Annotated in this window: 55 protein-coding genes (1 of these 55 running past the window's edge); 32 read left to right on the top strand and 23 right to left on the bottom strand. The window is 65.0% G+C overall.

Annotated features, from left to right (window positions below; genetic code table 11):
* Nucleotides 1-11: 11 nt before the first annotated feature.
* Nucleotides 12-926 (bottom strand): LysR family transcriptional regulator, encoded by a 915-nt coding sequence (locus JQ616_RS12225; RefSeq protein ID WP_212014841.1) that lies wholly within the window; start codon nucleotides 924-926, stop codon nucleotides 12-14.
* A gap of 119 nt (nucleotides 927-1,045) precedes the next feature.
* On the opposite strand from JQ616_RS12225, the gene JQ616_RS12220 reads away from it, so the two are divergent.
* The 9 genes from JQ616_RS12220 (at nucleotide 1,046) to JQ616_RS12180 (ending at nucleotide 10,881) form a co-directional block, all read left to right on the top strand.
* Entirely contained in the window at nucleotides 1,046-2,542 is a 1,497-nt protein-coding gene (locus JQ616_RS12220; RefSeq protein ID WP_212014595.1) for a CoA-acylating methylmalonate-semialdehyde dehydrogenase, read from the top strand.
* A gap of 22 nt (nucleotides 2,543-2,564) precedes the next feature.
* Nucleotides 2,565-3,710, top strand: coding sequence for an isobutyryl-CoA dehydrogenase (locus tag JQ616_RS12215; RefSeq protein WP_212014839.1), 1,146 nt, complete (start codon nucleotides 2,565-2,567; stop codon nucleotides 3,708-3,710).
* Nucleotides 3,707-4,789 carry an enoyl-CoA hydratase/isomerase family protein gene (locus JQ616_RS12210; protein WP_212014594.1) on the top strand — a complete coding sequence of 361 codons (1,083 nt, stop codon included), beginning with the start codon at nucleotides 3,707-3,709 and terminating at the stop codon, nucleotides 4,787-4,789. Before JQ616_RS12215 ends, JQ616_RS12210 begins: the two co-directional genes overlap by 4 nt.
* A 25-nt stretch (nucleotides 4,790-4,814) precedes the next feature.
* A complete protein-coding gene (gene mmsB / locus JQ616_RS12205) occupies nucleotides 4,815-5,702 on the top strand; it encodes a 3-hydroxyisobutyrate dehydrogenase (RefSeq protein WP_212014593.1) in 888 nt (295 codons plus the stop codon).
* A gap of 130 nt (nucleotides 5,703-5,832) precedes the next feature.
* The gene (locus JQ616_RS12200) at nucleotides 5,833-7,557 is read left to right on the top strand and encodes an AMP-binding protein (RefSeq protein WP_212014591.1); all 1,725 of its coding nucleotides are present in this window, start codon (nucleotides 5,833-5,835) and stop codon (nucleotides 7,555-7,557) included.
* Between the two features lie 12 nt (nucleotides 7,558-7,569).
* On the top strand, nucleotides 7,570-8,049 hold the full coding sequence (locus JQ616_RS12195) for a MaoC family dehydratase (RefSeq protein ID WP_050418862.1): 480 nt from the start codon (nucleotides 7,570-7,572) through the stop codon (nucleotides 8,047-8,049).
* Nucleotides 8,050-8,325: 276 nt separating this feature from the next.
* Nucleotides 8,326-8,472: a hypothetical protein gene (locus tag JQ616_RS12190; protein WP_249136630.1), complete on the top strand. Its 147-nt coding sequence runs from the start codon at nucleotides 8,326-8,328 to the stop codon at nucleotides 8,470-8,472.
* A 265-nt stretch (nucleotides 8,473-8,737) separates the two neighbouring features.
* Entirely contained in the window at nucleotides 8,738-9,655 is a 918-nt protein-coding gene (locus JQ616_RS12185) for an SDR family NAD(P)-dependent oxidoreductase (protein ID WP_212014589.1), read from the top strand.
* Nucleotides 9,656-9,657: 2 nt separating this feature from the next.
* A complete protein-coding gene (locus tag JQ616_RS12180) occupies nucleotides 9,658-10,881 on the top strand; it encodes an NAD(P)/FAD-dependent oxidoreductase (protein ID WP_212014588.1) in 1,224 nt (407 codons plus the stop codon).
* A gap of 6 nt (nucleotides 10,882-10,887) precedes the next feature.
* Here the strand turns inward: JQ616_RS12180 and JQ616_RS12175 are convergent, their stop codons facing one another.
* The gene (locus tag JQ616_RS12175) at nucleotides 10,888-12,105 is read right to left on the bottom strand and encodes an MFS transporter (protein ID WP_212014587.1); all 1,218 of its coding nucleotides are present in this window, start codon (nucleotides 12,103-12,105) and stop codon (nucleotides 10,888-10,890) included.
* Nucleotides 12,106-12,198: 93 nt separating this feature from the next.
* Here JQ616_RS12175 and JQ616_RS12170 point away from each other — a divergent pair, with 93 nt between their 5' ends.
* Entirely contained in the window at nucleotides 12,199-13,101 is a 903-nt protein-coding gene (locus tag JQ616_RS12170) for a LysR family transcriptional regulator (RefSeq protein ID WP_212014586.1), read from the top strand.
* Here the strand turns inward: JQ616_RS12170 and JQ616_RS12165 are convergent.
* The 3 genes from JQ616_RS12165 to JQ616_RS12155 form a co-directional block, all read right to left on the bottom strand.
* Nucleotides 13,098-14,177 carry a D-TA family PLP-dependent enzyme gene (locus JQ616_RS12165; RefSeq protein ID WP_212014585.1) on the bottom strand — a complete coding sequence of 360 codons (1,080 nt, stop codon included), beginning with the start codon at nucleotides 14,175-14,177 and terminating at the stop codon, nucleotides 13,098-13,100. The genes JQ616_RS12170 and JQ616_RS12165 overlap by 4 nt on opposite strands.
* A 126-nt stretch (nucleotides 14,178-14,303) precedes the next feature.
* On the bottom strand, nucleotides 14,304-16,118 hold the full coding sequence (locus tag JQ616_RS12160; protein ID WP_212014584.1) for an ABC-F family ATP-binding cassette domain-containing protein: 1,815 nt from the start codon (nucleotides 16,116-16,118) through the stop codon (nucleotides 14,304-14,306).
* A gap of 4 nt (nucleotides 16,119-16,122) precedes the next feature.
* Entirely contained in the window at nucleotides 16,123-16,620 is a 498-nt protein-coding gene (locus JQ616_RS12155) for a YaiI/YqxD family protein (RefSeq protein WP_212014583.1), read from the bottom strand.
* 135 nt (nucleotides 16,621-16,755) lie between these two features.
* Between JQ616_RS12155 and JQ616_RS12150 the strand changes: the two genes are divergently transcribed.
* Together JQ616_RS12150 and JQ616_RS12145 are read left to right on the top strand one after the other, a co-directional pair.
* On the top strand, nucleotides 16,756-17,559 hold the full coding sequence (locus JQ616_RS12150) for a hypothetical protein (protein WP_212014581.1): 804 nt from the start codon (nucleotides 16,756-16,758) through the stop codon (nucleotides 17,557-17,559).
* Nucleotides 17,560-18,168, top strand: coding sequence for a 2-hydroxychromene-2-carboxylate isomerase (locus JQ616_RS12145; RefSeq protein ID WP_212014580.1), 609 nt, complete (start codon nucleotides 17,560-17,562; stop codon nucleotides 18,166-18,168).
* A gap of 134 nt (nucleotides 18,169-18,302) precedes the next feature.
* Here the strand turns inward: JQ616_RS12145 and JQ616_RS12140 are convergent, their stop codons facing one another.
* Nucleotides 18,303-20,675, bottom strand: coding sequence for a xanthine dehydrogenase family protein molybdopterin-binding subunit (locus tag JQ616_RS12140; protein WP_212014579.1), 2,373 nt, complete (start codon nucleotides 20,673-20,675; stop codon nucleotides 18,303-18,305).
* A gap of 223 nt (nucleotides 20,676-20,898) precedes the next feature.
* Here JQ616_RS12140 and JQ616_RS12135 point away from each other — a divergent pair, with 223 nt between their 5' ends.
* Both JQ616_RS12135 and JQ616_RS12130 read left to right on the top strand, forming a co-directional pair.
* Nucleotides 20,899-21,942, top strand: coding sequence for a Ppx/GppA phosphatase family protein (locus tag JQ616_RS12135; protein WP_212014578.1), 1,044 nt, complete (start codon nucleotides 20,899-20,901; stop codon nucleotides 21,940-21,942).
* Between the two features lie 166 nt (nucleotides 21,943-22,108).
* Nucleotides 22,109-22,810, top strand: a complete 702-nt coding sequence (locus JQ616_RS12130) for an RlmE family RNA methyltransferase (RefSeq protein ID WP_212014577.1) — start codon at nucleotides 22,109-22,111, stop codon at nucleotides 22,808-22,810.
* Nucleotides 22,811-22,995: 185 nt separating this feature from the next.
* Here the strand turns inward: JQ616_RS12130 and JQ616_RS12125 are convergent, their stop codons facing one another.
* Entirely contained in the window at nucleotides 22,996-24,483 is a 1,488-nt protein-coding gene (locus JQ616_RS12125; RefSeq protein ID WP_212014576.1) for an MFS transporter, read from the bottom strand.
* Between the two features lie 141 nt (nucleotides 24,484-24,624).
* Between JQ616_RS12125 and JQ616_RS12120 the strand changes: the two genes are divergently transcribed.
* The 4 genes from JQ616_RS12120 (at nucleotide 24,625) to JQ616_RS12105 (ending at nucleotide 28,335) form a co-directional block, all read left to right on the top strand.
* On the top strand, nucleotides 24,625-24,876 hold the full coding sequence (locus tag JQ616_RS12120; RefSeq protein ID WP_021081377.1) for a hypothetical protein: 252 nt from the start codon (nucleotides 24,625-24,627) through the stop codon (nucleotides 24,874-24,876).
* Nucleotides 24,877-25,056: 180 nt separating this feature from the next.
* Entirely contained in the window at nucleotides 25,057-26,547 is a 1,491-nt protein-coding gene (guaB, locus tag JQ616_RS12115; RefSeq protein WP_212014575.1) for an IMP dehydrogenase, read from the top strand.
* A gap of 299 nt (nucleotides 26,548-26,846) precedes the next feature.
* On the top strand, nucleotides 26,847-27,869 hold the full coding sequence (locus tag JQ616_RS12110; RefSeq protein WP_194454843.1) for an NADP-dependent oxidoreductase: 1,023 nt from the start codon (nucleotides 26,847-26,849) through the stop codon (nucleotides 27,867-27,869).
* Nucleotides 27,870-28,089: 220 nt separating this feature from the next.
* The gene (locus JQ616_RS12105; RefSeq protein ID WP_212014837.1) at nucleotides 28,090-28,335 is read left to right on the top strand and encodes a hypothetical protein; all 246 of its coding nucleotides are present in this window, start codon (nucleotides 28,090-28,092) and stop codon (nucleotides 28,333-28,335) included.
* A gap of 5 nt (nucleotides 28,336-28,340) precedes the next feature.
* On the opposite strand, the gene JQ616_RS12100 is transcribed toward JQ616_RS12105, so the two are convergent.
* Entirely contained in the window at nucleotides 28,341-29,180 is an 840-nt protein-coding gene (locus JQ616_RS12100) for a metallophosphoesterase family protein (RefSeq protein WP_212014574.1), read from the bottom strand.
* Between the two features lie 148 nt (nucleotides 29,181-29,328).
* The gene (locus JQ616_RS12095) at nucleotides 29,329-29,766 is read right to left on the bottom strand and encodes a hypothetical protein (protein WP_212014572.1); all 438 of its coding nucleotides are present in this window, start codon (nucleotides 29,764-29,766) and stop codon (nucleotides 29,329-29,331) included.
* Between the two features lie 151 nt (nucleotides 29,767-29,917).
* Between JQ616_RS12095 and JQ616_RS12090 the strand changes: the two genes are divergently transcribed.
* Nucleotides 29,918-30,340, top strand: coding sequence for an MAPEG family protein (locus JQ616_RS12090; RefSeq protein ID WP_212014570.1), 423 nt, complete (start codon nucleotides 29,918-29,920; stop codon nucleotides 30,338-30,340).
* A 22-nt stretch (nucleotides 30,341-30,362) separates the two neighbouring features.
* On the top strand, nucleotides 30,363-31,661 hold the full coding sequence (locus tag JQ616_RS12085; RefSeq protein WP_212014568.1) for an RsmB/NOP family class I SAM-dependent RNA methyltransferase: 1,299 nt from the start codon (nucleotides 30,363-30,365) through the stop codon (nucleotides 31,659-31,661).
* A 107-nt stretch (nucleotides 31,662-31,768) separates the two neighbouring features.
* Here the strand turns inward: JQ616_RS12085 and JQ616_RS12080 are convergent, their stop codons facing one another.
* Nucleotides 31,769-33,043 carry an MFS transporter gene (locus JQ616_RS12080; RefSeq protein ID WP_212014566.1) on the bottom strand — a complete coding sequence of 425 codons (1,275 nt, stop codon included), beginning with the start codon at nucleotides 33,041-33,043 and terminating at the stop codon, nucleotides 31,769-31,771.
* Nucleotides 33,044-33,157: 114 nt separating this feature from the next.
* Between JQ616_RS12080 and JQ616_RS12075 the strand changes: the two genes are divergently transcribed.
* Nucleotides 33,158-33,610: a winged helix-turn-helix transcriptional regulator gene (locus tag JQ616_RS12075; protein WP_212014564.1), complete on the top strand. Its 453-nt coding sequence runs from the start codon at nucleotides 33,158-33,160 to the stop codon at nucleotides 33,608-33,610.
* A 193-nt stretch (nucleotides 33,611-33,803) separates the two neighbouring features.
* Here the strand turns inward: JQ616_RS12075 and JQ616_RS12070 are convergent, their stop codons facing one another.
* Nucleotides 33,804-34,136, bottom strand: a complete 333-nt coding sequence (locus JQ616_RS12070) for a DHCW motif cupin fold protein (protein ID WP_212014562.1) — start codon at nucleotides 34,134-34,136, stop codon at nucleotides 33,804-33,806.
* 152 nt (nucleotides 34,137-34,288) lie between these two features.
* Entirely contained in the window at nucleotides 34,289-34,660 is a 372-nt protein-coding gene (locus tag JQ616_RS12065; protein ID WP_212014560.1) for a nuclear transport factor 2 family protein, read from the bottom strand.
* 138 nt (nucleotides 34,661-34,798) lie between these two features.
* On the opposite strand from JQ616_RS12065, the gene guaA reads away from it, so the two are divergent.
* Entirely contained in the window at nucleotides 34,799-36,397 is a 1,599-nt protein-coding gene (gene guaA / locus JQ616_RS12060; protein WP_212014835.1) for a glutamine-hydrolyzing GMP synthase, read from the top strand.
* 1,153 nt (nucleotides 36,398-37,550) lie between these two features.
* Here the strand turns inward: guaA and JQ616_RS12055 are convergent.
* On the bottom strand, nucleotides 37,551-38,114 hold the full coding sequence (locus tag JQ616_RS12055) for a TetR/AcrR family transcriptional regulator (protein WP_212014558.1): 564 nt from the start codon (nucleotides 38,112-38,114) through the stop codon (nucleotides 37,551-37,553).
* A 114-nt stretch (nucleotides 38,115-38,228) separates the two neighbouring features.
* On the opposite strand from JQ616_RS12055, the gene JQ616_RS12050 reads away from it, so the two are divergent.
* Complete coding sequence (locus JQ616_RS12050; protein WP_212014556.1) at nucleotides 38,229-38,882, top strand: glutathione S-transferase; 654 nt, start codon at nucleotides 38,229-38,231, stop codon at nucleotides 38,880-38,882.
* Between the two features lie 90 nt (nucleotides 38,883-38,972).
* Here JQ616_RS12050 and JQ616_RS12045 read toward each other — a convergent pair whose 3' ends face one another.
* Complete coding sequence (locus JQ616_RS12045; RefSeq protein ID WP_212014554.1) at nucleotides 38,973-39,572, bottom strand: NADPH-dependent F420 reductase; 600 nt, start codon at nucleotides 39,570-39,572, stop codon at nucleotides 38,973-38,975.
* An 86-nt stretch (nucleotides 39,573-39,658) separates the two neighbouring features.
* Nucleotides 39,659-40,393, bottom strand: coding sequence for an SDR family NAD(P)-dependent oxidoreductase (locus tag JQ616_RS12040; protein WP_212014833.1), 735 nt, complete (start codon nucleotides 40,391-40,393; stop codon nucleotides 39,659-39,661).
* Between the two features lie 289 nt (nucleotides 40,394-40,682).
* On the opposite strand from JQ616_RS12040, the gene JQ616_RS12035 reads away from it, so the two are divergent.
* Complete coding sequence (locus tag JQ616_RS12035) at nucleotides 40,683-41,579, top strand: LysR family transcriptional regulator (protein WP_212014552.1); 897 nt, start codon at nucleotides 40,683-40,685, stop codon at nucleotides 41,577-41,579.
* A 165-nt stretch (nucleotides 41,580-41,744) separates the two neighbouring features.
* On the opposite strand, the gene JQ616_RS12030 is transcribed toward JQ616_RS12035, so the two are convergent.
* Nucleotides 41,745-41,981: a hypothetical protein gene (locus JQ616_RS12030; RefSeq protein ID WP_212014550.1), complete on the bottom strand. Its 237-nt coding sequence runs from the start codon at nucleotides 41,979-41,981 to the stop codon at nucleotides 41,745-41,747.
* 438 nt (nucleotides 41,982-42,419) lie between these two features.
* On the opposite strand from JQ616_RS12030, the gene JQ616_RS12025 reads away from it, so the two are divergent.
* Nucleotides 42,420-43,604, top strand: coding sequence for a serine hydrolase domain-containing protein (locus JQ616_RS12025; RefSeq protein WP_212014549.1), 1,185 nt, complete (start codon nucleotides 42,420-42,422; stop codon nucleotides 43,602-43,604).
* A 92-nt stretch (nucleotides 43,605-43,696) separates the two neighbouring features.
* Here JQ616_RS12025 and JQ616_RS12020 read toward each other — a convergent pair whose 3' ends face one another.
* Nucleotides 43,697-44,335: a glutathione S-transferase family protein gene (locus tag JQ616_RS12020; protein WP_212014548.1), complete on the bottom strand. Its 639-nt coding sequence runs from the start codon at nucleotides 44,333-44,335 to the stop codon at nucleotides 43,697-43,699.
* A 329-nt stretch (nucleotides 44,336-44,664) separates the two neighbouring features.
* On the opposite strand from JQ616_RS12020, the gene JQ616_RS12015 reads away from it, so the two are divergent.
* A complete protein-coding gene (locus tag JQ616_RS12015) occupies nucleotides 44,665-45,150 on the top strand; it encodes a VOC family protein (RefSeq protein WP_212014547.1) in 486 nt (161 codons plus the stop codon).
* Between the two features lie 106 nt (nucleotides 45,151-45,256).
* Here the strand turns inward: JQ616_RS12015 and JQ616_RS12010 are convergent, their stop codons facing one another.
* A complete protein-coding gene (locus tag JQ616_RS12010; protein ID WP_212014546.1) occupies nucleotides 45,257-46,237 on the bottom strand; it encodes a toll/interleukin-1 receptor domain-containing protein in 981 nt (326 codons plus the stop codon).
* Nucleotides 46,238-46,416: 179 nt separating this feature from the next.
* Between JQ616_RS12010 and JQ616_RS12005 the strand changes: the two genes are divergently transcribed.
* Nucleotides 46,417-47,679: a serine hydrolase domain-containing protein gene (locus JQ616_RS12005; RefSeq protein ID WP_212014545.1), complete on the top strand. Its 1,263-nt coding sequence runs from the start codon at nucleotides 46,417-46,419 to the stop codon at nucleotides 47,677-47,679.
* Nucleotides 47,680-47,851: 172 nt separating this feature from the next.
* Here JQ616_RS12005 and JQ616_RS12000 read toward each other — a convergent pair whose 3' ends face one another.
* The 4 genes from JQ616_RS12000 to JQ616_RS11985 form a co-directional block, all read right to left on the bottom strand.
* Nucleotides 47,852-48,349, bottom strand: a complete 498-nt coding sequence (locus tag JQ616_RS12000) for a peptide deformylase (RefSeq protein ID WP_212014544.1) — start codon at nucleotides 48,347-48,349, stop codon at nucleotides 47,852-47,854.
* A 60-nt stretch (nucleotides 48,350-48,409) separates the two neighbouring features.
* A complete protein-coding gene (locus tag JQ616_RS11995) occupies nucleotides 48,410-49,282 on the bottom strand; it encodes a bifunctional helix-turn-helix transcriptional regulator/GNAT family N-acetyltransferase (protein ID WP_212014542.1) in 873 nt (290 codons plus the stop codon).
* Nucleotides 49,283-49,354: 72 nt separating this feature from the next.
* Complete coding sequence (locus JQ616_RS11990; protein WP_212014540.1) at nucleotides 49,355-50,215, bottom strand: DMT family transporter; 861 nt, start codon at nucleotides 50,213-50,215, stop codon at nucleotides 49,355-49,357.
* The gene (locus JQ616_RS11985; protein ID WP_212014538.1) at nucleotides 50,212-50,718 is read right to left on the bottom strand and encodes a MarR family winged helix-turn-helix transcriptional regulator; all 507 of its coding nucleotides are present in this window, start codon (nucleotides 50,716-50,718) and stop codon (nucleotides 50,212-50,214) included. Before JQ616_RS11985 ends, JQ616_RS11990 begins: the two co-directional genes overlap by 4 nt.
* 209 nt (nucleotides 50,719-50,927) lie before the next feature.
* Here JQ616_RS11985 and JQ616_RS11980 point away from each other — a divergent pair, with 209 nt between their 5' ends.
* Nucleotides 50,928-51,725 (top strand): DUF899 domain-containing protein, encoded by a 798-nt coding sequence (locus JQ616_RS11980; RefSeq protein ID WP_212014536.1) that lies wholly within the window; start codon nucleotides 50,928-50,930, stop codon nucleotides 51,723-51,725.
* Between the two features lie 34 nt (nucleotides 51,726-51,759).
* Here JQ616_RS11980 and JQ616_RS11975 read toward each other — a convergent pair whose 3' ends face one another.
* Nucleotides 51,760-52,653, bottom strand: a complete 894-nt coding sequence (locus tag JQ616_RS11975) for a LysR family transcriptional regulator (RefSeq protein WP_212014535.1) — start codon at nucleotides 52,651-52,653, stop codon at nucleotides 51,760-51,762.
* Between the two features lie 104 nt (nucleotides 52,654-52,757).
* Between JQ616_RS11975 and JQ616_RS11970 the strand changes: the two genes are divergently transcribed.
* The 4 genes in view from JQ616_RS11970 to JQ616_RS11955 are tightly spaced (at most 46 nt apart) and all read left to right on the top strand, a layout consistent with a single transcriptional unit that may run on beyond the window.
* Entirely contained in the window at nucleotides 52,758-52,934 is a 177-nt protein-coding gene (locus tag JQ616_RS11970; protein WP_212014534.1) for a hypothetical protein, read from the top strand.
* Between the two features lie 27 nt (nucleotides 52,935-52,961).
* Complete coding sequence (locus JQ616_RS11965; RefSeq protein WP_212014533.1) at nucleotides 52,962-53,516, top strand: GNAT family N-acetyltransferase; 555 nt, start codon at nucleotides 52,962-52,964, stop codon at nucleotides 53,514-53,516.
* Nucleotides 53,513-54,691, top strand: a complete 1,179-nt coding sequence (locus JQ616_RS11960) for an MFS transporter (RefSeq protein WP_212014532.1) — start codon at nucleotides 53,513-53,515, stop codon at nucleotides 54,689-54,691. Before JQ616_RS11965 ends, JQ616_RS11960 begins: the two co-directional genes overlap by 4 nt.
* A 46-nt stretch (nucleotides 54,692-54,737) precedes the next feature.
* Nucleotides 54,738-54,890: the 5' portion of a M20/M25/M40 family metallo-hydrolase gene (locus JQ616_RS11955; RefSeq protein ID WP_349629984.1), read on the top strand. It continues 1,311 nt past the right edge of the window; the window shows 153 of its 1,464 coding nt (coding positions 1-153); its start codon is at nucleotides 54,738-54,740; the stop codon falls past the right edge of the window.

Raw genomic sequence — 54,890 nt, 5'->3', positions numbered from 1 at the left:
GCTGATGAGCCCTACGGTCCGCTGAACAGCGCGCGCTCGGTTTCCACGGTCTCGTAGATGTAATCCGCCACCGCGCGGATGCGGGCGAGGTCCTTGCTGTCGGCGTGCATCAGGAGCCAGAAGGTGCGCGAGATCCGCACCTCGTTGGGTAGCACCGGCTGCAACTCCGGGTGGGCGCTCGCCATGAAATGCGGCAGCACGGCGATGCCGAAGCCGGCGATGGTGGCGTTGAGCTGCGCAATCAGATTGGCGCTGCGGAATTTCGCGGAGATCTTTGGCGAGACCTGCGGCAGATAGTCCAGCTCCGGGGTGAACAGCAACTCCTCGATGTAGCCGACGAAGCGGTGCTGGGGCAGGTCGGTGCGCGCGGCAATCTTGGGCGCCTGCGCGAGATAGCCGGGTGCGGCATAAAGCCCGAGCGTGTAGTCGAGTAGCTTGCGGCCGACGATGCGGCCTTCCTTCGGCATGGTCAGGCTGATCGCGATGTCGGCCTCGCGCTTGGAGAGCGAGAACAACCGCGCGGTGGCGACGAGTTGCAGATCGAGATCGGGATACCGCTCCGTGAACTTGACCAGCCGCGAGGCCAGGAAATGGCTACCGAAGCCGTCGGGCGCGCCGATCCGCACCGTGCCGGTGAGATGCGCGCGCGAGCCGCCGACCGCCTCCTGGTTGGCGACGATGGTGGATTCCATCGCCTCGGCGCTGTCGGCAACGCGCTGGCCGGCCTCGGTCAGCAGATAGCCGGTCTTGCGGCGATCAAACAGTTTTGCGGAGAGGTGGCCTTCCAGCCGGTCGACACGCCGGATCACTGTGGCATGATCGACGCCCAGCTGCTTGGCGGCAGCCGAAACCGACCCGCCGCGCACGATGGCAAGCACGAAGCGGAAGTCATCCCAGTCGATTGTGCCGCCGCCTTGATCCAGCATTTCCGCACATCTATGGTGCAATTTATCGGACTTGAATCCTATAAAATGCAGGGTCAATAGGGTTTGTAAAGTGATGCCGCCGGCCGGCTGGCGATTCAGGCTCTTCAGGGAGGTTTTCCATGCGCTCAATCGGACATTTCATCGGTGGCAAGGAGGTCAAGGGTACCTCGGGCCGTACGGCTGACGTTTTCGAGCCGATGACCGGCGAAGTTCAGGGCAAGGTGGCGCTGGCCTCGAAGGCCGAGCTCCGCGCCGCGGTCGAGAACGCCAAGGCCGCGCAACCGGAATGGGCCGCGACCAACCCGCAGCGCCGCGCCCGCGTCATGATGAAGTTCGTCGAGCTGGTGCAGCGCGACTACGACAAGCTCGCTGAGCTGTTGGCGCGCGAGCACGGCAAGACGGTTCCCGATGCCAAGGGCGACATCCAGCGCGGCCTCGAGGTCGCCGAGTTCGCCTGTGGCATCCCGCATCTGATGAAGGGGGAATACACCGAAGGCGCCGGCCCCGGCATCGACATCTATTCGATGCGGCAGCCGCTCGGCGTCGTTGCCGGCATCACGCCGTTCAATTTCCCGGCGATGATTCCGATGTGGAAGTTCGCGCCCGCGATCGCCTGCGGCAACGCCTTCATCCTGAAGCCGTCGGAGCGCGATCCCGGCGTGCCGATGGCGCTCGCCGCGCTGATGATCGAGGCGGGGCTGCCGGCCGGCATCCTCAATGTCGTCAACGGTGACAAGGAAGCGGTCGACGCCATCCTCGACGATCCCGACATCAAGGCGATCGGCTTCGTCGGCTCGACGCCCATTGCACAGTATATCTATGAGCGCGCGGCGCAGACGGGCAAGCGCTGCCAGTGCTTCGGCGGCGCCAAGAACCACGCCATCATCATGCCCGACGCCGATATGGACCAGACGGTCGACGCGCTGATCGGCGCCGGCTACGGCTCGGCCGGTGAGCGCTGCATGGCGGTCTCGGTCGCGGTCCCGGTCGGCAAGACCACGGCCGATCGTCTGATGGAAAAGCTGATCCCGCGCGTCGAGTCGCTCAAGATCGGCACCTCGGTCGATCCGTCGGCCGATTACGGCCCGCTGGTGACCCGCGAGGCGGTCGAGAAGGTCAAGAGCTACATCGACATCGGCATCAAGGAAGGCGCCAAGCTCGCGGTCGACGGTCGCGGCTTCAAGATGCAGGGCTACGAGAAGGGCTTCTATCTCGGCGGTTCGCTGTTCGACAACGTCACCAAGGACATGCGGATCTACAAGGAAGAGATCTTCGGCCCGGTGCTGTCGGTGGTGCGCGCCCACGACTACCACGAGGCGCTGGCGCTGCCGTCCGACCATGACTACGGCAACGGCGTTGCGATCTTCACCCGCGACGGCGACGCCGCGCGCGATTTCGCCGCCAAGGTCAATGTCGGCATGGTCGGCATCAACGTGCCGATCCCGGTGCCGATCGCCTATTACACCTTCGGCGGCTGGAAGAAGTCCGGCTTCGGCGATCTCAACCAGCACGGTCCGGACTCGATCCGCTTCTACACCAAGACCAAGACGGTGACCTCGCGCTGGCCGTCCGGCGTCAAGGAAGGTGCTGAGTTCTCGATCCCGACGATGAAGTAAGTCGCTTTAGAGCGAGGCAATGATGCAGTTCGCTCTCAACGAGGACCAGATCGCGGTTCGCGACATGGCGCGGGCGTTTGCGGCGGAAAAGATCGCGCCGCACGCGCTCGAATGGGACGAGACAAAGCACTTTCCGGTCGACGTGATGCGCGAGGCCGCCGGCCTCGGCATCGGCGGCATCTATATCAAGGACGATGTCGGCGGCTCGGCGATGACGCGGTTCGACGCCGCGCTGATCTTCGAGGCGCTGGCGACGGGTTGCCCGACTACCTCGGCCTTCATCTCGATCCACAACATGGCGTCCTGGATGATCGATGCCTATGGCAACGACACCCAGCGCCACCAATGGCTGCCGAAGCTCTGCACCATGGAGCTGATCGCCAGCTACTGCCTGACCGAGCCGGGTGCCGGCTCGGATGCCGCAGCGCTGCGCACCCGCGCGGTGCGCGACGGCGATCATTACGTGCTCAACGGCCAGAAGCAGTTCATCTCGGGCGCCGGAAGCACGGACCTTCTGGTCGCGATGGTGCGCACCGGTGGTGACGGTCCCGGTGGCGTGTCGACGATTGTGATCGACGGCAAGACGCCGGGCGTGTCGTTCGGCGCCAATGAACGCAAGATGGGCTGGAACGCGCAGCCGACCCGCGCCGTGGTGTTCGAGAACGCGCGCGTGCCGGTCGCCAACCGGCTCGGCGAGGAGGGCATCGGCTTCAAGATCGCGATGGCCGGGCTCGACGGCGGCCGCCTCAACATCGCGGCGTGTTCGCTCGGTGGCGCGCAAACGGCGCTCGACAAGGCGCTGGCCTACATGAAGGACCGCAAGGCCTTCGGTAAACGGCTCGACGAATTCCAGGCGCTGCAATTCAAGATCGCCGACATGGCAACCGAGCTCGAGGCCGCACGCACCTTCCTGTGGCGCGCCGCCGCCGCGCTCGACCGCAAGGATGCGGACGCCTCCATGCTGTGCGCGATGGCAAAACGCTTCGGCACCGATGTCGGCTTCGAGGTCGCCAACCAGGCGCTGCAACTGCATGGCGGCTACGGCTATCTCAGCGAATACGGCGTCGAGAAGATCGTGCGCGATCTGCGCGTGCACCAGATCCTCGAAGGCACCAATGAAATCATGCGGCTGATCGTGTCGCGCAAGTTGATCGAGGGCGCACGATGAATGATGCGACGGTGGCGGAAGGCGATCTGATCGTCCGCCGCGAAGGCTCTGTTGGCGTGATCCGGCTCAACCGGCCGAAGGCGATCAATGCCATGACGCTCGAAATGTCCGAAGGTATCGACGCCGCGCTGGACCGGTTCGAGGCTGATCCCGACGTTGCTGTTGTACTGCTGGAAGGCGCCGGCGAACGCGGGCTATGCGCTGGCGGCGACATCCGCGGGCTCTGGGAGAGCTCGAAGGCGAAGGGAGACCTCGGCAAGGTCTTCTGGCGCCAGGAATACATCATGAATGCGCGGATCGCTAAGTATCCGAAGCCCTATGTCGCGTTCATGGACGGACTCGTGATGGGCGGCGGCGTCGGGCTGTCGGCGCATGGCCGCCACCGCGTGGTGACCGAGAAGACCAAGCTTGCGATGCCCGAAGTCGGGCTCGGCTTCTTCCCCGATGTCGGCGGCACCTATCTGCTGTCGCGTTCGCCCGGCGAGATCGGCACCTATTTTGGTCTCACCGGCACCACCATGAATGGTCCGGACGCGATCTACGCCAAATTCGCCGACGCTGTGGTGCCGAGTGCAAAGCTCCCGGCACTGCGCGAGGCGCTGACCAAGGTTGCCCAGGGCACGAGCTCGGCCGAGATCGACCGGCTGATCGCGGGTTTTGCCACCGGCGAGACCTCCGGGCCGGTGGCCGCGATGCAGGCCAGGGTCGACGGCTGGTTCGCGCGCGGACGGATGGAGGACATTGTTGCGGCGCTGAAGGCCGATGGCTCCGAATTGGCGCAATCGACCTTGAAGGCGCTCGGCGAGAAATCGCCGCGTGGCATGGTGGTGACGCTGAAACTGCTGCGGCTGGCGCGGGCGACCGAGACATTGGAAGAGTGTCTCGTGCGCGAATATCGCGCGGCGCTGGAAGTGTTCGCCAGCGACGATTTCCGCGAGGGCGTGCGCGCCGCCGTGATCGACAAGGACCGCAATCCGAAATGGTCGCCGCCTGATATCGCGGACGTGACGCCGGAGATGCTCGTGCCTTACTTCGCCGAGATCGGCGCCGACGAATTGAAATTTCCCGACAGCAAATAGAAACGTCGCAAGCGGAGGACTTCCCATGGCAAACGTCGCATTCATCGGGCTCGGCAATATGGGCGGGCCGATGGCGGCCAATCTGGTCAAGGCCGGCCACAAGGTGACCGCGTTCGATCTGGTCGCCGCATCCCGCGATCAGGCCAGGAGCGACGGTGCCGCGATCGCCGAGAGCGGCGTTGGCGCAGTGAAGGGCGCCGATGTCGTCATCACCATGCTGCCGGCCGGCAAGCATGTGCTCGGCGTCTGGAACGAAGTGCTGCCCGCGATGGGCAAGGGCGCGCTGATCATCGACTGCTCGACCATCGACGTCGAAAGCGCCAAGCAGGCGCATGCGCTGGCCGCCAAGCACGGCATGGCCTCGGTCGATGCACCGGTCTCCGGCGGCACCGGCGGCGCCAAGGGCGCGACGCTGACCTTCATGTGCGGTGGTGAGCCGAACGCCTTCGCGGCGGCCCAGCCGATGCTCGCAAACATGGGCAAGAAGATCGTGCATTGCGGCGCCGGCGGCGCAGGGCAGGCGGCCAAGATCTGCAACAACATGATCCTCGGCATTTCCATGATCGCGGTTGGCGAGGCCTTCGTGCTGGCCGAAAAGCTCGGCCTGTCGCACCAGGCGCTGTTCGACGTCGCCTCGACCTCGTCGGGGCAGTGCTGGTCGCTGACGACTTATTGCCCGGTTCCCGGCCCGGTGCCGACTTCGCCGGCAAACAACGACTACAAGCCCGGTTTCGCTTCAAACCTGATGGTGAAGGACCTGACGCTGGCCCAGGACGCCGCCAACGCCGCCGGCGCGGTGACGCCGCTCGGCAAGCATGCGCAGGAGCTCTATAAGACCTTCGACGCGTCGGGCCACGGCGGGGTCGACTTTTCCGGAATTATCCAGCACGTTCGCAGCCTCGCTGGGAAGTAGTATTGGTTCCGTCATCCTGAGGTGCGAGCGCCAGCGAGCCTCGAAGGATGCGGTGCTTGTGGCCCATCCTTCGAGACACCGCGCTTCGCGCAGCTCTTCAGGATGACGCCAGAAAACGTGGTGAAGCCGGATGACCACATTTCAAGACGCACGCGCCTTTCTGCTCAAGCACCGCACCGACTACGACACGGCGGTGAAGGGATTTCGTTGGCCGGATCCGGTGCCGTTCAACTGGGCGCTGGATTGGTTCGATGCCGAGCTGGCGCGCAATGCCGATAGCCGCGATCGCCCAGCGCTGTGGATCGTCGAGGCCGCCAGCGGCAACGAGACCAAGCTGTCGTTCGCAGAGCTGTCGCGCCGCTCCAATCAAGTGGCAAATTTCCTGCGCGGGCAGGGGCTGAAGCGCGGCGATCATCTGTTGCTGCTGCTCGGCAATGTCGTGCCGCTGTGGGAGACCATGCTGGCGGCGATGAAGCTCGGCGTCGTCGTGATCCCTGCGACCACGCTGCTCACCGCCGACGAGCTGCGCGACCGGCTCGATCGCGGTAAGGCGAAGGCGGTGGTTGCCACCCAGGATCAGGTCGCGAAATTCGCCGGCCTCGGCAGCGACAAGCTGGTGCGTATTGTGGTCGGCGCGACGCAGGCGACCGACGGCTGGCTGCCGTTCGAGGATGCGGCCAAGGCGTCGGATGCATTTGCGTCAGATGGCCCGACCAAGGCCGACGATCCGATGCTGCTGTATTTCACCTCGGGCACCACGGCGAAACCAAAACTGGTGCGCCATAGCCAGCGCAGCTATCCGGTCGGCCATCTCTCGACCATGTACTGGATCGGCCTGCAGCCCGGCGACGTCCATCTCAACATCTCCTCGCCCGGCTGGGCCAAGCATGCCTGGAGCTGCTTCTTCGCGCCGTGGAATGCCGGCGCCACGATCTTCATCGCCAACCAGCCGCGGTTCGAGGCGAAGGGACTGCTCTCGATCATCGGCCGCTGCGGCGTCACCACGCTGTGCGCGCCGCCGACGGTATGGCGGATGTTCATCCAGGAGGATCTTGCAAGCTTCAAGGTCTCGCTGCGCGAGGTCTGCGGCGCCGGCGAGCCGCTCAATCCCGAGATCATCGACCAGGTCAAATCGGCCTGGGGCCTCACCATCCGCGACGGCTACGGCCAGACCGAGACCACGGCGCTGGCGGGCAACTCGCCGGGGCAGAAGGTGAAGGTCGGCTCGATGGGCCGGCCGCTGCCGGGTTATCGCGTGCAAGTGACCGACAATGACGGCCATGCCGCGAAGGAGGGCGAGGTGACGTTGCTGCTCGGCGCTGACCGTCCGGCCGGACTGATGCAGGGTTATCAGGGCGACGACGGCAGACTGATCGGCACCGACGGCGAGATCTATCGCAGCGGCGATGTCGTGTTCACCGATGACGAGGGCTATCTCACCTTCGTCGGCCGCACCGACGACGTGTTCAAATCCTCCGACTACCGCATCTCGCCATTCGAGCTCGAAAGCGTGCTGCTGGAGCACGACGCGGTGGCGGAGGCCGCCGTGGTGCCGAGCCCGGACCCGATCCGGCTGGCGGTCCCGAAGGCCTATGTGCTGCTGGTCTCAGGCGTCGAGCGCTCTCCGGAGACCGCGCTGTCGATCTTCAAACATTTGCACACCCGGCTCGCACCGTTTAAACGCATCCGCAAGATCGAGCTGGTCACCGAACTGCCCAAGACGATTTCTGGAAAAATCCGTCGCGTGCAGTTGCGCCGGCTCGAACATGACAATGTCAGAAGCGATGCGCTGCGCGGAGCCGAGTTCCGCGAGGAAGAATTCCCGGAGCTGCAGAAGGTGCGGACCTCCGGTTAGCGGAGGTTAGCAATGAACGAAGTCTGGAAGAAGCCGCCGGTGTCGCTGGAAACCTACCAGGGCATGGTCGGCAAGGAGATCGGCGTGTCGTCATGGCACCTGCTGGATCAGGGCCGCATCGACACCTATGCCGACGTGATCGAGGATCACCAGTTTATCCATGTCGATCCCGAGCGGGCCAAGAAGGAGACCGCGTTCGGCACCACGATCGCCCATGGCTTCCTCACGATGTCGCTGCTGTCGATCATGTCCTACGAGGTGATGCCGGTGCTCGAGGGCACCGCGATGGGCGTCAATTATGGCTTCGACAAGCTGCGCTTCATCTCGCCGGTGCGCTCGGGAAAGCGCGTGCGCGGCCGCTTCGTGCTGGCGGAAGCCACGCTGCGCAAGCCGAAGGAGCTGCTGTCGCGCACCAACGTCACGGTCGAGATCGAGGGCGAGGACAAGCCCGCGCTGGTCGCCGATTGGCTCGGCCTGATCTATTTCAGCTAGAGCGTTTTTCAGCGAAGTGGACACCGGTTCGCGTGAAGAAAACGCGTCCGAACAAGAATCCAGAGCCCCGTTCCGATTCAATCGGAACGGAAAAGGCTCTGAGAGATGGTTGAGTAACTCCACCTTTCCCGCAGCGGGAGAGGTGGAGCGAGCCCTCCCCAATTCTGCCTTCTCAAGTGGTGCGCTGCTTGCATGGTCGATGCAGCGCATTGACGACCACGGTTCCTGGTGTCCATCATGCGCCCTTGAGGCGGTGCGGTCCCGGGAGTGGCAGCCATGGTGCAGAACTTCGTCGCCGGACTTGTCGTGGTCGGTTTGCTGGTGATCGGCTTGATCAGCCACGCCCAGGAGCATCACGAGTGCTGGAACGGGCACCTGATCAAAAGCCTGAAGCCCTGCGGGTCGATGACCCCGGACGTTTAGCCCGCCGCGCGGCCGTCATCACCACCTGTGGCCGGACTTGACCCGGCCATTCATCGCTGCTCAAAAGTCCCCAACCTTTTCATGCCGCTCGGGCATGCACATTCTCCCCTTACGGGAGAGGGTGGCGAGATCGAGCGGAGCGAGATGAAGCCGGGTGAGGGGTCTCTCTCCGCGCGCGCATCCGTGGAGAGAACCCCTCATCCGGCGCGCTTGCGCGCGCCACCTTCTCCGACAAGGGGAGAAGGGACGAAAACAGGACATGCATATGGCAATCAGGTTTGACGGACGCGTCGCCATCGTCACCGGCGCGGGCAATGGTCTTGGGCGGGCGCATGCGCTGGGGCTGGCTAGCCGCGGCGCCAAGGTCGTGGTCAACGATTTCGGCGGCGCGCGCGACGGCACCGGCGGGTCGCTGTCGCCGGCCGAGACCGTGGTCGAGGAGATCCGCAAGGCGGGCGGCACCGCGATGGCCGACGGCGCCGACGTCTCGAACTTCGAGCAGGTCACCGCGATGGTCGAGCGCGCAACCAAGGAGTGGGGCAGCGTCGATCTGCTCTGCGCCAATGCAGGCATCTTGCGCGACAAGTCGTTTGCCAAGATGGAGGTCGCCGACTGGGCCAAGGTGCTCGACGTGCATCTCACCGGCACCTTCTACTGCTGCAAGGCGGTGTGGGCCGGCATGCGCGAGCGCAATTACGGCCGCATCGTGCTGACGACCTCGTCGTCCGGCCTGTTCGGCAATTTCGGCCAGGCCAATTACGGCGCGGCGAAGGCCGGCATGGTCGGCCTGATGAACGTGCTCGCCGAAGAGGGCCGCAAGAACAACATCAAGGTCAACACCATCTCGCCGACCGCGGCGACCCGCATGACCGAGGAGTTGCTGCCGCCGCAGGCTCTGCAGCTGATGAAGCCGGAGGCAATCACGCCGGCGGTCGAATTCCTGCTGAGCGAGGACGCACCGACCCGTACCATCATGGGCGCCGGCGCCGGCTCGTTCGCGGTCATCCGGGTGCTGGAGACCGAAGGTGTCAACCTGCCGCAGTCCGAATGGACCCCCGACGGCGTTGCCGCGCACTTCAAGGACATCAGCGACATGTCGACCGCGAAGGCACTGCAGGGCGCATTCGAGCAGACGCAAAAATACGTCGCCCAGGCCGCCGCGCGGGCCGGGATCAAGCTCTGAGCATGATCGTCGCCGTCATCGGAGCCGGACCTGCCGGCCTGATGGCGGCGGAAGTGCTCGCGCAAGGTGGCGCTGCCGTCACCGTCTACGACGCGATGCCGTCGGCCGGCCGTAAATTCCTGATGGCTGGTCGCGGCGGGCTCAATCTCACCCATAGCGAGCCGCTGCCGGATTTCCTCGCGCGCTATCGCGAGGCGATGCCGCATCTCAAATCCGCGGTCGAGGTGTTTCCGCCGGATGCCTTGCGCGACTGGTGCGAGGCTCTGGGTCAGCCGACCTTTGTCGGCACCAGCGGCCGCGTGTTTCCCAAGGCCTTCAAGGCTTCGCCTTTATTGCGCGCCTGGCTGCGGCGGCTCGATGCCGCGGGCGTTGCATTCGCGTTCCGGCATCGCTGGACCGGATGGGACGCGCAGGGCGGAGTGCTCTTCGAGACTTCAGATGGCCTGCGTGCGGTCAATGCCGATGCGACCGTGCTCGCGCTCGGCGGCGCGAGCTGGTCGCGGCTCGGCTCGGATGGTGCCTGGGCAGAGCTCCTTGCGGCGAAGGGCGTCGCCGTGGCGCCGATGCGACCGGCCAATTCCGGCTTCACCGTTGCGTGGTCGAATATCTTCCGCGACCGGTTTGAGGGACAGCCGCTGAAGGGCGTCGCGCTCACGATCGGTCCGCATACGGTGCGCGGCGAGGCCGTCGTCACCCGCGCCGGCATCGAGGGCGGCGCCATCTATGCGCTGTCGGCCGAATTGCGCGAGGCGGTGCTGGGTATCGGGCAGGCGACGCTGACGATCGCGCTGCGGCCGGACCTCGACGCCGCCGCGCTGACCACCCGCCTATCCGGGACGCGCGGCAAGCAGTCGCTCGCGAATTTCCTGCGCAAGGCGGCGCAAGTCTCGCCTGTTGGCATCGGCCTGATGCAGGAGGCGGCGATTGCGTCCGGCCGGCCACTGACATCGTTCTCACCGGGTGAGCTTGCGCAGCTGATCAACGCGATTCCGGTTCAGGTCACGGGCATTGCGCCGATTGATCGCGCGATCTCGACCGCGGGCGGGATCGCGTTCAGCGAACTCGACGCGCATTTCATGCTGCACAAATCGCCCGGTGTCTTCGCCGCCGGCGAGATGCTCGACTGGGAAGCTCCGACCGGCGGCTACCTGTTGCAGGCGTCGTTCGCCACGGGGGCGGCCGCCGGGAAGGGCGCGTTGCGATGGCTCTCGCAACGCGCTCCATAGCGTCGGTCACTCCGAACCTGTCTTCGTCACGAGGTCGGTGATGAATCCGAGCACGCCGAACGCCGCAGCCACCGCACAGACCGCCGTCCAGCCGCCAAAGCTCCACGCCGCTGACGCCGCCGCGGCGCCGACTGCGCCGCCGATGAAGAACAGCGCCACGAACAGGCCGTTGATCCGGCCGCGCGCCTCGGGCCGCAATAGGTTGACGGCGCGGCGGCCGAGCGTTTGATCGGTGGTGATCCCGAAGTCGAGCAGGACGGTGCCGACGCTCAGCACGACAAGGGCTCCGATCCGGGACTCGAGCACGCCGGCCCAGGCGCATAGCGCAAGCGCGCCGATGATCATCAGGTGCGAGATAATCAGGAGCGGCCGCGCCAAGCCGCGATCGCCCCAGCGGCCCGCGAGCGGCGTCGCTGCGGCGCCCGCGACGCCGATCAGGGCGAACAGCGCGATCCCCTTGGCATCGAGCTTGAACGGCACGTCCGGCAGGCGCAGGGCGACGGCGGCCCAGAATGCGGTGAACGAGGCCATCACCAGCGCCGCGGTCCAGGACCGCACGCGCAGCACCGGCTCCTCGCGGAGCAGCTTTGGAAACGAACGCAGCAGCGTGCCGTAGCTGACCTTTGCCGCCGGTTGCAGCGTCGGCAGCGCGCGCGCCAGCGCACACGCGAGCACCGTCATCAGCACGGCTGACGTGAGGTAGTAGCCGCGCCAGCTCCAGCTGTCCGCGATCAGGCTCGCCATCGGGCGAGACAGCAGGATGCCGATCATCAGGCCGCTCATCACATCGCCGATCGCCTGTCCCCGGCGCTCCGGCGGCACCATCGAGGCCACCAGCGGCACCACCATCTGGATCGCGGCGCAGGACGCGCCGAGGATGAAGGTAGCGGCGAGCAAGATCAGCGGTGTCGGTGCCATCGCGGTGCCGATCGCGGCGACGATGGCGCAGGCCAGCGTGCGCAGGATCAGCCGCTTGTTCTCGACGAGGTCGACCAGCGGCACCAGCAACAGCAGGCCGAGGGCGTAGCCGAGCAGGGTCAACGTCGAGATCAGGCCGGCCTGCAGCGCGGTCATGCCGAGCGAGCGGCCGATCAGGCCGACCAGGATCTGCGGGGCAAACAGATTGGTGACGACGGTGCCGGTGGTGATGGCGCCGATCCAGATCAGCGGACGCACGGAGGTCGCGCGCGGCGGGGAGAGTTTGGTGGCTTCGGAGATGGTCATGGGACCTCGCAAGGAAATGGCGAGGCCCCCTTTAAGGGATCGGCTTAATATGCTACAATTCAAATAAGATGATGAAGAATATGCGAGATTGTTATGAACACGCATGACCTCGTGGCGTTCGTCGCCGTGGTGGAAACCGGATCGATCGTCGCGGCGTCTGCACGGCTGAACCTGACCCAGCCCGGCGTGACGCGGCGGATCCAGAACCTCGAGGAGATGCTCGGCGCGCAGCTGCTCGACCGGCTGTCGAAGCCGCTGAAGCCGACGGCCGCGGGGATCGAGGCCTATGAGCAGGGCCGCCGCGTGCTGCGCATGCTCGACGACCTCAAGTCGGGCGTCGCCAATGACGGCGTGGTGCGCGGCGAGTTCCGGCTCGGGCTGACGCCGTTCCTGTCGGAGGCGGGGCTGACAGGTCCGCTCGATGCGGTGCGCGGCGAATTTCCCGCGCTCGCGGTGCGCGTCGTCTCGGGCTGGTCGCCCAATCACATGGAGCGGGTCAGCCGCAACGAGCTCGACGCGGCGGCGATCTGTCTGCCCGACGGCACCGCGCCGCCCGACGATCTCGCTGCCTCCGATCTCGGCGCGCAGCCGGTGGTCTTCGTCGTCGCGCGCGACATGAAGACGCCGAAGTCGGTCGACCTCGAATGGCTGTCGCGGACCGGATGGGTGATCAACCAGGATGGCTGCGGCTTCCGCCAGACGCTGAAACGCCATTTCGATGCGGCGCACCTGCCGTTCAACATCGCGGTCGAAGCGCTCGACAGCGAGCTGCGGCTGTCGCTGGTGGCGCGCGAGCTCGGCATCGGCCTCGTCACGCCGGTGGCGCTGAAGCGAAGCGCATTCAAGAGCCGGCTCAAGATCGTGAAGATCGCGGATTTCAATCCTGCGGTGCGCGCCTGGATTGTGCATCGCCCGCCGGCCGGCCGCCTGGCGCGGCCGATCGAGGTGTTTCGCTCTGCGCTGGATCAGGAGCTGCAGGCACTACTTCGCGGCTAGCGCAGCTTGCCGCGCGCCGTCACCGGCAATGCGCCGATGATCTCGTCGCCACGCACCATCACGACCTCGTCCATCATGTTGACGACGACGCAGACATGATTGGGCACGATGCGTACGACGTCGCCGACATTCGGCCGGGTGTTGCTGCGCGAGAGATCGAGGAAGCCGTGCTCCTCGGCGAAGCGCGCGATCTTGGCCTCGGGATGTTCGAGGATCAGGCCGTGGCCCTCGAGCCCGCCGGTATCCGAGGTCAGTGTCTTGGAGCCGGCATCAAGGATGCCGCGCTCGGGGCCGGCACGGCTGACCACGGTGGAATAGATGTGCAGCGCGCAATCGTCCCAGGTGGCGACGCCGGCCGCGACCTGCATGCGGTCGTTGTAGATGTAGGTGCCGAAGCGGTGCTCGGTGCCGCCCTTCAGTCTGCCGAGATTGACGAGGTTCGGTGTACCGCCGGTCGAGACGATGGTCGCATCGAGGCCGTGAGCGCGGACGCCGGCCAGCGCCTCGTCGTAGAATTTCTGCGCGTCCGCCCAACCGGTTTCGGTCGGGTACAGCATGAAGCCCGCGAAGTTCAGGCCCCTGGAGGCTGCGATCTCGCGCGCCAGCGCGATCGCCTCACGCGGGGTTTCGACGCCGGCGCGCTTGCGGCCGGTGTCGCATTCGACCACGACCGAGAGCGGGCGGCCGGAGGCGGCTGCGGCCTTCGGCAGATCGCCGACAACGACCGAATTATCCGCCGCGACGGTGATGTCGGCTTTGGCCTGTAGCGCGCCGAGCCGCGCCATCTTCTCGTCGCCGAGCAGATTGTAGCTGATCAGGATGTCGTCGATGCCGCTATCGGCCATGATCTCGGCCTCGCCGAGCTTCTGGCAGGTGATACCCTTGGCGCCGGCCTTGATCTGCAGCTGCGCCAGCATCGGGTTCTTGTGCGTCTTGATGTGCGGCCGGTTGGCGACGCCGGCCTCGTCGCAGGCTTTCTGGATGCGCGCGATGTTGCGCTCGACCCGGTCCATGTCGATCACGGCGCAGGGCGTGCCGTATTCCTTGGCGATCTTGGCGGCGAGGGGCGTTGTCATCGAGTCAACTCCAGTTCGATATTGTCGTCATTGCGAGCGGAGCGAAGCAAATCCATCTGTCCACGCGTGCGGATGAATGGATTGCTTCGTCGCTTCGCTCCTCGCAAGGACGGTCAGAATCATTGGTCAGGCCTGTTCGATCTCTTCGCGCAGCACTTCGAGTTCGAGCCAGCGGTCCTCGGCGGCGGCGAGTTCTTCCTGCGCCTTGGCGATCGCGCCCGATGCGGCGTCGAACTTTTTGCGATCCTTGCTGTAGAGGTCGGGATCGTCGAGCAGCTTCTGCTGCTTTGCGATCTCGGCGTGCAATTTGTCGATCGTCTTCGGCAGCGTTTCCAGCGCGTGCTTCTCGTTGAAGCTCAGCCGGCGCCTCGGAGCCGCTTCGGGGGCTGCGGCCCTGGCTTCCTTCTTCTCCTCGGCCGGGGCATCCGCCTTCACCGTCTCGCGCTTCACGTCGGCACCGCGCTGCGTCAGCATGTCGGAGTAGCCGCCGGCATATTCGATCCAGCGTCCCTGGCCTTCGGGTACGACCACGGAGGTCACCACGCGGTCGAGGAAATCGCGGTCGTGGCTGATCAGGATCACCGTGCCTTCGTAGTCGCCGAGCATGTCCTCGAGCACGTCAAGGGTTTCGAGATCGAGGTCGTTGGTCGGCTCGTCCAGGATCAGCAGGTTCGACGGTTTTGCCAATGCGCGCGCCAGCATCAGCCGGCCGCGTTCGCCGCCGGAGAGCGCCTCCAGCGGCGTGCCGCGCTGCTCCTGCGCGAACAGGAAATCCTTCATGTAGCCGATGACGTGCTTCGACTTGTCGCCGACCATGACGTGATCGCCGCGACCGCCGGTCAGCGCCTCGGCCAGCGTCAGCTTGGGATCGAGGCTCTCGCGATGCTGGTCGAGCGTCGCCATCTCGATATTGGCGCCCAGCCGCACCGAGCCTGAATCCGGCGGATCGTTGCCGATCAGAAGATGCACCAGCGTGGTCTTGCCGGCGCCGTTGGGACCGACGATGCCGACGCGGTCGCCGCGCTGGATCCGGGTCGAGAAGCTGTCGACGATTCTGCGCTCGCCGAAGGCCTTGTTGATATTCTTGGCCTCGATCACCAGGCGGCCGGACTTCTCGGCCTCGGCGGCGGCAAGCGTGGCGTTGCCGGTGGCACCGCGATAATCGCGGCGCTGGTCGCGCAGGGCGTGCAGATTGCCGAGCCGCTTGACGTTGCGCTTGCGACGTCCGGAGACGCCGTAGCGTAGCCAGTGCTCTTCGTTGACGATCTTGCGGTCGAGCTTGTGCTGCTCGCGCTCTTCCTCCGCCAGCACCTCGTCGCGCCATTCCTCGAAGGCGCCGAAGCCGCGGTCGATCTGCCGGATCTGGCCGCGGTCGAGCCAGGCGGTCGAACGCGACAGATTCGTGAGGAAGCGGCGGTCGTGGCTGATCAGCACCAGCGCGCAGCGCCGGCTCTCCAGCTCGCCTTCGAGCCATTCGATGGTCGGCAGGTCGAGATGGTTGGTCGGCTCGTCCAGCAACAGGATGTCGGGCGAGGGCGCCAGCACCCGTGCCAGCGCCGCGCGGCGCGCCTCGCCGCCGGAGACATGCGCCGGATCTTCCTCGCCGCTGAGGCCGAGCTGTTCGAGCAGATAGCGCGCCTGGTAGTGGTCGTCGCCGGGACCAAGTCCGGCCTCGACATAGGCCAGTGTCGTCTTGTGCTCGCCGAAATCCGGCTCCTGCGGCAGGTAGCGGATGGTGGCGCCGGGCTGCACGAAACGGCTGCCGGCATCGGGCTCGACCAGGCCGGCCGCGATCCGCAGCAGCGTCGATTTGCCCGAGCCGTTGCGGCCGATCAGGCAGACACGCTCGCCTGCAGAGACCGACAGCTCGACGCCTGACAGCAGTGGCGTGCCGCCGAAGGTCAGGCTGATGTCCTTGAGCTGGATGAGAGGCGGAGCCATCGCGCTAACCCCCGTTCGCCGACGCCTGCTCGGCGCGGCGGCGCTGGATGCGGCGGATGGTCTGGTCGAGCGTCGACAGGAAGGTCGAACGGTCGCGCGGCGAGTATGATTTCGGCCCGCCGGTTATCTCACCGGACGAGCGCAGGTCGGTCATCAGATTGCGCACCGCGAGCGTCATGCCGATCGACTGTTCCGTGAACGGTTTTCCGTTTGGCGCGATCACATCGGCGCCGGCCTTGACGCAGCGGCTCGCCAGCGGAATGTCCGCTGTGATCACGACGTCTCCCGCATGCGCACGTTCCGCGATCCAGTCGTCGGCCGCATCCATGCCGGAACCAGCGGCGATGCGCTCGATCAGGGGATCCTGCGGCACGCGGATGAAATTGCCGGCGACCACGCTGACGGGCACGCCGAGCCGGATCGCGACGCGATAGATTTCGTCCTTCACCGGGCAGGCGTCGGCGTCGACATAGATGCGGGTTGGAGCAGGAGTTTCAGTCATCGATTCAAGGGTTGGAGCGCGCGCCCCGCGTGTACTCCATCAGGCGGAAAATTGCGAGCAAAACGAGAGGCTTGTCACGGTGCCCGGTTCGACTACGATTGCCTGAGAAAAACAACCGAAATAAGGGGAAACCCCATGGATTCGAAGACCGCTGCGCAGACCTACCGCGTCTCGGCGTACAACACCTCGAAGCTCTCGGAAAACAAGATCCACGACGACACGGTGGCGCGGAAGTTCGGCTTTTCCGGTGGTCTGGTGCCCGGCGTCGACGTGATGGCCTACATGATGCATCTGCCGGTCGAGAAATGGGGCCGCAACTTCCTCGAACGCGGCCTGATCGAGGCGCGCTTCGTCAAGCCGGTCTATGACGGCGAGATCGCGGAATTGACCGGCCGGGAAACCGGCAACGGGCTGTCGATCGAGCTCTTCAGCCGCGGCGAGCTCTGCGCCACCGGCACCGCATCGCTGCCGGCTTCAGCGCCGACATTCGTGCTCGACGATTACAAGCAGGTTGCTGCGGTTGCAGAGCGCAAGCCGGTGAGCGCGTCGTCCTACGAGCAGGACAAGTGGCTCGGCACCATCCCGCGCGACTGGTCGGGTGATTCCGCCAAGGAGTATCTCGCCGACATCCGTGAGACCGACCCGATCTATCTGCGCGAAGGTCTCGGCCATCCCGGCCTGCTGCCGCGGGTGATGAACAAGGTGCTGGTCGACAATGCGATCCTCGGGCCCTGGATCCACGTCGGCACCCGCATGCAGCTGCTGTCGGCGGGCAAGATCGGCGACGAGCTGACCGCGCGGGCCAAGGTCATCGGCAATTACGACAAGAAGGGCCATCGCTTCGTCGAACTCGACGCGCTCGTGCTCGGCAACGGCACGCCGCTGGCGCATTGCTGGCACATCGCAATCGTCCAGCCGCGCGAACAGGCCGCGGCGTAGATGTCTGTCACCATCGACTATTATCTGTCGCTCAACTCGCCATGGACCTTCATGGGCAGCGCGCCGTTTGCCGATATCGCGCGGCGCCATGGCGCGACCGTCAACGTCAAGCCCTGCAAGTTCGGTCCAATCTTCGAGCAGACTGGCGGACTGCCGTTGCCGAAACGCTCGCCGCAGCGGCAGGCCTACCGCCTGATCGAGCTGAAGCGCTGGCGCGAGGTGAGGGGCATCCCGCTCAACGTCGAGCCCAGACATTTTCCGAGCGACGATCTCGCGGCGGTGCGGCTGGTGATTGCCGCCCGGCTGCAGGGCAAGGATGCGCACCGCCTGTCGCTGGAGTTCGGTCGTGCGATCTGGGAACGCGAGGAGTCGCTCGCCGATGCTGACGTGATGTCGGCCGCAGCGCAACGCGCCGGCCTCGACGCGGCGGCCCTGCGCGCGGGCGCCCCGTCGGATGTCGAGCTCGACCGGCTCTACGAGCAGTACACGCAGGACGCGCTGAACGCCGGCGTGTTCGGCGCGCCGAGCTATGTGCTGCCGTCCGGCGAGATCTTCTGGGGGCAGGATCGGCTGGAGTTGCTCGAACGGGCGCTGAAGATGCTGGATTGATCGGATCGTCCTGATGCCAAAGGCGATCGGGCCGGAAGCGGCTTCTCGGCTCAAGCACAATTGTCTCTGGACTACTGGGTCATCCGCGTTCGCTTTCGCGGATGACCCAGTGGTCTCGGCGGCGGCAGCGTGACTTACGCCGCTCCCGCCTTGGCGTCCTGGATCGCGCGCCAGACCCGTTCCGGCGTCAGCGGCATGTTGATGTGCTTGATGCCGTAGTCCGACAGTGCGTCGACCACGGCGTTGACGATGCAGACCAGGCTGCCGGCGCAGCCGGCTTCGCCGCAGCCCTTGGTGCCGAGCGGGTTGGATTTCGCCGGCGAAGGGTGGTCGCCGACCAGCATCGATGGCACGTCGCCGGCGCGCGGCAGCGCGTAGTCCATGAACGAGCCGGTGATCGGCTGGCCGGAGCTGTCGTAGCTTACTTCCTCCATCAGCGCCTGGCCGATGCCCTGCGCGACGCCGCCATGCAGCTGGCCGGCGACGATCATCGGATTGACCACGACGCCGAAATCATTGACCGCCGAGTAGCGCACGATCCGCGTCACTCCGGTGTCGGGATCGATCTCGACCTCGGCGACGTGGCAGCCGTTCGGGAAGGTCGAGGCGGTCTCCTTGGTGGCGTGATCGACGTCGAGCGTCTCCGGCGTGCCCTCGGGCATCTTGCTGTCGCGCATCCGCTCGGCGAGCTCCATGATGCCGATCGAGCGGTCGGTGCCGGCGATGGTGAAGCGGCCCTGGCCGAACTCGATGTCGGCCTCGGAGGCCTCCAGCATGTGCGCGGCGGCCTTCTTGCCCTTCTCGACCACCAGCGCGGAAGCCTCGACGATCGCCTGACCCGTCGCGGTGATCGAGCGCGAGCCGCCGGTGCCGTTGCCGAAGCGCACCAGATCGCTGTCGCCCTGTTCGAGCGTGATCTTCTCAAAGGGCACGCCGAGCTGCTCGGACAGCACCTGCGCGAACGGCGTGGCGTGGCCCTGGCCGTAATCCAGCGTACCGGTGGTGAGCTTCACCGAACCGTCGGGTTCGAAGGTAATCTTGCCGAGCTCGCCGGACGGCGGCGCGGTGACCTCGAGATAGGAGCCCACGGCGATGCCGCGCAGTCTGCCGCTCTTCTTGCTCTCCTTCTTGCGCTTGGCAAAGTTGTCGTAGTCGGAGATCTCCAGCGCCTTCTGGAACACGCCGGCGAAGTCGCCGCTGTCATAGGTCACGCCGGAGGCCGCCGGGAACGGCAGCTGCGACGGCTTGATGAAGTTGCGCTTGCGCAGGGTGAAGCGGTTGATGCCCATCTCGTCGGCGGCGGCGTCGATCAGCCGCTCCATGTAGTAATTGGCCTCGGGCCGGCCGGCGCCGCGATAGGCGCCCATCAACGTGGTGTTGGTCAGAACCGTCTTGATGTCGACGCCGAGCAACGGCGTGCGATAGACGCTGGCGAGGTTCTTGCCGGTGTTGAGCGACAGCGGCCCCGGCGCGACGCCGGTGATGTAGGCGCCGAGATTGCCATAGCCGGAGAGGCGCACCGCGAGGAATTTGCCGTCGGCATCGAGCGCGAGTTCGGCATGGATCAGCTGCGCGCGGCCCTGGCTGTCGGAAAGGAAGCTGGTCGAGCGCTCGTCCAGCCACTTCACCGGACGGCCGAGTTCGCGCGCGGCATGCGCGATGCAGGTGTATTCGGGATAGTTAAGGTTCTTCATCCCGAACGAGCCGCCGACATTGCCGGTCAGGATGCGGACTTTGTCGGCGGGCACGTTGAGCAGGCGCGCCAGGATCGCCTTGTTGCCGGAGACGCCCTGGGTCGGCACCTGCAGCGTGAAGCGCTCGGTTGTCTTGTCGTAGTGGGCGAGGGCAACGCGCGGCTCCATCGAGACCACGGCGACACGGGTGTTGACGATGTCGAGTTTTGTGACGTGCGCGGCACTTGCGAACGCCGCCTCGATCCTGGCGGTGTCGCCATAGTGGTAGTCGAGCGCGACGTTGTTCGGGATGTTGTCATAAAGCTGCGGCGCGCCGGGCTTGGCGGCCTCGGCCGCATCCGTCACCGCTGGCAGCGGCTCGATGTCGACCTCGACGGCCTCGGCGGCATCGCGCGCCTGCGCCGCGGTCTCGGCCACCACGAAGGCCACGGGATCGCCGACGAAGCGCACCCTGTCGGTCACCAGCGCCGGGCGGTTGGTTTGCAGCAATGGCGAGCCGTCGCGGTTCTTCAGCGGCAGGCCGCAGGTGAAAGGGTTGTAGCCCGCGGCGGCGAGGTCGGCGCCGGTCCACACCCCGAGCACGCCTGGCATCGCCCTGGCGGCTTCGGTGTCGATCCCCTTGATGATTCCATGGGCATGGGAGGAGCGGACCATCCAGCAGGTGGCCTGGCCGGGCAGGGAGAAATCGTCGGTGTATTTGCCCTTGCCGCGCACCAGGGTGTCGTCCTCCTTTCGTCGAACAGGCTGTCCGACACCGTATTTTTGCAGTGCGATAGCGTTTTCGAGGGAGGCTGTCGGCGTATGATCTTGCATCGAAAATGACCTGAAATGCCCGGATTTGCTGGAGTTTGGGGGCGTTGAGGAGATAACGCACACCCCCCTTAACGACAACGCCCGATTGGGCATGGACCCAATGTGAACGGAGTTTGCGTAGGGCTTTGACGCTGCTAAAGTTTCCGTGAACGACAATTATTCGGCGGGCCCAAGGATTGCTCCTGGTGGATTGCTCCCGGGGTCCTGCGGAAAGACAGTTTTGATGAACGACCATGTGCGGCTTTGCGACGGCCCCCCCGCCGGCGAAGCCCCGTCAGGGTTGGTTGCGGCAGCCGCGGATACTGGCGTCTACGCCGCACTCGATCTTGGCACCAACAATTGCCGGCTGTTGATCGCCTGTCCCACTGGCGACGGGTTCCGCGTGGTCGACTCGTTTTCCCGGATCATCCGGCTCGGCGAGGGTATCGCCGCGACCGGCTCGATCAGCGAGGCAGCGATCGAGCGGGCGATTGCCGCGCTCGCCATTTGCAGCGACAAGATCCGCTATCGCAAGGCGCGCCGGCTGCGGCTGATCGCCACCGAGGCCTGTCGTGCCGCCGGCAATGCCGAGAGCTTCCGCGCGCGCGTTGCGGCCGCGACCGGTATCGAGCTCGAGGTGATCGATCGCGAGACCGAGGCGACGCTGGCCGTGATCGGCTGCTCGCCGCTGCTCGATCCGAAGGGGCGGGGTGCCATCCTGTTCGACATCGGAGGTGGCTCGACCGAGCTGGTGCGGATCGAGCGCGATCCCAATGCGCCCGACGCGCCGCCGCTTATCAAAGCGTGGATGTCGATCCCGCTTGGCGTCGTCACGCTCGCCGAACATTTCGGCGGCCGGAACGTGACCCGTGATATGTATGCGCAGATGATCGACGAGGTCGCTCGCCACGTCGCGCCGTTCGCGGCCGAGCACGGCAGGGATTTGCGCGACATGCACATGCTCGGCACCTCGGGCACGGTCACCACGCTCGCTGGCGTATTCCTCAATCTGTCGCGCTACGACCGACGCCGCATCGACGGCATCTGGATGAACGATTGCGACGTCACCGCGACGATCCAGAAGCTGCTCGGCATGAGCTACGAGGCGCGCGTCAGCAACAACTGCATCAGCGTCGAGCGGGCCGATCTCGTGCTCGCCGGCTGCGCGATCCTCGATGCGATCCGCAACGCGTTCCCGATGCCGCGGCTCCGCGTTGCTGATCGGGGCCTGCGCGAGGGCATGCTGGTCGAGATGATGCGCGAGGACGGCGCGCTGCGGGCGTGCTAGAGCTTCTCTTGCCTCGCCCCGCTTGCGGGGAGAGGCCGGATTGCATGTCAATGCAATCCGGGTGAGGGGGACTCTCCACGAGCGCATCTCTCACCTTCATTGCGGAAACAGCCCCTCACCCCAACCCTCTCCCCGTAAGAACGGGGCGAGGGAGTAGAGAAGCAGTATGGCGAAAGACACCACCGGGCGGCTGCACGTCACGGTCAAGAGCGGCGGCAAGCGCAAATTGTCGTCCAAACTCTGGCTCGAGCGCCAGCTCAACGATCCCTATGTCGCCAAGGCCAAGGCGATGGGCTATCGCTCGCGCGCGGCGTTCAAGCTGCTCGAGATCGACGACAAATACCGCCTGCTCAAGCCGGGCATGACGGTGGTCGACCTCGGCGCTGCACCCGGCGGCTGGAGCCAGATCGCGGCCAAGCGCACCGGCGCCGCCGATGGCAAGGGCAAGGTGGTTGCGATCGATCTGCTGGAAATGGGCGAGATCCCCGGCGTCACCTTCGCGCAGCTCGACTTCCTCGACCATGACGCGCCCGAAAAGCTGATCGCGATGATGGGCGGCCGCGCCGATTTCGTGATGTCCGACATGGCCGCCAACACCACCGGCCATCGCAAGACCGATCAGCTGCGCATCATCGGCCTGGTCGAGACCGCCGCGCATTTCGCCGGCGAGGTGCTCAATCCCGGTGGCACGTTCCTGGCCAAGGTGTTCCAGAGCGGCGCCGACGCCGAGCTGGTGGCGCAGCTGAAGCGCGATTTCGCCGCCGTCCGTCACGTCAAGCCGTCTGCGAGCCGTCAGGACTCGTCGGAGCGTTACGTGCTGGCGACGGGGTTTCGTGGACAGCAGCAGTCGTCATTGCCCGGAGCGTAGCGACCGTCACCCTGAGGAGCACCAACGGGTCCGCGCGAAGCGCTGCCCGATGACAGGTTCTTCGAAGCTGGCCTAGCGGCGCAATTGCCGCAAGGCTCGCACCTCCAGCGACAAAGGCGAAGCCTTTGCGCGGGGATGACGGTGATAAGTTGAGCGCCATTGCGGCAGTGACTGAAAGGGGCGGATCACCCCAGCCGCTGATCCCTGGCGTTCTGCGTATCCTCGGTGGCGACCTTGACGGCCTCAGTGGCGGCGCGCTTCTCGGCGCCCTTGCGGCTGGAGATATCGATCGCCTTGCGGCCGGCGATTTCGTTGCCGGCCTCGGCCGGCATTTGCCAGAAGAACCAGGCTGAGGCCGCCGAGATCAGCGAGACCACGATGAAGGCCGGTCCGAACACGTCTGCGGAGAGCTCGGTCTGGTGATGCAATGCCAGCGTTGTCTCGACTGAGAACGCGCCGACCGCGACGCCAGCGGATACCGCGAGCTGCTGGTTGACGCTGACGAGCGTGGTGGCGCGGCTCATCTGCGGCGCCTCGACTTCTGCATAAGCGACGGTGTTGATCGCGGTGAATTGCAGCGAGCGGAAGAAACCGCCGACCACCAGGATGGTGAAGATCAGCATCAGCGGCGTCGAGATCGTGAACAGCGCGCAGGCGGCGAGGAAGGCCGAGCTGACCACCGCATTCACCGTCATCATGTTGCGGAAGCCGAAGGCCTTGATGATGCGCGCCGCCAGCGTCTTCATGCCCATGGCGCCGACCGCGGACGCAAAGGTGACGAGGCCGGACTGGAACGGCGACAGGCCGAAGCCGACCTGCATCAATAGCGGCAGCAGGAACGGCAGCGCGCCGATGCCGAGCCGGAACATGAAGCCGCCGAGGATCGACGCGCGCATGGTCGGCAGCCGCAGCAGGCCGAAATCGAGCACCGGCGATCCGGTGCGCCGCGCGTGCAGGACATAGAGCGTCATCGAGACCGTCCCGATCCCGACCAATCCGGCGACGATCGGCCACGGCAACAGATTGAGGCCTGCGACCGACAACCCGAAGGCGATGCCGGCGAGGCCAATGCCCGCCAGCACCAGTCCCATCAGATCGAAACGCTCGGGGGCCTCGCTCTTGATCGGGTCGATGTATTTCAGCGCCAGGAAGATGCCGAGCAGCCCGATCGGGATGTTGATCAGGAAGATCCAGTGCCAGGAGAAATAGGTGGTGATGAAGCCGCCGAGCGGTGGCCCGATCACCGGACCGATCAGTGCCGGCACCGTCACCCAGGCCATCGCGTTGACCAGCGCGCTCTTGTCGACGGAGCGTAACAGCACCAGCCGCCCGACCGGGGTCATCATCGCCCCGCCGAGGCCTTGCAGGATGCGGGCGAACACGAAATCGGTTACCGAGCCCGACAGCGCGCAGCCGATCGAGCCCAGCATGAAGACGGCCACCGCGCCGGCAAACACGATGCGGGCGCCGAAGCGGTCGGCGGTCCAGCCGCTCGCCGGGATGAACACCGCGAGCGACAGCAGGTAGGAGGTGATCGCAAGCTTCAGCGTCAGGGGGCTGGTGCCGATGTCGGCGGCGATCGCCGGCAGCGAGGTCGCGATCACCGTCGAGTCCATGTTTTCCATGAACAGGGCGGTGGCCACGATGAGCGGGATCAGGCGTTGTTTGTTCATCAAAATAGGACAGCTGTGCTGAAAAAGGCGGGCGAGGGGGCCATATCATCCTGCCCGTGGGCACGCTATTGCGGAACCGGGTAAACGCCCTAAATCCTGCGTGACGCTGGTATGCATCCGCCCGCGTTAGAGGTGTTTGCCGTGATCTACGTCCTAGCCGCTCTCTTGCCGCCGATCGGGCTGCTCCTGAACGGACAGCCGTTTTCGGCCATCTTCAATCTGGTCCTGATCGTGTTTTGCGCGATTTTCGGGCTGTTTTTCCATGTGTTGCTGCTGGTGCCGTCGGCCCATGCGGTGATCGCCGTCCACATGAAGCGGGAAGACCGGCGCCACCGCGAGATGGTCGAGGCGATCCGCCGCCACGGGCCGCCGCCCGGTTACAGGGTCCCCTGAATCGGCCCGTAAAAAGGCCTGTGCATGGCTGGCAAACGCTTTGATTCGTCATGCCGCCATGCTATCGACCAGCGTCAACCCCACCGATGGGCGCCGATTCGACGGTGACGCAGCAGCGTCGCCGCAGGCAGCGTTCATCCGTAACACCATCGCGGCTGGACCGCAGATAAGGAGTTGGCAATGGCCACGGGATTTCCGGCTATCCGAGAAGCCTTCACGTTCGACGATGTGCTTCTGAAGCCCGGTCTGTCCGACGTCCTTCCCTCGGAAGTCGATATCCGCTCGCGCGTCACCCGCGCGATCCAGCTCAACATCCCGATCATGGCGTCCGCGATGGACACCGTCACCGAAGCGCGCATGGCGATCGCGATGGCGCAGGCTGGCGGCCTCGGCGTCATCCACCGCAACTTCGATCCGGACGGGCAGGCCGCGCAGGTGCGGCAGGTCAAGAAGTTCGAGTCCGGCATGGTGGTCAACCCGCTGACCATCGGCCCCGACGCCACGCTGGCCGACGCGCTGGCGCTGATGAAGGAGAACGGCATCTCCGGCATTCCGGTGGTCACCGGTGCCGCCAAGAATATTCCGGGCAAGCTGGTCGGCATCCTGACCAACCGCGACGTGCGCTTCGCCAGCGATCCCAGGCAGAAGGTCTCGGAGCTGATGACGCACGAGAATCTCGTGACCGTGCGCGAGGGCGTTAGCCAAGACGAGGCGAAGCGGATGCTGCACAAGCATCGCATCGAGAAGCTCTTGGTCGTCGACGAGCAGTATCGCTGCGTCGGCCTGATCACCGTGAAGGACATTGAAAAGGCGGTCGCTCATCCGCTCGCCTGCAAGGACGCGCAGGGCCGCCTGCGCGTCGCCGCCGCCACCACGGTCGGCGAGACCGGCTATGAGCGCACCGAACGGCTGATCGATGCCGGCGTCGACGTCGTCGTGGTCGACACCGCGCATGGTCATTCGCAGCATGTGCTCAATGCCGTCAACCGCATCAAGCGGCTCTCCAACGCGGTGCAGGTCGTGGCCGGCAACGTCGCGACCGAAGGTGGTGCCCAGGCGCTGATCGACGCGGGCGCAGATTGCATCAAGGTCGGTATCGGCCCGGGCTCGATCTGCACCACGCGCATCGTCGCCGGCGTCGGCGTGCCCCAGCTCACCGCGATCATGGATGCGGTGGCGGCGGCGAAGAAGGCCGACATTCCCGTCATCGCCGATGGCGGCATCAAATATTCCGGCGACCTCGCCAAGGCGCTCGCCGCTGGCGCCGACATCGCGATGGTTGGCTCGCTGCTAGCCGGCACCGACGAGACGCCCGGCGAAGTCTTCCTGTGGCAGGGCCGTTCCTACAAGGCCTATCGCGGCATGGGCTCGGTCGGCGCAATGGCGCGCGGCTCGGCTGACCGCTACTTCCAGCAGGACATCAAGGATACGCTGAAGCTCGTGCCTGAAGGCATCGAGGGCCAGGTGCCCTACAAGGGTCCGGTCGGCAATGTGATGCACCAGCTCGCCGGCGGACTGCGCGCCGCGATGGGCTATGTCGGCGCCAAGGACATCAAGGATTTCCACGGCAAGGCCGAGTTCGTCCGCATCACCGGCGCCGGCCTGCGCGAGAGCCACGTCCACGACGTGACCATCACGCGGGAAGCTCCGAACTATCCGGGCGGGGTGTAAGGCTACTCTCTCCACGTCATTCCGGGGCTCGCGAAAGCGAGAGCCCGGAATCCATCGGGCCTCATCGTCGGTGGATGAATGGATTCCGGGCTCGGTGCTTCGCATCGCCCTCAGGTGCGCAATTGCGCACCGGGGAATGACGGTGTGGCGCCCGGCGTCATCGCGCCCGGCATGACGCTCGTCATTTCAAACAACATTTCAAACAAGCGCGCACGAAAACAGCAAATCCATCTCCCTTGCGGGGAGGTGGATTGCATGACTACGTGTGCGCCACGAACCAATCATCTCAAGAGGAAATCATGTCCCAAGGTAAGCGCATCGTTCTGGCTTCGCGCCCGCATGGCGAGCCGACGCCGGCCAATTTCAGGCTCGAGGACTACACGCCGCCGACCCCGGGCGCGGGCGAGGTGCTGCTGCGCACCATCTGGCTGTCCCTCGATCCCTATATGCGCGGCCGCATGGCCGACGGTCCGTCCTATGCCGCGCCGGTGCCGGTCGGCGGCGTGATGGAAGGCGGCACGGTGAGCGAGGTGATCGCGTCCAACAATCCCGCCTTTGCCAAGGGTGACATCGTGCTGTCGCGCGCCGGCTGGCAGACCCATGCGCTGTCCGATGGCAAGGGGTTGGCCAAGATCGATCCGAAGATCGCGCCGATCTCGACCGCGGTCGGTGTGCTCGGCATGCCCGGCATGACCGCCTATACCGGCCTGCTCGAGATCGGCAAGCCGCAGGCGGGCGAGACGGTGGTGGTTGCGGCTGCGTCCGGCGCGGTCGGCTCGGCAGTCGGCCAGATCGCCAAGATCAAGGGCGCACGTGCGATCGGCATCGCCGGCGGCAAGGACAAGTGCGCCTACGTCAAGAACGAGCTCGGCTTCGACGAGTGCCTCGACCATCGCGATCCCAATCTCGCGGCGAAGCTCAAGGAAGCTTGCCCGAAGGGTATCGACGTATATTTCGAGAATGTCGGCGGCGCGGTGTTCGACGCGGTGTTTCCGCTGCTCAATGCGTTCGCGCGCATCCCGGTCTGCGGCCTGATCGCGCATTACAACGACACCGAAGCGCACGCGCCGAAATGGGCCGGTGCGATGATGCGCAACATCCTGACCAAGCGGCTGACCTTCCGTGGCTTCATCGTCAGCGACTTCGCCGCCATGCATGGCGACTTCCTGCGCGATATGTCGCAGTGGGTGCGCGAGGGCAAGGTCAAGTACAAGGAGTTCGTGACCGAGGGGCTGGACAGCGCGCCGGAGGCCTTCATGGGCCTGCTCAAGGGCGCCAATTTCGGCAAGCAACTGGTCCGGATCGGGCCGGACAAGGCGTGAGCGATCGCGTTTTGGAGCAAAGCCTGTCCCGGACCTGATCCGGGATAGGCACCGGTTCGCGTGAAGAAAACGCGTCAAAACGAGGCATTTAAGCTCCCATTCCGCGCAACAAAGTATCAAAATCGCCACATCGGCGGGGTTTTGGGGGCCTTTCGGCCCCCATTTGCTTGACGGGGACCCGCAGCACTTGATTCAATATGGCTATATTTCAGGTGTAGCCATGGTTTTTGAAGTCATTGTTTGCGGGGTCATTCTCCTCGCCGTCGGCTATTGGGCGACGATGTTCGTCATGGGCCGCCGCGACGACGTCCTGCATGGAAAATTCGTCGAGGAGCAGCCGGACGCCGAGCCGGTGCGCGTCATGCGCGTGCGGCCGGCCCCCGCGGCGGCGCAGCCCGACAAGGACTCGCTGCAGGCGCTGCTCAACGTCATCAAGCGGGACCTGCACGACGCGGCACGGGGCTGACGCGCTTACGCCACCGGCTGCTTGCCGAGCAGCGTGTCCAGGTCGACATCGACCTGGCCTTTCGCCCTGACGTGACGGACCTCGAAACTGTCGGGCTGGAAGCGGTACTCGACGAGGCCGACTTCCTTGATGCCGATCAATTCCTGCCGTGCGTCGGAGATAATGAAGCCGGTCGAGGGCGCCCAGACGTGCCGGACATGCTCGAACGTGTAGTCGCGGCGCTGGTGCACATGGCCGCTGCCGACCAGGCGCCAATCGACCTTGCCGAACATCTCGATCAGCCGCCGCCGCGCCGGCTGCGGCACGTAGCGGAACGAGGTCTCGACGCGCTCGGCGTCGTAGGGCACGTCGAGATAGAGCGGTTTGTGCACGAACAGCGCGACCGGCCTGCCGACGGCCTTGTCGAGCGCGCTTGCGAGCCAGTCGAACTGCTCGGCTTCGCTGTCGAGGCCGGTGTTCATGATCAGCGAGTTGAGCCCGATGAAGCACCAGCCGGCGGCGTCGAAATGCCAGCGGTCCTCGCCGAGCACCGAGGTGAAGGCGCCGCACGTTTCTTCGGTCGGCAGGTGTGCAGGCGTGGGGCCGACCGCGGTCGGGTTGTCGCCGATGTCGTGATTGCCGGGCAGATAGAGGCAGTCGACCGGCAGCGCGCTGTGCAATTGCTTGGCGAACGCCAGATCGTCGCGGCTGGTCGGCCCGTCGAACGAGACGTCGCCGGAGTTGAGCACGAGATCGGGCCGCGTCGCGTCGATGTGTTCGCTCACCCGATGAAAATTGTCGATCAGCGGCGTGAAGCGGCGCGCAAGGTGGGTGTCTGAGATTTGCGTCAAGCGAAACTGGGCCATGGATCGATCCTTTCGCCCGGAGCATAGGTCGGCGCGAAGTCGGAACGATGACGATTTCGGCGACTTATTCGCCGCTCTGTTTGATGCGTTGTTTGATGTCTTGTTTGAATGAGGCTCGCGCGTGTTTGAATGAGGCTCGCGCGTGGCCCTAGATCGCAAACGTCTTGATCGCGCGCGTGGGGGCGGCCGGCGGACTCCTGCGGTTTCCGAACAGGCCGGTGTTGGGCAGGTTTGTTCCCGTGTCCGATGGCGCCGCGCTCAGTCCGAAATAGTCGCGCATGTCCTGCCGCATATCGTAGACGGCAAAGCCGAGCAGGCCGAGCACCAGCGCCGTGGCGAAGGAGTGCTTGACGATGTCGTGCGTCGAGCGATAGCCGGTGCGGAGATAGACCGAGAGCAGGATCGCGACCAGCAGTGCCGCGGCGATGCCGGCAAGCCCCGACATCACCATGCCGAGCCCGCCATCCGCCGCGTCGTCGAACCAGCCGACAGCGGGATCGATCGCCTTGAGCAGGGAGGTGAGGAGATCGCCGAGGGCTGCGGCCGCCAGGGCCGCGCCGTCGAGGATCGGGGTGATGATGCTCATCGCGTCATCCGTCAAGAACTGAAACCGCCATTGGTCCTGGGAGTTGGTCACCCGGGCTGGGGGGATGGTTCAACGGATTACCCAGGCGCCTTTTTGGGACGCTTCATTGTGTTGGGCCGCTCCGGCGGTTAAGAGGGCTGAGGAGATTCTGATGTCGGTTCAAATGGTTCTGCTGCCGGTCTTCATCCAGATTGGGCTCACCTTCGCGCTCTTGTTTGGGATGGCGACGCTGCGCACGCGGACGCTGGCGAGCGGCGAGACCAGGATGAAGGATATCGCGCTGCGTGAGCCGAACTGGCCGGCCCGCGCCACCCAGTTCGCCAACTGCTTTGCCAACCAGTTCGAGCTGCCGGTGCTGTTCTATGTCCTGATTGCCATTGCGCTGCCGCTGCACCGTGCCGATCTGTTCATCGTGCTGATGTCCTGGGTGTTCGTGGTCACGCGATTTGCCCATGCCGGCGTGTTCGTCACCTCCAACGACGTGCGGCCGCGCTCGCTCGCCTGGTTCGCCGGCGTGCTGGTGCTGGCGGCGATGTGGCTGTATTTCGCGCTCAGACTGCTGCTGCTGATCTGATGCGCCCAACCGAAAGAGATCCATGACCCCCGCCGCCCGGCTTTCCGCCGCGATCGAGCTGATCGCCACCATCGACGCACAGCGCATTCCTGCGGCCAAGGCGCTGAAGGAATGGGGCACCGCGCACCGCTATGCCGGATCCGGCGATCGCGCCGCGATCTCCGGCCTGATCTGGGACGTGCTGCGCCGGCAATCCTCCGCGGCGTGGCTGATGGATGACGGCAGCGCCCGCTCGCGGGTGCTCGGCATGCTCAAGCTCGAACGCGGCATGGATGTCCCGACCATTTCCGCGCTGTGCGACGGCGGCCGGTTCGCGCCGGAACCGCTGACCGCGACTGAAGAGGCCGCGCTGACCTCGCGTTCCCTGAAGGATGCGCCGGCGCATGTCGCGGGCGACTATCCCGACTGGCTCGACCCGCATCTGGCCAAGGTGTTCGGCGACGACCGCGCGGCGGAAGCGACCGCGATGGCGAGCCGGGCGCCGCTCGATCTGCGCGTCAACACGTTGCGCGGCAAGCGCGAGAAGGTGCTGCCGCGGCTGTCGCATCTCGGTGCCAAGGAAACGCCGTGGTCGGCACTCGGCCTGCGCATCGAACTCGGTGCCGACGCGCGCAACCCCGGCATCCATGCCGAGGAGGATTTCATCAAGGGCGCCATCGAGGTCCAGGACGAGGGCTCCCAGCTCGCCGCGCTGTTCTCGGCCGCCAAGCCCGGCGAGCAGGTGATCGATCTCTGCGCCGGCGCCGGGGGCAAGACGCTGGCGATTGCGGCGATGATGCAAGGCAAGGGCCGGCTGATCGCGACTGACAGCGACAAGCGCCAGCTCGCGCCGATCCATGAGCGGCTGTCGCGCGCCGGCGTGCACAATTGCGACGTCCGCACGCCGCGCGGCGAGGAGGAGGTGCTGAGCGACATCAAGGCCTCCGCCGATCTCGTGCTGATCGACGCGCCGTGCACCGGCACCGGCACCTGGCGCCGCAACCCCGACGCCAAATGGCGGATGCGCCCCGGCGCGCTCGAGGTGCGGCTGAAGGATCAGGCCGAGGTGCTGGCGCGCGCCGCGCCGCTGGTGAGGGCCGGCGGCCGGATCGCCTACATCACCTGCTCGGTGCTGTCGGAGGAGAACGGCGAGCAGGTCAAAGCGTTCATTGCGCGGCATCCGGAGTTTTCGGTGCAGCCGGCGGAGCAGACCGCATCGGTGCTGTGGGACAAGGCCGAGGCGTTTGCCGAGGCCGCGCTGCAATCGCCGGAGGGGCTGCTAATGACGCCGCGCCGCACCGGCACGGATGGATTCTTCGTCTCGGTGCTGAAGAAGGCGTGAGGCTTTCTCCGTCGTCATTGCAAGCGAAGCGAAGCAATCCATCACGCCGCAAGCGGAGAAATGGATTGCTTCGTCGCTATCGCTCCTCGCAATGACGGATGAGGCCGCTACGCTTCGGAGCACACGCCTGCAGGCGCCGGTGTCCTGCTCACCACGATCACCCAGAACAGCAGCGCAATCGCGCTGATCGTAGCCCCCAGCACGCAGACGCCGAGCCAGCCGGCCGCCGCATAGGCCAGCGTCGAAGAGATCGCGCCGAATCCGGTGCCGATCGAATAGAACACCATGTAGCCGCCGACCAGGCGGCTCGCGGCCTCGGGGCGCGCGGCGACGATCAGGCTCTGGTTGGTGACGTGGATCGCCTGCACCGCGAAGTCGATCATCAGCACGCCCGCCAGGACCAGCCATAGCGAAGTGTTGAGGCAGGCGATCGGCACCCAGCCGGCGAGCATCAGGAGCAACGACAATCCGGTGGTGCGCTGTCCCCAGCCGCGATCGGCGAGCTGGCCGGAATTGCGCGCGGCCAGTGCGCCGGCAAGGCCCGCGATCCCGAGCATGCCGATCGTGGTGTGCGAGAGCGACAGCGGCGGCGCGGCAAGCGGCAGCACGACCGAGCTCCAGAACACGCTGAAGGTAGCGAAGATCAAAAGCGCGAACACTGCGCGCTCGCGCAGCACGGGCTCCTCAGCGAACAGGGTAGCCGTCGAGCGCAACAGCTTTGCGTAGGACGATCCGGCCATCGGCTGCGGTGCATGCCGCGGCAGCGCGCGAGCCAGGAGCGCCGCCAGCACCAGCGTCAGCGCGGCCGAGGTGAGGTAGACCACGCGCCAGCCGGCGAGATCGGCCAGCGCGCCGGCGGCAAAACGTGCCAGCAAGATGCCCGACACCACGCCGCTGGTCACGGTGCCGATGGTGCGGCCGCGATCGGCCGGTGCAGCGAGTGTCGCGGCGTAGGCCACCAGCACCTGGATCACGACCGCGAGCAGCCCGACCAGCACCATGCCGGCGAGCAGCACAACGGCGTTCGGCGCGGTGCCGACGATGGCGAGCGCGATCGCCGACAGCACGGTCTGGCCGACGATCAGCCTGCGGCGATCCCAGAGATCGCCGAGCGGCACGATCAGCATCAGCCCGAAAGCGTAGCCGATCTGCGTCAGCGTCACGACGCCGCCGATCACCGCGGGCGTGATGGCCAGATCCTGCGCCATGGTGTCGAGTAGCGGCTGGGCAAAGTAGATGTTGGCGACGCTGAGCCCGCAGGCGACGGCGAACAGCAGCACGACCGCGGGTGAAAGGGCGCTTGCCCCTGCGTTAGCGCGTTTGTCGTTCGTCCTGTTGTTCCGTTTGACCGGTCCGGCCTCCGCCATCGATTGGTCTGTCATCTTGCCTCCGCTGCAATTCACAATCTGGTCTTATCATGAGACCAGTTGCATCGGGCACTGTCTAGTCCTATTTTAAGACCAGTTCGGAATCGTGATCGAAGGAGATTGGCCGCGATGAAGCGGACCGGATTCGCCAAAGCGGACTGCCCGGTGGCGCGCGCGCTGGACGCGATCGGCGACTGGTGGTCGCTGTTGATCGTGCGCGACGCCTTCGACGGCCTGCGCCGGTTCGGCGATTTCCAAAAGAACCTCGGCATCGCCAAGGGCATGCTGACGGCGCGGCTGCGCACGCTGGTTGAGCTCGGTGTGCTCGAGCAGGTCGCAGCGTCAGACGGCAGCGCCTATCAGGAATATGTGCTCACCAAACGCGGCCACGACCTGTTCCCGATCGTGGTCTCGTTGCGGCAATGGGGCGAGGCGCATCTCTATGCCCGCGGCGAGCCGCATTCGGTGCTGCTTGATCCGGCCGGGCAAGCGGTCGGGCAACTCGTGCTGCCGTCGAAGGGCGGCAAGCCGCTGGTGTGGTCGGACACCAAGGTGAAGAAGGTTGCGGTGCGGAAGCGGTGAGCGAATGTGCGCACCAGTCAACGCGGCGCTGTCCCCGCACTCCGCCGTCATCCCCGCGCAAAGGCTTCGCCTTTGTCGCTGGAGGTGCGAGCGTAGCGAGCCTCGAAGGATGGGGAGAGAGTCGGGCTGTCGCCCTTCGAGACGGTCGCTTCGCGACCTCCTCAGGGTGACGGGAGAGAGTGGAGCGACCGCTTCAATCCACAATGAACAACGTCGCGCCCGTCGTCGTCGACGAGCGATGCGCGGCGTCGCCGAAATCGGAGACCTGGTAGCTCATGCCCGGCTTCAGCGTGAATCTGCGGCCGTCGCGCAGCTCGGTGTCGAGCTCGCCGGTGACGACGAAGAGCACATGACCGCGATCGCACCAGTGATCGGCGAGATAGCCGGGCGAATACTCGACCATCCGCACCCGCAGCTCGCCGATGTTGAGCGTGCGCCACAGCGCCTGCCCGGTCTCGCCGGGATGCACTGAAGGTTCGATGGAGCTCCAGTCGGTGACGGTGAAGGGCAGGGTCGGGATTTTCATTCGGCGTGTCCTCAAACTCGGTGCGTAGGGTGGGTTAGGCGAAGCCGTAACCCACCGATGTTCTCGTCGTGTGGCTCGGTGGGTTACGCCTCCCGCCGTCGCTTGTTGTGCGGCCGAGGACGTGATCGGCTAACCCACCCTACGGTCTGCCCTCAACCCACCAGATGGTTCGCCGAGCCCTGCCGGATCCTGCCCTCGGCATCGAGTCGCAGATATTCGCAGATCTTCTTGCCGCGTTCGTTCCGATAGAACACCACGACGCTGTCGGGCGAGACATAGAGGTCGATCAGCTCGAAATGCAGCTCGGGCAGTTTCGCCAGCGCCGCGCTCCAATAGGCCCGCAGCTGCGCCTTGCCGCGCACCGTGCCGGTCGCGCCGAAGCCGAACGCCGGGATCCGGTCCGAGGTCATCTCGGTATCGTCAGCATACATCGCCAGCACGCGCTCGAGGTCGCGCGCGTTCCAGGCGGTGATCCAGTCGCGCCCGAGGGCGGCAAGGCGCGAGGACTCGTGAAACTCCGGCATCGATTTCCTCCTGCATTGGTCAAAGCCAAATTAGGTCAATAATACTGACCTATATCGATTTGTCCATGCCCAAAGAAGAATGTGGGCGCAACGCTGGCCGCGGTTGCGGGGGCGGGCGCCGTCGCGTATCTGCTTGCCATGACAGCCCAGCACACAGCCCGTGACTCGTCGACGCCATCAGCGGCCTCGGCGCATGACAAGATTCTGATTGTCGATTTCGGCAGCCAGGTGACGCAACTGATCGCCCGCCGCGTCCGCGAGATGGGCGTCTATTCCGAGATCGTGCCGTTCCAGAAGGCGGAGGCCGCCTTCAAGGAGATGAAGCCCAAAGCCGTGATCCTCTCCGGCGGGCCTGAGTCGGTGCATGAAACCGGCTCGCCGCGCGCCCCGCAGCTGATCTTCGAATCCGGCGTTCCCGTGCTCGGCATCTGCTACGGCCAGATGACCTTGGCGGCCCAGCTCGGCGGCGAGGTCGAGGGCGGGCATCACCGCGAATTCGGCCGCGCCGATGTCGAAGTGAAGACCGACAGTCAGCTGTTCGACGGCGTCTGGGGCCACGGCGAAAAGCACCAGGTGTGGATGAGCCATGGCGATCGGATCACAAAAATGCCGCCCGGCTTCTCGGTGGCCGGCACCTCGCCGAATGCACCGTTCGCGATCATCCAGGACGAGAAGCGGAAGTATTACGGCCTGATGTTCCACCCCGAGGTGGTGCACACGCCCGACGGTGCCAAGCTGCTGCGCAACTTCGTGCGCAAGGTCGCGGGTCTCACCGGCGACTGGACCATGCGCGCCTTCCGCGAGGAGGCGATCGAGAAGATCCGCACCCAGGTCGGCCAGGGCAAGGTGATCTGCGGTCTCTCCGGCGGCGTCGATTCCGCCGTGGCTGCGGTCCTGATCCATGAAGCGATCGGCGACCAGCTCACCTGCGTGTTCGTCGATCACGGCCTGCTGCGGCTCGACGAGGCCAAGACCGTCGTCGACCTGTTCCGCAACCACTACAACATCCCGCTGGTCCATGTGGACGCGTCGAAGGAGTTTTTGGGCGAGCTCGAAGGCGTCACCGATCCCGAGGTGAAGCGCAAGACCATCGGGCGCTTGTTCATCGACGTGTTCGAGGCGGAGGCCAAGAAGATCGGCGGCGCCGCGTTCCTGGCGCAGGGCACGCTCTATCCCGACGTGATCGAGAGCGTCTCCTTCACCGGCGGACCTTCCGTCACCATCAAGTCGCACCACAATGTCGGCGGCCTACCGGCACGCATGAACATGAAGCTCGTCGAGCCCTTGCGCGAGCTGTTCAAGGACGAGGTGCGCGTGCTCGGCCGCGAGCTCGGCCTGCCCGAAGTGTTCGTCGGCCGCCACCCGTTCCCGGGCCCGGGCCTCGCGATCCGCTGCCCCGGCGATATCACCAGGGAGAAGCTCGATATCCTGCGCAACGCGGACGCGGTCTATATCGACCAGATCCGCAAGCACGGCCTCTATGATGCGATCTGGCAGGCTTTTGCGGTCCTGCTGCCGGTGAAGACCGTCGGCGTGATGGGCGACGGCCGCACCTACGAATACGTCGTCGGCCTGCGCGCCGTCACCTCGACCGACGGCATGACCGCGGACTTCTACCAGTTCGACATGAAGTTTCTGGCCGAGACCGCGACGCGCATCATCAACGAGGTGAAGGGCGTGAACCGGGTGGTGTACGACGTGACGTCGAAGCCGCCGGGGACGATTGAGTGGGAGTAGGGACAATAGGATGTAGAATCCGGTGATCTCTCGCCGCAAACATCAGCCGCTTGTCTGAACGAGCTTGCTTTGATTGAAAATGGGTAAGCGACACAATCGATGTCCGCAAATATAAAACAAGATCATTTTTATCGAGCCGCCCTCGAAATCGGTCAGAGTGGTGAGAATGATACTCTTCCGTACGACCTCGATGCTCAGTTCGTAAAAGATAACGCGGAAAGCTTGGCTGCGATATGCTTCGATTTTTTCAAGTCGGTTGAAGCAAAGCCGAAAAAGCAAGCGTTAGATTTCATCAGCGCATTGAACGTCGGATCCGAACGCCTTTTGACGGCTACTGGATCTCATGGATTTCGCATAACTACAAAGATACACCCCTTCTGGAATTTGTATTTGAACGGATTGGGGATCGGTATTGCGGAAGCAAACGAGGCGCGACGTAGTTCTCGAGTCCATTCTTACCGCTTACTCGCCAAGACCGAGCACCCGATAGAATCCTCGCGCCCTCATACGGGCTGCCGGAAATGGCTCGCGCCCAACGCAAATCAAATCGCGCTCCACCGCCTGCGACAAATCACCCCGACGGGCAACTCACCAAAACCCGTCAATCCCGAGATAAGAAAATATTCCGCTTGGTGTTTGACCCAACTCAGCTGTTCAATATGCGCGTCTCACCCGACACGAGGGGCGGATCGCGATCGTCACGAACGCGGGTCGAGATGCGGTGGACGCTGAATGCGCGACTGACGAGTGCGCGTGAGGTGGACGGCGAAGTCGTGTGGTCCTGACGCCCTAGTGGTAGGTGTCTTCTCGCTTGCGCGATGCGCGTGCGAGGGCGGTGACAAAAAAGCCCAGTCTCGCCGGGGAGAGCACGAAGTAAGCCGCACAACCATCGCGCAGGGAAGGCCGGGTTGTTCCCGGTTACACCTGTGGTCCTACCCCCCGTGCTTTCCACCTATTGCACGGGGCCCATGGGTGCGATCGGCACCCGGTCTTCCCTGCGCCCTCTGCCAAGAGAGAGGGTGAAACGACACGCAAGGCTCGGACGTTTCAGTCGCGAGAATGCCGTTGCATGCCGTTACGCTGGTTGAAGCGCGCAGGGTGGATCAGCCGGAGGCGTGATGCACCACGTCAGCAGGATTGAGCCATGGACGATCTACTTCGGGAGCAGACCCGCGGCGCGATAATTGTCGATCGTCGCGTCGTAGAGCGAAATGTCAGAGCGGCTTCTGGCGACGAGCTGCGCGCCGGCGATCGCGGCGAAGATGGCGCGGGCCCGTTGTTCGCTCTTTCTCGAACTGACGAGGCCCGCGGCCACCAACAGCTTGCTCAGCCACGCCACGTTGACGTCGGCAAAGGTCTGGACCTCCTTCTTCACTGCGTCCGGCAGGTCCTCGACTTCCGCGGACATGAAGCTGCAGAGGCACATGCGATTGTTGCTCTCGAGCGCTTTGCGAAACATTTCGGGATAACGACGCAGGCAACGGGCGGGATCGGCGGTTTCCGCCAGCATCGCCTCGAGTTGGGCGGCGGTGTCCTCCCAATACCGCCGTGCGACGGCCACGCCGAGGTCGGCCTTGCTTGGGAAATGGTGGTAGATGCTGGCAGCCTTGATCCCGACGTCGTCGGCGAGATCGCGGAAATTCAGGCCGCCATAGCCGCGCGCCTGCGCGGTCCGCTTTGCCGCCGCCAGGATGGCCTCCCGAGCGCTTGCACTCACGTCGTCGCCTCACTGCTTCGTTATCTACCAAGTGACAGGTAGGGCTTGACCGGCCGAATTGAAAGCCCCCATATCGGGCCTACCAAGTGACAGGTAGGCAAAACAGGAGTCATGATGAAGATTTACGATTGGCCGACCGGGCCATATCCGGCCCGCGTTCGCATCGCCCTCGCCGAAAAGAACCTGCGGTCGCAGGTGCAGTTCGTATTGGTCGATCTCTACAAGGGCGAGCACAAGAAGCCCGAATTCCTCGCCAAGAACTACTCCGGCACCCTGCCGGTGCTCGAGCTCAGCGACGGGACCTACATTGGCGAGTGCACGGCCATTACCGAGTACCTTGATGCGCTCGATGGCGCGCCGACGCTGACCGGCAGAACCCCGCGCGAAAAAGGCGTGATCCACATGATGAGCAAGCGCGCCGAACTGGAGGTGCTTGACGCCATCAGCGTCTATTTCCACCACGCCACGCCGGGTCTTGGACCTGATGTCGAGATCTATCAGAACCCCGAATGGGGATTCCGCCAGCGCGACAAGGCCCTGAGGGGGATGCAGTACTTTGACGGCGTTCTGAAAGGACGGCCGTTCGTCGCCGGCGAGGCGTTCACGATGGCCGATATCACCCTCATCGGCGGCTTGATCTTCGCGGGACTCGTGAAGGTGCCGGTACCCGTGGAGTGCGAGGCTCTTTTGGCATGGTATGCACGGATGCAGGAACGTCCCAGCGTCAAGAACCGGATAACGATGTCCGAGCCGGCCAAGGCATCTTGAGAGGCATCTTGATTGAGCGTGGTGTCCCGCATGTCGCTGCGCTCATGCGGGCCACTCGCTTCTCGGCCCGATCACACAATCGAGGATCGATCACGGCTCCTTCTTGAACAGATCCTGGAAGATCAGCGGGCCCCATACGCGGCCGCGTGCGTGCACCAAAGCGCCACCCTCGTTGAGCTTTCCGAGCTTGACGGGTGCGAACCCGAGTTGTTTGGCCAGGGCCGCCACGGGCGCGATCGCATCCTCGTCGTCACCAGACAGAAAGATGACCCGGTGGCCGCCCTCGACGACCGGATCGGCAGCGAGCTTGGCTGCAATCAGGTGATTGAAGCCCTTCACGTACTTTGCGCCGGTGAATGCCTTCGCGGCGAAGGCGGAGGAGGGGAGGCCGTCCAGTTCCTCCGGGGGAAGCAACGCGTTCATCGCATCGATCACCGTCTTGCCTTGCCAGCTCGGCAGGGCGTTTGCGACCTCGCGATGCTCACCGAACGGGACCGCCAGGATGATCGTGTCGGCCTCGAGCGCATCCCGCAGCGATCTGGTGATGACCGTGGGTCCGATCGCCCGCGCCTGCGGGGCCAACGCCTCGGCAGGCCGACGGCTCGCGACGGCCACCTCGATGTTCTTGCGGGCGAAGGCCCGGGCGAGGGCCTGGCCTACCGCACCGAAGCCGATAATTGCGTAGCTCATGATACTTCTCCGATCCGTGTTGATATTGAGTTCCGGCCTGCAAGGCGCTGGGTTATCCGCTTCGTTTCCCGCGAGCAGGCGTGATGTCAGATGGCCGAGAAGCCGCCGTCGACGGACAGCTCCACTCCGTTCACGAAGCTGGATTCGTCGGAGGCAAGGAACACTGCGGCTGCCGCAATTTCCTCAGGACGCCCCATCTTTCCGCGCGGGATCAGCGATTCAAACATCCGCTTCGCCTCCTCGGTGAGGACCTGGTCCTGCATCGGTGTGGCGATCGGCCCCGGGCTCAGCACGTTCACCCGGATATTCCTGCCCTTCAGTTCGTTGAGCCAGGTGCGTGCGAACGAGCGCAACGCCGCCTTGCTCGCCGAATACACGCCGTAACCGGGAAAGCCTTTCACCGAAGCAACCGACCCGGTCATGAAGATCGATCCGCCATCGTTGAACAGCGGCAACGCCTTCTGCACCGTAAACAGCGTGCCGCGCGTATTCAGGCCGAAGGCCGCATCGAAATGCTGCTCGGTGATCTCGCCCAGCGGGACGGCTTCGCCCATGCCGGCACTTGCGTAGAGGATGTCGATCTTGCCCTTTTCCCGCTTCACTGTGTCGAACAGGCGGTCGAGGTCGTCGAGATTGGCCGCGTCGCCGCGCACGCCGGTCACGTTCCGGCCAATCAGCTTGACGGCCTCGTCGAGCGCCTGCTGCCTCCGGCCCGTGATGAAGACATAGGCGCCTTCTTCGACGAACCGCTTGGCGCTGGCCAGCGCCATGCCGCTCGATCCACCCGTGACGACCGCAACCTTACCTTCAAGCTTTCCCATGACTTCTCCTTTCAGGCTCCGTCTTTGGCTCGTTCGGGGCGATCCCCGAGAGCCCGAGATAGGGCAGCCGGCATCGGGCGTTGAGTGCGGAAGCGCGCACATCGGTGGTGCGAAATCGATCCGGCTGGCTGAATGGCGCCAGCGGCGAGCATCAGTGTTCGCCGTTCGGAATTGGGCCGCGCGCTAGCCGGCAAAGGCTTTGATATCCGCCTGTATCACCCACATATGAGATGCTGATGTGTTGGATGCGGGCTTTGGAAGGGGCACCACGGTGGTGCCGGATTGCACCATGATCGACTGGGATGACGTTCGCTATTTTCTGGCCGTCGCGCGGGGAGGCTCGGTGCGCGCTGCCGCCGAGCGCCTCGGAGTCAATCACTCGACCGTGCTGCGACGCATCGCCCAGCTCGAGGAACGCCTCGGCGCGCAGATGTTCGAAAAGCTGCCTTCGGGTTACCGCCTGACGGCTGCGGGGGAGGAGGTCCTCGAGTTCGCCGACCAGATGGAAGCGTCGTCGCACCAGCTGGAGACGCGCGTCTTCGGCCGCGACCAGAGCGTGCGCGGGCGTCTGCGCGTCACGCTGGCACCGCCGCTCGTGACACACTTGCTCATGCCGGACTTCGCCGATTTCGCGCGCCTGCATCCGGACATCGAGATGGACATCCTGTCGTCCGGCGAGCTCGCAAACCTGACCAACCGGGAGGCCGACGTCGCGATCCGCGTCGTCTATGACCGCAAGACCCTGCCGCTCAATCTACACGGCCAGAAGGGACCGGAGCTGTTCGGCGGCATCTACATGTCGCGCGATCGACTAGCGGCGTGGCGGGCGGGCGCGCCTGATCCCGTCAGGTGGATCGTCATCAGCATTCACGGAATCCCGGACTGGGCCCACGAGGGCGAGGTTCGCGCCACGGGGGTTCCGTTCAGGACCACGGACGCCGAGGCGCAGATCGTTGCAGTTCGGCAAGGGCTCGGGATGACGACACTGCCGTGCTTCATTGGCGATGCCGACCCTCTTCTGGTGAGAGTGCCAGGCACCAACCTGCACATGTACGGAACGCTCTGGCTTCTCACCCAAGGGGAGACACGCAAGACGAAGCGCGTGCGGTTCTTCACCGAGTTCGTATCCCGCAGGCTCGCCGCGTACGCTCCGTTGCTTGCAGGGCTGTCCATACCGCGCGACTGACGGTAGCAGGTGTCGCCCGGATCAGTCACCGAGGCGCGCGAATGCGTGCCGCACGGTGTCCCGCATATCGCTTCGTTCATGCGGGCTACTCGCTGTGTCGCTGGATGTCGCGCCACGCCGGTCAAGCGGCCAGGGCCGCTCGACCGTTCGACGCGTACGGCGCGATCAATACGGACCGGGTTCGCAGGGGACATTGTCGCCGGTCCAGGGCGCGGTGGCGAACGAACCAACGCGCGGTGCTGGAATGCAGGCGCGACCGTCGACGTAAACCGGCTCGGCCGGCGCGGCGGCGTTGGCCTCCGCGACGTGGCGGGACACGGCGTGCGTTTCACGCGCCATTGCCGGCGATGCGATCATGGCAACCGCGATCAAAGCAGCCGACAGCAGTTTGACGTTCGTCATTGCGTTTCTCCGTTTGTTGATGGGGCCAAGCAGTCTGGCCTCGTCGGATAATTGTGCGCAGCAACGGCGGAGTTAAATGCAATCCTCGCTCACGCCGGCTCAACGCTGCGTGAGTCATGTGGCCGTCGCCATCGGATTGCAGCGATGCAGATCATCACCGAAGGACTGGATGAACGAAACGTCATCTGTCACATCTTTGCGTGATGATCGTGATGATGCGTGCAGTTGCGTCGCTAGCCGCCTTGCGATCTCCGCCAAAACGTTTCGCGACCGCCGAGAATTCGGGTCAGTGTCTGACGACGCTGCTGTCCGCAGGAACCTTCCACGGACCGACCCCGAAACAACCGGCCTTTGCGATCAATCTCTCGCTGTGATGTAGTTCATAATTTGATACAACCAAGAGTAATATCGTGAGGCCTTCATTTTCAGGAGGGCGACATGAGCGAGCAGATCATCGAAGCGACGACAAGTCCGGCGCAGATCGTTCAGCAGGCGGCCGTGGATTATCTCAACACCAGCAACGCACCCGGCTGCTGCATCGCGGTCTATGACGCAAAATCGTTCGGCACCAAGGGCTATGTCTACCCCAAGGGACTATCGGCCGTTGCCGGCTCTTCGCCCGCGCCGTTTAATGTCACCACCGACACGGTGTTCGAGATCGGATCGGTGACCAAGGTATTCACCAGCACATTGTTGGCGGTGGCGGTCAAGGCGGGCGGGCCCAGTCTTGACGATACCATCGGCACCTATCTGAATCCCTTCAGCCCGAACGGGGTAGGAACGCCGGTGCTGGACGCCATCCAGCTCGTGCAATTTGCCACCCATACCTCCGGCATGCCGGAGCAGCCGGGGGGCGGCTTGACTGGCTACAGCGAGCAGCTGTTTGCGGATGAGCCACCCTCCAGCGAACTCATCGCGTGGTGGGACAAATACAATACGCCGCCGTCGGGCTACTGGCAGTATTCCAATATCGGCTTCGTGACGCTGGGCTTTGCGGTCACGCAGATGTACGGGAAAGACCCGGGCCATAACTACAACGAGATTTTGGCCGACTACATCACCGATCCGCTCGGCATGAAGCAAACGGGAGCTGTCGTCGATCCTTCATGGAAGGTCGCGCAGGGATGTATCGGGCACTGGAGCAAGAGCACTGAACCGCCATATCAGATCATCTTCGACCGCAATACGCCGACCGGCGGCACGGCCTTTGATCTGAAGAGCACCGGCGACGACATGCTGAAGTTCCTTGCTGCGCAGATCGCACCAAAGGGGCAACTCGGGCTGGCGATCGCGCTCACGCAGCAGCCGCAGGGGACATTCCCGGTGTATGGGGCGTCGAATACGGTCACCATGGGCCTCGGCTGGCAAATCACCAAAGACACGCAAGGCAATGCCGTTTTCACCAAGAACGGCGCGACCAGCAAGGGCGGGTTCGAAGCGATCGTGATCGTCGTGCCGCAGTTGCAGTGCGGTGTGGCGGTGCTGAGCAATCAGTATTTCAATTCGTCGGGCGTGCATCCCGCGGGGATCGGCCCGGGCAGTGCCGCGCAAAAGATCATCTCGCAGCTTCATCCGGGATTCGAACTGACCGAACCGCTGGCGGAACACGATCCATTCGACTAGCAAACGTCGCCTGGACGGGCGCGCCGATGTTCGGGCCGCTTCAGCGTGTCGCGCGGCGTCCCGCACGTCGCTGCGCTCATGCGGGCTGCTCGCTAGCGCGTGTTGACCGCCAGCTGTGCCGCGAACGCCCGCTGGTAAGCCGGCCGGGCTTCGCCGCGGGCAACGTAGGCCGAGAGGTTGGGGTATTCGTCGAGGATGCCGGATGCCCTCAGCCTGAGCAGCACAGACACCATCATCAGGTCGCCCGCGCTGAATTGGCCGTCGAGCCAGTCGGCATCGCCGAGACGGGAGGAGAGCTGCCTGAGCCGGTCGCGGATGCGATCCATGACCAGCGGCAGGCGCTCTTTGCTCCAGGGCTTGTCGCCCTCCAGGATCCTGGCGGTGACGAGTTCGAGGATCGGCGGTTCCACGGTGTTGACTGCGGCAAACATCCAGCTGATTGCGCGGGCGCGGGCGTTGGCATCGTCGGGCAACAAGCCCGCATGGCGCTCGGCGATGTAGAGGACGATCGAGCCTGTCTCGAACAGCCCGAGATCGCCGTCCTCAAAGGTCGGGATCTGGCCGAACGGATGCAGCGCCAGATGTGCCGACTGCTTCATCGCCTGGAACGAAACGAGGCGAACCTCGTAAGGCTGGCCCACTTCTTCCAGCGCCCAGCGGACGCGCGTATCGCGCGCCAGTCCCTTGCCGCCGTCGGGTGACCGTTCGAAGGCGGTGATGATGGGGGGCATCGTGTCTCTCCGTGTCGTTGCGTCCCGAGGACGAACGAGCGGCGCGCGCCCCGACAGCCGATGTTGGAATATTTGGTCCGCAAACGTCCCTGCGCCCTCTGTTGGGAAGAGGGCCGAACGAAGCGCAAAGCTCGGGTAACTCGTGTCGCGGGAATGCGAACGTATAACTCGTGATCGCGCCACATTCAGTGTCGTCCCGGCCTTCGCCGGGACGACGGTCGGGTGTGTGACGGCGCTGTTGTGACAAACGCGGTTCCGCAAATTATTTTCATCAGCCTGTCGGTCGGCGTCGTCGTCAACCGTCCTTTGCACACACAAGGAGACTGCAAATGACCGATCTCGTCACATGCCTTTGGTTCGATCAGGGCCAGGCACGCGCTGCGGCGGAGTTCTACGCCGCGACCTTTCCCGACAGCCATGTCGGCGCGGGCCATCAATCTCCGATACCGGGCATCGGGCAGGGCGAGGAACTGACGGTGGAGTTCACCGTGCTCGGCCGGCGCTTCGTCGGGCTGAATGGCGGTTCCAACTACACGCCGAACGAGGCGATCAGCTTCATGGTGCTGACCGACAGCCAGGAGGAGACCGATCGCTACTGGAACGCCGTCACCACCAATGGCGGCAAGGAATTGCCGTGCGGCTGGTGCCGGGATCGCTGGGGCTTCACCTGGCAGATCACACCGCGGCGGCTGCTCGAGCTGGTCAACGCAACCGACCGCACGACCGGCAAGCGTGCGATGGAAGCGATGATGACAATGAAGAAGATCGACATCGCCGCGATCGAGCGCGCGGCGGCGCAAATCTCGGTGGAATAGCCGTAACGAGCGATCCACCATGGTGTTGGCTTGTGGATCGCAAGAGCGGGTTACAGGGTCGATAACCCGCCATTGTTCTTCAGTTCGCGCCGGTACCGGGCAGAAATCAGACCCGGAATTCGCCTGCCTCGGCCGTCGGATCGATCGGCATGTCCAGCAGCTCGTTCAGCAATTCCTGGCGGAAGCTTTGCGACGTGTCCGTGGTCGGGGCGTGGAAGGCATATCGCGTCTTCAAGTAGAGAGGCGTGCCCTCGGAGATGTCATCCGTTCTCACGATGATCTGATATTTGGTGCTCTCCGGCGGAAGACTGGCGATGTCTCCCTGAATGATCATCGTCTCCCAACCGACCCCGCCAAGGCGCCCATCGGCCTTCTGCTTGTATGCTTCATCGCATACCACAATCACCTTCTTGGCCAAGGCGAGTTCGTTACACATCCACTGGGGCAGATCCATGCCGTGTCGCAGGTGAAACTTGTCGAGCCTTGCCTGGATACCGTGGTCGATCAGGTACACGGCGAGGCTTTTCACCCACGTGATGGCCTCGTCCGACTTCGACGTATGGCTGATGAAGACACGGGGCGCCTCCTTTGCTGTCGTCCCCGTCTCGGTGGGCCGATCGTTTCTCAGGCGGTCATAAACGTCGCGGTGAAGAACGTGGATGGTCAGCGATGCGTCAGACGTGGCTGTTGCGCAAAAGCCGGCCTTCAGCGCTGCGACAACCTTCTCGCTTTGCAAGCCGCCGGCGCCGGCTCCCAGCAGCGGTGCTGAGACGGCCCTCACTGAGGGGTGATCGCGCGTGAATTGGCCTAGCTTTTGGCCAATCGATTCGATTGCTGGGACGGTTGAATACCTGCCGCGAACGGAAGCAGCGAAAGCGACGTATTGCGCAATGTCGTCTGCACCTTCAAACGGCATGATCTCGACAGTACCGAGCTCCATTCGCTCGCTCGGATGTGGAATCGAGTGATGAACGAGCGAACGAGCGACAAAGCCGGTGATGGTGCCCACCGTCGAACACGGCAGCACGATGAGATCGGAAGGTCCATCGAAGAGGTCACCAAGACGAAGTCTTACGGTCGGTTCCATACCGAGCTCCAACAGCAAATGTTTTGCGCAGGCGAAAAGATCAGCAGCGAAAAGTTGCAAGCTACATGATTTCGCCCGTGCCTAGAAGTCCCCTTTGGGAAGGAGTCGCACACGCGGGATGTGCCTGATGTCCGACTATGTTACGAATCCCGGTATCGTCCCTCCCGGAGCCAGCCTTGATGTCCGTCGCAGCCGCCGCCAATCCGCAACAAAATCCCACCGCCGCCGAGACCGATCCGCAAGCGCTCGGCTGGATGCAGGGCTTTCCGCCGCCGCAGGACAGGACGATCACGTTCCAGGACGGCTCGTTCCGCAGCTTCCCCGAGCTGCGCTGGGCCTGGAGCAACATCCGCCAGCTGGTGCCGACGGTGAATGTCTGGCGCGGACCCGGGCCGGTGTCGGTGCTGCCGCGCGAGGATCACGACATCGGCGCGTCGGCGTCGGTGACGATGGACGGCCGCTCGCAGACTTTTGCGCAGATGCTCGAGGACAGCTACGCCGATGGCATCGCCGTGCTGCACCGAGGCAAGCTGATCTACGAGCGCTATTTCGGCGCGTTGAAGCCGCACAAGCCGCATATCGCGATGTCGGTGACGAAGTCGTTCACCGGCACGCTGGCCGGCATCCTGATCGCGGAGGGCAAGATTGATCCGCAGGCGCCGATCACGGAATACGTGCCGGAGCTGAAGGCCAGCGCATTCGGCGACGCCCGCGTGCACGAGGCGATGGATATGACCACGGGCCTGAAATACACCGAGGTCTATACCGACAAGAACTCCGATGTCTGGGGGCTGCGGCGCGCCAACGGCATGGCGCCGATCCCGCCGGGCTATGACGGCGCCACCAACATCTTCGATTTCCTCTGCGCGCAGCAGAAGCAGGGCGAGCACGGCAAGGCCTTCGCCTACAAGACCGTCAATTCCGATGTGCTGGCCTTCATCGTCAGGCGTGCCAGCGGCATGACGCTGTCGGATCTTCTCTCCGAGCGGATCTGGGCGCCGATGGGCGCGGAGGAGGATGCGCATTACCACGTCGACCGCATCGGCGCCGAAAGCGGCGGCGGCGGTCTGTCGACCACGCTGCGCGATCTCGCCCGCTTCGGCGAAACGATCCGCAATCACGGCCGCTTCAACGGCCGCCAGATCGTGCCGTCTGACGTCGTCGAGGACATCGCGCGTGGCGGCGATCCCGAGAAATTCAAGCCGGCCGGCTACACCACCTTGCCCGGCGCCTCCTATCGCAATCAGTGGTGGGTGACGCACAATGCGCACGGCGCCTTCATGGCGCGCGGCGTCCATGGCCAGGGCATCTACATCGATCCCAAGGCTGAGATGGTGATCGCGCGCTACGCCTCGCACCCGATGGCGGGCAACGCCGCCAACGACCCGGTGACGCTGCCGGCGTATATGGCGCTGGCGAAGGATTTGATAGCGGGAGGGTGAAGTCGAGCTTTATCCCCGCGATAGCTGCGTAGGGTGGATTAGCCGAAGGCGTAATCCACCGATCGCTCTCTACGGTGATGCTGGTTGCGGCGGGTTACGCGGAGCCTGTCATCGGGCCGCGCTTTGCGCGGACCCGTTGGCTAACCCGCCCTACGAAGCTACGATTGCTGGTTTAGCCGCGCGAGATCTTCTCGAACCGCTTGATCAGCCGCTCCCGCTTCAGGCGCGACAAGCGCCTGATCCAGAACACGCCGTCGAGCTGATCGATCTCGTGCTGATGGCACACCGCGCGCAAGCCGTCGGATTCCTCGGTCTGCATGTTGCCGTCGATATCCCAGTAGCGGGTCCGGACGCGTGCATGGCGCTCGACCTCGTCGGTGACGCCGGGCATCGAGACGCTGCCTTCCTTGTGCAGGATCATCTCGGGCGAGGCTCGGATGATCTCCGGATTGATATAGGTCCGCGGGCCCTCATTGGCGTCGAGCTCGAGCACCACGACGCGTAGCGACACGCCGATATGCGGCGCGGTGATGCCGATGCCTGGCGCGGCGCGCATGGTTTCGAGCAAATCCTGCGCCAGCTCGCGCAGCGCGTCGTCGAACACGGCGACCTGCTCGGCCGGCAGCGCAAGGCGCGGATCGGGATAGCGGACGATGGGGCGAACGGTCATAGCAGCGTCTTAGGCCAGCGTGCGGTGCTGGACAACACGCTGATGCCTGAACTGCACCGCTCAAAGATGTTTTTCAAAGAATAGGTCGGGGTAGGGGTCGTCATTGAAGCGCGGGATCTCGGTCCAGCCGGTCCGGCGGTAAAGCTGACCGGCTTCTGCCAGCGCGCTGTTGGTGTCGAGCCGCAGCACCGCGATGCCGAGTTCGCGTGCGGCCTTCTCCGCCGCGTCCATCAACCGGCGGCCGAGGCCGAGGCCGCGCGCGGCTGGCGCGACCCACAGCCGCTTGATTTCCGAAAATTCGCTGTTGCTGCCCTTCAATCCGACGCAACCGAGCGGCAGGCCGTCGGACATCGCCACGATGAAGCTGCCGCGCGGGCGGACCATGTCCTTGGCCTCGGGATCGCGCGACAGTTTGACGTCAAAGCCTTGTTTGAAGCGGCGCGCGAGCTCCGCGTAATACTCGCCGAGGCAATAGCGCGCCTCGTCGCTGCGCGGGTCCATCTCATCCAGTGACGTGACGTCGCGCCCGAGTGCCGAGGCGATCAAATCCATCGCCGCCAGCAGCGCCTCGCGTTGGGTGTGGTGGTCAAGGAAGTCCTTGGCCTGCCGGTTTGAGATCGCCTCATAGGCGTTGAACTCGCGCTTGCCAGCGTGCGTCAGCTTGGCGATGCGGCGGCGCGCGTCGTCGGCATGTGCGGTGGTCTCGATCAGGCTTTCGTCCTCGAGGCTGCGCAGCAGGCGGCTCATCAGGCCGGAATCGAGGGCGAGATAATCCCTGATGTCGCCGACATCGGTACGTCCGTGGCCGATCGCATTCAGCACCCGCGCCGCCCCGAGCGGCCGGCCGCGTCCGAGGAACGAGGTGTCGAGCGCGCCGACCGCAGAAGTGACGGCGCGGTTGAAGCGGCGGACGCGGGAAACGGGGTCGAGCATATGTCTGACTTTAGTCAGATATCATGCTCACGTCAATTGCTATGCCCGCGTGAACAGGCCAGCGAACCGGATCTAGGCGCGCACCAACACCAGCACATTGCCGGCGAGGATCGCGGCCGCGCCGGCGAGCACCGGCCAGCCCAGCGCGAGGTGCTCGAACAGCGCCGACAATACGAGGGCGACGAGCGGTACCAATGCGAGGGTGTAGGCGGCGCGGCCGGGACCGAGCCGGCGCACCAGCTCGAAATACAGCATGAAAGTGATGCAGGACGCGGCAACGGCGAGATAGAGGAAGCTCGTGACATAGGACAGCGACAAATCGACCGCAAACGGCGTGCCGATCGCGACCGCCCACAGCGCGCTCGCGGCTGCGCCGACGAAGGCGCCCCAGCCCAGCACCGAGGAAACCGGCAGTCCGGCGCGCTGGTTACGTGCGCCGACCGTGGTGCCGGCCCCGGTGGCGATCGCCGCCGTGAGCGCCCAGGCGAAACCTGCGAGCGGCGTGGCTCCATGCGCGCCGGCGCCGGGCAGGAAGATGATTGCGAGCCCCAGGATGCCGCACAGCGCGCCCCACACGAAACCGGATGAGATCGGCACGCCGAGCGCCGCGCGCGCGATCACGGCGGCGAACAGCGACGAAGTCGAGAGCACCAGCGCCGCAAGGCCACTCGGCATCCGCGCGGTGGCCTCATAGAAGGCGATGAAGGCGATGGCGAAGAACAGCAGGCCCTGTAACGCGACGGCCGGTCTGTCCTTGCGGGGGATTGCGAGCGGCGCGCCGCGCAGCCATCCGTAACCGAGCAGAACGAGACCTGCGAGGACCATGCGCAGTGCCACCGACCAGGGCGCGGGCGTGACGCCGGCCTGCATCGCGGTGGCCAGCGCACCGCCGCCCCAGAGCAATGCGGTCAGCGCGAACAATGCGGCCGTCATGGCGCGCTGGCGTCATCGAGCAGCGCGCGCCAGCCGCCGGCATCGATCCGCGCGCTTTCTGCCTCGAGTCGGGTGAGGGCGGAGTCGATCGTGGCTCGCTCGCCGTCCGAAAGGCGCGCCAGCAGCCGCGCCTCGATCGCGCTGCCGAGTGCGGCGATCCGGTTAAAGGCGGCCCGGCCGCTGCGGGTGATGCTGACCGCGGCGAAACGGCGATCGGTCTTGCCGGGACGCCGCACCGCGAAGCCGAGCTCCGTGAGCTGGCCGATGCCGCGGCTGACCGCGAACGGATCGAGCGCGCAGGCGCGGCCGATCTCGGAGGCATTGGCGGCATCGCGCTCGGCGATGACGGCGAGGATGCGCCAGCCGGCCTGACTCAAGCCGAACGTCTCGCTGTAGAAGCTCTCGAGCGGGCGCGCGATCTGGGCTGCGACCAGGAACAGGCGATAGGGCAGCCAGGCGCTGAGCTTCAGGCCATCCTCGGCGGCACGGGCAGTCTGTTTCATGGCGGGAGGCTCGCATATATACTTGCAAAGTGCAAGCACTATGCAAAGAGATCGCAAGGCGCCGATGCGCGCAAATCCCGACACACTTGTCACTCCCACTCGTCACGGCCGCGGCGCCAGATTGCGGCATGGCCAATGACGAACGGCCGCCGGCGCTGGAACTGCGCATTGGTCCCGGAGTTCGTCCAATTCGAAGGATGGAGAGTACGATGAGCAAATCAGCTGAAAACGACCGCGGCGGACTGTCGGCGATGCAGACGCCGCCGGTGGTGTCGCGCGAGACGTGGGAGGCGGCGCGCCTGGAGATGCTGGTGAAGGAGAAGGCGCAGGTGCGCGCGCGCGACGCGCTGGCGGCCGAGCGGCGGCGCATGCCCTGGATGGCGGTCGAGAAGCCGTATGTCTTCGAGGGACCGAGCGGCAAGATGAGCCTGCTCGATCTGTTCGAGGGCCGTCGACAGCTGATCATCTACCGCGCGTTCTTTGAACCCGGCGTGTTCGGCTGGCCGGATCATGGCTGCCGCGGCTGCTCGCTCGGCGCCGATCAGGTCGGCCATCTCTCGCATCTGAATCAGCGCGACACCACGCTGGCCTATGCCTCGCGCGCGCCGCAGGCCGACATCGCGCGGCTGAAGGCGCGGATGGAATGGGAGATGCCGTGGTACACCATCACCGACAGTTTCGATGCTGACTTCGGCGTCGCCGAGTGGCACGGCCACAACGTGTTCATCCGCGATGACGAGCGGATCTTCCGCACCTACCTCGTTAACAGCCGCGGCGATGAATCGATGGGCACGGTGTGGAGCTATCTCGATATCACGCCATTCGGCCGCCAGGAGCTCTGGGAAGATTCGCCGAAGGGCTACCCGCAGGGGCCAACCTACAAATGGTGGAATTGGCACGACAATTACGAGGCCGAGGCCGCACCGAACGCGAAATGGGCGGCGGTGACCGATGCCGGCGAGGCCGCGTTCCGCAAGATCGCCGAGCAGGAACGCAAGGCCACCTGACGGGCTGTGGCAGGGAGGACGCGCGGCGTCCTCCCTAGCTGCTCTTGGTAGAGAGCGCCTTCAGCGCCGACAGCGTCTGCCGCAGCCCGCGGTCAAGGCGCTTGTCGCGGCGGATCACCACCGCGAGCCGGCGATAGAGTTTGGGCGAGAGCGAGCGGACGATCAGGTCGTGTTGCTTGGCTCTGGCAGGGACGGCCATGCCTGGCAGAATTGCGCAGCCGAGGCCGGCGCGCACCATCTCCTTGATCGCCTCGACGCTGCCGAGCGACATCAGCGGCTTCAGCGACACGCCGCCACGGGCGAGCCACTCGTCGGCGGTGCGCCTGGTGTTGCCGCCGGGCTCGAACAGCAGAACCGGCCTGCTCGCCAGCACATCCGGCGTGATCCGCGCCGGCAGCTTCATGTCGCGCGGCGCGATCAGCACGAACTCGTCGTTCATCACAGGGCTGATCTCGAAGCTGCGCCCCGACACCGGCAACGTCACCAGCCCGATGTCGATGGTGTTGTCCTCGACCGCCCGCGCGATCTCAGCGGTGTTGCCCGTCGTGACCGTGATCTCCAGCGAGGGCAGAGCAGTCCGCAACTCCTTGAGGATCGGCGGCAGCAGGAAGATGCAGGCGGTCGCACCGGTGCCGAGCCGTACGCGGCCTGCCGTTCCGGTGGTCTGCTGCGCGACGGCGTCGACCGCCGAGGTCACAGCGGCGTTGATCTGTTGCGCATGCGCAAGCAGGGCGACGCCGGCGGCGGTCGGCCTGGCGCGCCGTCCGACCCGCTCGATCAAGGTCGCATTCAGGCTGCGCTCGAGCTGGCGCACCTGCAGGCTCACCGCGGGCTGCGTGAGCTGCAATCGCTCGGCCGCGGCGGAGAAGCTGCCGCTGTCGATGACGACGGCGAAGCTTTCGAGATAGTCGAGGTTGAGGTTCTTCATCAAAGTACCTCTTATGCAGCGCATAAGATGCCAAAGCTTCCCTTATATAACGCCGGCGCGCATAGTCCGGCAAGCGACGGCTTCGGCAGATCGGGGAACAGGCATTGTCCGGCCTCAAGTCCATTGGCGGCGTCATCGTTGAGCTGGGGCGCTATCTCACGGTCTCGCCGCATTCGCGGATCCGGCGCTGGCAGGCACTTTGCGAGCTCGACGATCGCTTGCTGGCGGATGTCGGACTGTCGCGCAGCGGTGTCGAGATGGGTCTATGGTGCCCCCATTAGGCATCGACGCGAGACGAGAATGGAAAGATGAGCAACAGCGAAGACACCGTGATCCGCGACGCCACCGAGGTCGACATGGCGGAGGTGCAGCGCATCTACGCGCACCATGTGCTCAACGGGCTTGCGACCTTCGAGGAAGTGCCGCCGACGCTCGACGAGATGCTCGGCCGTCGCGCCGCCGTGCTGGCCGCGGGGCTGCCATATCTCGTGGCCGATATTGATGGACGCGTGGCCGGCTACTCCTACGCGACAGCGTACCGGCCGCGCCCTGCCTACCGCAACACCATCGAGGACTCGGTCTACGTGTCGGAAGCACTGCGCGGCCGCCGGGTCGGCGCGGCGCTGCTGCAGGCGCTGATCGAACGATCGGAGCTGGGGCCCTGGCGGCAAATGATCGCCGTGATCGGCAACAGCGGCAACGCCGGATCGATCGCGCTGCACCGTCGTATGGGCTTCGAGATGGTCGGAACGCTGAAATCGGTCGGCTTCAAGCTCGGGCAGTGGGTCGACACAGTGCTGATGCAGCGGCGGCTCGGGCCGGGCGCCTCCACGCTCCCGTCAGACACGGATGCAGCCCGGTGATCGCACGCCGGGTCGTGGCCGCCCTCGGGCTGGCGCAACTGATCTCGTGGGGCGCGACCTATTATCTGATCGGCGGCTTCGGCGAGCAGATATCAGCGGATCTCGGCTGGAGCCGCGACATCGTCTATGGCGGATTTGCCGCGGCGCTGTTGGTGATGGGGGTGACGTCGCCGCTTGCGGGCAGGTGGGTGGACGGTCGCGGTGGCCGCGAGGTGATGGTCGCAGGCGCCGTGATCAACGCGCTCGGCTGCGCCGGTCTTGCTGCCTCCTATCAGATCGGCAGCTATTTCGCATCCTGGATCGTTCTTGGCCTCGGCATGCGGCTGACGCTGTACGATGCGGCGTTCGCGGCGCTGGCCCGGATCGGCGGACCGGAGGCGCGCCGCGCGATGTCCGGCATCACCTTGCTTGGCGGCCTGGCCGCCACCGTGTTCTGGCCGCTCGGCCACACCCTCTCGGAACACTTTGGCTGGCGCATCGCGGTATTGGCCTATGCCGGCTTTGCGCTGCTGACGATTCCACTGCACTTGCTGATTCCGAACCAGCGGTTTGCCGGCGTGCCGAGCGCTGCGGCGGTGGTGCCCAAACAACCGCTCGCGGTCGGCCGGCGGCAGCTCGCGGCGGCGGGGGCGCTCTATGCCGTGATCATGACCGGCGCGAACTTCCTGAATGCGGGCATGTCGGCGCACATGATCGCGGTGTTCTCAGGTCTCGGGCTCACGGTCACGGTGGCGGTTTGGATCGCAACGCTGCGCGGCATCGGGCAATCCGCTGCCCGTCTCTGCGAGATTCTGTTCGGCGCACGGCTCAATCCGCTCGCGCTCAATCTGATGGCCTGCCTGATCATGCCGCTCTCTTTCATCGCCGGCCTGTTCAGCGGTTCGTCAAAAGAGATGGCGATCGCGTTCGCATTGCTCTACGGCGCCTGCAACGGCATCCTGACCATCACGAGGGGAACGCTACCGCTGGTCCTGTTCGATCATCGCAGCTATGGCACGCTGGTCGGCCGGCTCATCGTTCCAAGCTTCATCCTGCCCGCGGCGGCGCCGCTGGTCTATGCGATCGTGATCGACCGGTTCGGCGACGCGAGCGCGCTCTATCTCTCGATCGGCCTTGCGCTGACAACGCTCGTCGCGGCTGCCATGCTGAAACTGCTGTTTCCGAGGGCTCCCTGAGGCCGGCACCGCGGGATATGCTTAGAAAAACGGGAGGACAAAGAACGTGACGTCAAAGACCAAGAACAATTTCGCTGCCTTGATGCTGGCCGCGGGCATCGTCTTCTCCGGAACCGGCCTCGCTACCGCTGAACCGCAAGGCGACGGGACAGTCGCGTTGCTCAAGAAGCTGATCGCCTTCGACACCTCGAATGGCCCG

This window comes from Bradyrhizobium tropiciagri (assembly GCF_018130545.1).
Taxonomy (GTDB): domain Bacteria; phylum Pseudomonadota; class Alphaproteobacteria; order Rhizobiales; family Xanthobacteraceae; genus Bradyrhizobium; species Bradyrhizobium tropiciagri_A.
This window is presented reverse-complemented; position numbering and strand designations above follow the sequence as displayed.

Excerpts from the sequence above, each read along its gene's own strand:
- JQ616_RS12225 (WP_212014841.1), bottom strand. The coding sequence starts at position 926 with ATGCTGGATCAAGGCGGCGGCACAATCGACTGGGATGACTTCCGCTTC.
- JQ616_RS12220 (WP_212014595.1), top strand. The coding sequence starts at position 1,046 with ATGCGCTCAATCGGACATTTCATCGGTGGCAAGGAGGTCAAGGGTACC.
- JQ616_RS12215 (WP_212014839.1), top strand. The coding sequence starts at position 2,565 with ATGCAGTTCGCTCTCAACGAGGACCAGATCGCGGTTCGCGACATGGCG.
- JQ616_RS12210 (WP_212014594.1), top strand. The coding sequence starts at position 3,707 with ATGAATGATGCGACGGTGGCGGAAGGCGATCTGATCGTCCGCCGCGAA.
- mmsB (WP_212014593.1), top strand. The coding sequence starts at position 4,815 with ATGGCAAACGTCGCATTCATCGGGCTCGGCAATATGGGCGGGCCGATG.
- JQ616_RS12200 (WP_212014591.1), top strand. The coding sequence starts at position 5,833 with ATGACCACATTTCAAGACGCACGCGCCTTTCTGCTCAAGCACCGCACC.
- JQ616_RS12195 (WP_050418862.1), top strand. The coding sequence starts at position 7,570 with ATGAACGAAGTCTGGAAGAAGCCGCCGGTGTCGCTGGAAACCTACCAG.
- JQ616_RS12190 (WP_249136630.1), top strand. The coding sequence starts at position 8,326 with ATGGTGCAGAACTTCGTCGCCGGACTTGTCGTGGTCGGTTTGCTGGTG.
- JQ616_RS12185 (WP_212014589.1), top strand. The coding sequence starts at position 8,738 with ATGGCAATCAGGTTTGACGGACGCGTCGCCATCGTCACCGGCGCGGGC.
- JQ616_RS12180 (WP_212014588.1), top strand. The coding sequence starts at position 9,658 with ATGATCGTCGCCGTCATCGGAGCCGGACCTGCCGGCCTGATGGCGGCG.
- JQ616_RS12175 (WP_212014587.1), bottom strand. The coding sequence starts at position 12,105 with ATGACCATCTCCGAAGCCACCAAACTCTCCCCGCCGCGCGCGACCTCC.
- JQ616_RS12170 (WP_212014586.1), top strand. The coding sequence starts at position 12,199 with ATGAACACGCATGACCTCGTGGCGTTCGTCGCCGTGGTGGAAACCGGA.
- JQ616_RS12165 (WP_212014585.1), bottom strand. The coding sequence starts at position 14,177 with ATGACAACGCCCCTCGCCGCCAAGATCGCCAAGGAATACGGCACGCCC.
- JQ616_RS12160 (WP_212014584.1), bottom strand. The coding sequence starts at position 16,118 with ATGGCTCCGCCTCTCATCCAGCTCAAGGACATCAGCCTGACCTTCGGC.
- JQ616_RS12155 (WP_212014583.1), bottom strand. The coding sequence starts at position 16,620 with ATGACTGAAACTCCTGCTCCAACCCGCATCTATGTCGACGCCGACGCC.
- JQ616_RS12150 (WP_212014581.1), top strand. The coding sequence starts at position 16,756 with ATGGATTCGAAGACCGCTGCGCAGACCTACCGCGTCTCGGCGTACAAC.
- JQ616_RS12145 (WP_212014580.1), top strand. The coding sequence starts at position 17,560 with ATGTCTGTCACCATCGACTATTATCTGTCGCTCAACTCGCCATGGACC.
- JQ616_RS12140 (WP_212014579.1), bottom strand. The coding sequence starts at position 20,675 with ATGCAAGATCATACGCCGACAGCCTCCCTCGAAAACGCTATCGCACTG.
- JQ616_RS12135 (WP_212014578.1), top strand. The coding sequence starts at position 20,899 with ATGAACGACCATGTGCGGCTTTGCGACGGCCCCCCCGCCGGCGAAGCC.
- JQ616_RS12130 (WP_212014577.1), top strand. The coding sequence starts at position 22,109 with ATGGCGAAAGACACCACCGGGCGGCTGCACGTCACGGTCAAGAGCGGC.
- JQ616_RS12125 (WP_212014576.1), bottom strand. The coding sequence starts at position 24,483 with ATGAACAAACAACGCCTGATCCCGCTCATCGTGGCCACCGCCCTGTTC.
- guaB (WP_212014575.1), top strand. The coding sequence starts at position 25,057 with ATGGCCACGGGATTTCCGGCTATCCGAGAAGCCTTCACGTTCGACGAT.
- JQ616_RS12110 (WP_194454843.1), top strand. The coding sequence starts at position 26,847 with ATGTCCCAAGGTAAGCGCATCGTTCTGGCTTCGCGCCCGCATGGCGAG.
- JQ616_RS12105 (WP_212014837.1), top strand. The coding sequence starts at position 28,090 with ATGGTTTTTGAAGTCATTGTTTGCGGGGTCATTCTCCTCGCCGTCGGC.
- JQ616_RS12100 (WP_212014574.1), bottom strand. The coding sequence starts at position 29,180 with ATGGCCCAGTTTCGCTTGACGCAAATCTCAGACACCCACCTTGCGCGC.
- JQ616_RS12095 (WP_212014572.1), bottom strand. The coding sequence starts at position 29,766 with ATGAGCATCATCACCCCGATCCTCGACGGCGCGGCCCTGGCGGCCGCA.
- JQ616_RS12090 (WP_212014570.1), top strand. The coding sequence starts at position 29,918 with ATGTCGGTTCAAATGGTTCTGCTGCCGGTCTTCATCCAGATTGGGCTC.
- JQ616_RS12085 (WP_212014568.1), top strand. The coding sequence starts at position 30,363 with ATGACCCCCGCCGCCCGGCTTTCCGCCGCGATCGAGCTGATCGCCACC.
- JQ616_RS12080 (WP_212014566.1), bottom strand. The coding sequence starts at position 33,043 with ATGACAGACCAATCGATGGCGGAGGCCGGACCGGTCAAACGGAACAAC.
- JQ616_RS12075 (WP_212014564.1), top strand. The coding sequence starts at position 33,158 with ATGAAGCGGACCGGATTCGCCAAAGCGGACTGCCCGGTGGCGCGCGCG.
- JQ616_RS12070 (WP_212014562.1), bottom strand. The coding sequence starts at position 34,136 with ATGAAAATCCCGACCCTGCCCTTCACCGTCACCGACTGGAGCTCCATC.
- JQ616_RS12065 (WP_212014560.1), bottom strand. The coding sequence starts at position 34,660 with ATGCCGGAGTTTCACGAGTCCTCGCGCCTTGCCGCCCTCGGGCGCGAC.
- guaA (WP_212014835.1), top strand. The coding sequence starts at position 34,799 with ATGACAGCCCAGCACACAGCCCGTGACTCGTCGACGCCATCAGCGGCC.
- JQ616_RS12050 (WP_212014556.1), top strand. The coding sequence starts at position 38,229 with ATGAAGATTTACGATTGGCCGACCGGGCCATATCCGGCCCGCGTTCGC.
- JQ616_RS12045 (WP_212014554.1), bottom strand. The coding sequence starts at position 39,572 with ATGAGCTACGCAATTATCGGCTTCGGTGCGGTAGGCCAGGCCCTCGCC.
- JQ616_RS12040 (WP_212014833.1), bottom strand. The coding sequence starts at position 40,393 with ATGGGAAAGCTTGAAGGTAAGGTTGCGGTCGTCACGGGTGGATCGAGC.
- JQ616_RS12035 (WP_212014552.1), top strand. The coding sequence starts at position 40,683 with ATGATCGACTGGGATGACGTTCGCTATTTTCTGGCCGTCGCGCGGGGA.
- JQ616_RS12030 (WP_212014550.1), bottom strand. The coding sequence starts at position 41,981 with ATGACGAACGTCAAACTGCTGTCGGCTGCTTTGATCGCGGTTGCCATG.
- JQ616_RS12025 (WP_212014549.1), top strand. The coding sequence starts at position 42,420 with ATGAGCGAGCAGATCATCGAAGCGACGACAAGTCCGGCGCAGATCGTT.
- JQ616_RS12020 (WP_212014548.1), bottom strand. The coding sequence starts at position 44,335 with ATGCCCCCCATCATCACCGCCTTCGAACGGTCACCCGACGGCGGCAAG.
- JQ616_RS12015 (WP_212014547.1), top strand. The coding sequence starts at position 44,665 with ATGACCGATCTCGTCACATGCCTTTGGTTCGATCAGGGCCAGGCACGC.
- JQ616_RS12010 (WP_212014546.1), bottom strand. The coding sequence starts at position 46,237 with ATGGAACCGACCGTAAGACTTCGTCTTGGTGACCTCTTCGATGGACCT.
- JQ616_RS12005 (WP_212014545.1), top strand. The coding sequence starts at position 46,417 with ATGTCCGTCGCAGCCGCCGCCAATCCGCAACAAAATCCCACCGCCGCC.
- JQ616_RS12000 (WP_212014544.1), bottom strand. The coding sequence starts at position 48,349 with ATGACCGTTCGCCCCATCGTCCGCTATCCCGATCCGCGCCTTGCGCTG.
- JQ616_RS11995 (WP_212014542.1), bottom strand. The coding sequence starts at position 49,282 with ATGCTCGACCCCGTTTCCCGCGTCCGCCGCTTCAACCGCGCCGTCACT.
- JQ616_RS11990 (WP_212014540.1), bottom strand. The coding sequence starts at position 50,215 with ATGACGGCCGCATTGTTCGCGCTGACCGCATTGCTCTGGGGCGGCGGT.
- JQ616_RS11985 (WP_212014538.1), bottom strand. The coding sequence starts at position 50,718 with ATGAAACAGACTGCCCGTGCCGCCGAGGATGGCCTGAAGCTCAGCGCC.
- JQ616_RS11980 (WP_212014536.1), top strand. The coding sequence starts at position 50,928 with ATGAGCAAATCAGCTGAAAACGACCGCGGCGGACTGTCGGCGATGCAG.
- JQ616_RS11975 (WP_212014535.1), bottom strand. The coding sequence starts at position 52,653 with ATGAAGAACCTCAACCTCGACTATCTCGAAAGCTTCGCCGTCGTCATC.
- JQ616_RS11965 (WP_212014533.1), top strand. The coding sequence starts at position 52,962 with ATGAGCAACAGCGAAGACACCGTGATCCGCGACGCCACCGAGGTCGAC.